At 65.9% G+C, this 57,671-nt stretch carries 50 protein-coding genes; 30 read left to right on the top strand and 20 right to left on the bottom strand.

Translation table 11 applies throughout. From position 1 onward, the window contains the following. The first annotated feature begins 61 nt into the window (after positions 1–61). A complete protein-coding gene (locus AC3WN8_RS26140; protein ID WP_492672443.1) occupies positions 62–355 on the top strand; it encodes a hypothetical protein in 294 nt (97 codons plus the stop codon). Then, a complete protein-coding gene (locus AC3WN8_RS26135; RefSeq protein WP_492672442.1) occupies positions 352–735 on the top strand; it encodes an acyl-CoA thioesterase in 384 nt (127 codons plus the stop codon). The genes AC3WN8_RS26140 and AC3WN8_RS26135 overlap by 4 nt, the downstream gene beginning before the upstream one ends. Before the next feature lie 105 nt (positions 736–840). Here AC3WN8_RS26135 and AC3WN8_RS26130 read toward each other — a convergent pair whose 3' ends face one another. The 7 genes from AC3WN8_RS26130 to hisS form a co-directional block, all read right to left on the bottom strand. Beyond that, a complete protein-coding gene (locus tag AC3WN8_RS26130) occupies positions 841–2,412 on the bottom strand; it encodes a DUF4139 domain-containing protein (RefSeq protein WP_492672441.1) in 1,572 nt (523 codons plus the stop codon). 4 nt (positions 2,413–2,416) lie between these two features. After that, positions 2,417–3,787: a DUF4139 domain-containing protein gene (locus AC3WN8_RS26125; RefSeq protein ID WP_492672440.1), complete on the bottom strand. Its 1,371-nt coding sequence runs from the start codon at positions 3,785–3,787 to the stop codon at positions 2,417–2,419. 121 nt (positions 3,788–3,908) lie between these two features. Continuing rightward, a complete protein-coding gene (locus tag AC3WN8_RS26120) occupies positions 3,909–5,366 on the bottom strand; it encodes an OprO/OprP family phosphate-selective porin (RefSeq protein ID WP_492672439.1) in 1,458 nt (485 codons plus the stop codon). A gap of 74 nt (positions 5,367–5,440) precedes the next feature. Next, positions 5,441–6,283, bottom strand: a complete 843-nt coding sequence (locus AC3WN8_RS26115; RefSeq protein ID WP_492672438.1) for a DUF4167 domain-containing protein — start codon at positions 6,281–6,283, stop codon at positions 5,441–5,443. Between the two features lie 269 nt (positions 6,284–6,552). Continuing rightward, positions 6,553–7,377, bottom strand: a complete 825-nt coding sequence (prmC, locus tag AC3WN8_RS26110) for a peptide chain release factor N(5)-glutamine methyltransferase (protein WP_492672437.1) — start codon at positions 7,375–7,377, stop codon at positions 6,553–6,555. Beyond that, complete coding sequence (gene prfA / locus AC3WN8_RS26105) at positions 7,361–8,443, bottom strand: peptide chain release factor 1 (RefSeq protein ID WP_492672436.1); 1,083 nt, start codon at positions 8,441–8,443, stop codon at positions 7,361–7,363. The genes prmC and prfA overlap by 17 nt, the downstream gene beginning before the upstream one ends. Then, entirely contained in the window at positions 8,440–9,684 is a 1,245-nt protein-coding gene (gene hisS / locus AC3WN8_RS26100) for a histidine--tRNA ligase (RefSeq protein WP_492672435.1), read from the bottom strand. Before hisS ends, prfA begins: the two co-directional genes overlap by 4 nt. Positions 9,685–9,734: 50 nt before the next feature. Between hisS and AC3WN8_RS26095 the strand changes: the two genes are divergently transcribed. From AC3WN8_RS26095 to ppa, 3 genes are all read left to right on the top strand, one after another. Next, positions 9,735–10,382, top strand: a complete 648-nt coding sequence (locus AC3WN8_RS26095) for a DUF1345 domain-containing protein (RefSeq protein WP_492672434.1) — start codon at positions 9,735–9,737, stop codon at positions 10,380–10,382. A gap of 79 nt (positions 10,383–10,461) precedes the next feature. Further along, a complete protein-coding gene (locus AC3WN8_RS26090; protein ID WP_492672433.1) occupies positions 10,462–12,351 on the top strand; it encodes a M61 family metallopeptidase in 1,890 nt (629 codons plus the stop codon). Positions 12,352–12,362: 11 nt separating this feature from the next. After that, positions 12,363–12,905 carry an inorganic diphosphatase gene (ppa, locus tag AC3WN8_RS26085; RefSeq protein ID WP_492672432.1) on the top strand — a complete coding sequence of 181 codons (543 nt, stop codon included), beginning with the start codon at positions 12,363–12,365 and terminating at the stop codon, positions 12,903–12,905. Positions 12,906–13,060: 155 nt separating this feature from the next. Here the strand turns inward: ppa and recQ are convergent, their stop codons facing one another. Both recQ and AC3WN8_RS26075 read right to left on the bottom strand, forming a co-directional pair. Further along, positions 13,061–14,827, bottom strand: coding sequence for a DNA helicase RecQ (gene recQ, locus AC3WN8_RS26080; RefSeq protein WP_492672431.1), 1,767 nt, complete (start codon positions 14,825–14,827; stop codon positions 13,061–13,063). A gap of 154 nt (positions 14,828–14,981) precedes the next feature. Further along, the gene (locus AC3WN8_RS26075; protein ID WP_492672430.1) at positions 14,982–16,790 is read right to left on the bottom strand and encodes an ABCB family ABC transporter ATP-binding protein/permease; all 1,809 of its coding nucleotides are present in this window, start codon (positions 16,788–16,790) and stop codon (positions 14,982–14,984) included. A 143-nt stretch (positions 16,791–16,933) separates the two neighbouring features. On the opposite strand from AC3WN8_RS26075, the gene AC3WN8_RS26070 reads away from it, so the two are divergent. Next, entirely contained in the window at positions 16,934–17,194 is a 261-nt protein-coding gene (locus AC3WN8_RS26070; RefSeq protein ID WP_492672429.1) for a hypothetical protein, read from the top strand. Between the two features lie 782 nt (positions 17,195–17,976). Beyond that, entirely contained in the window at positions 17,977–19,743 is a 1,767-nt protein-coding gene (locus AC3WN8_RS26065) for a tetratricopeptide repeat protein (RefSeq protein WP_492672428.1), read from the top strand. A gap of 92 nt (positions 19,744–19,835) precedes the next feature. On the opposite strand, the gene AC3WN8_RS26060 is transcribed toward AC3WN8_RS26065, so the two are convergent. After that, complete coding sequence (locus tag AC3WN8_RS26060; protein WP_492672427.1) at positions 19,836–20,828, bottom strand: RcnB family protein; 993 nt, start codon at positions 20,826–20,828, stop codon at positions 19,836–19,838. A 107-nt stretch (positions 20,829–20,935) separates the two neighbouring features. Continuing rightward, a complete protein-coding gene (locus AC3WN8_RS26055; protein ID WP_492672426.1) occupies positions 20,936–21,490 on the bottom strand; it encodes a (2Fe-2S)-binding protein in 555 nt (184 codons plus the stop codon). A 156-nt stretch (positions 21,491–21,646) separates the two neighbouring features. Here AC3WN8_RS26055 and AC3WN8_RS26050 point away from each other — a divergent pair, with 156 nt between their 5' ends. Continuing rightward, a complete protein-coding gene (locus AC3WN8_RS26050; RefSeq protein ID WP_492672425.1) occupies positions 21,647–22,444 on the top strand; it encodes a DODA-type extradiol aromatic ring-opening family dioxygenase in 798 nt (265 codons plus the stop codon). A 151-nt stretch (positions 22,445–22,595) separates the two neighbouring features. Here AC3WN8_RS26050 and AC3WN8_RS26045 read toward each other — a convergent pair whose 3' ends face one another. Beyond that, positions 22,596–23,357: a class II aldolase/adducin family protein gene (locus AC3WN8_RS26045; RefSeq protein ID WP_492672424.1), complete on the bottom strand. Its 762-nt coding sequence runs from the start codon at positions 23,355–23,357 to the stop codon at positions 22,596–22,598. A gap of 226 nt (positions 23,358–23,583) precedes the next feature. Here AC3WN8_RS26045 and rpsU point away from each other — a divergent pair, with 226 nt between their 5' ends. Further along, positions 23,584–23,790, top strand: coding sequence for a 30S ribosomal protein S21 (gene rpsU, locus AC3WN8_RS26040; RefSeq protein WP_156680378.1), 207 nt, complete (start codon positions 23,584–23,586; stop codon positions 23,788–23,790). 24 nt (positions 23,791–23,814) lie between these two features. Then, positions 23,815–24,420, top strand: a complete 606-nt coding sequence (locus AC3WN8_RS26035) for an FKBP-type peptidyl-prolyl cis-trans isomerase (protein WP_492672423.1) — start codon at positions 23,815–23,817, stop codon at positions 24,418–24,420. Between the two features lie 486 nt (positions 24,421–24,906). On the opposite strand, the gene AC3WN8_RS26030 is transcribed toward AC3WN8_RS26035, so the two are convergent. From AC3WN8_RS26030 to pyrE, 5 genes are read right to left on the bottom strand one after another with little or no spacing between them, the layout of a single operon-like run. After that, positions 24,907–26,001 (bottom strand): AI-2E family transporter, encoded by a 1,095-nt coding sequence (locus tag AC3WN8_RS26030; protein ID WP_492672422.1) that lies wholly within the window; start codon positions 25,999–26,001, stop codon positions 24,907–24,909. 6 nt (positions 26,002–26,007) lie between these two features. Then, positions 26,008–26,889 (bottom strand): signal peptidase I, encoded by an 882-nt coding sequence (lepB, locus tag AC3WN8_RS26025; RefSeq protein WP_492672421.1) that lies wholly within the window; start codon positions 26,887–26,889, stop codon positions 26,008–26,010. Beyond that, positions 26,886–27,302, bottom strand: a complete 417-nt coding sequence (acpS, locus tag AC3WN8_RS26020; RefSeq protein WP_492672420.1) for a holo-ACP synthase — start codon at positions 27,300–27,302, stop codon at positions 26,886–26,888. The genes lepB and acpS overlap by 4 nt, the downstream gene beginning before the upstream one ends. 43 nt (positions 27,303–27,345) lie before the next feature. Further along, entirely contained in the window at positions 27,346–28,068 is a 723-nt protein-coding gene (locus AC3WN8_RS26015; RefSeq protein ID WP_492672419.1) for a pyridoxine 5'-phosphate synthase, read from the bottom strand. Further along, entirely contained in the window at positions 28,065–28,652 is a 588-nt protein-coding gene (pyrE, locus tag AC3WN8_RS26010) for an orotate phosphoribosyltransferase (RefSeq protein WP_492672418.1), read from the bottom strand. The genes AC3WN8_RS26015 and pyrE overlap by 4 nt, the downstream gene beginning before the upstream one ends. A gap of 190 nt (positions 28,653–28,842) precedes the next feature. Between pyrE and coxB the strand changes: the two genes are divergently transcribed. The 14 genes from coxB to AC3WN8_RS25940 all read left to right on the top strand — a co-directional run bounded on the left by coxB (position 28,843) and on the right by AC3WN8_RS25940 (position 43,840). Then, positions 28,843–29,943 carry a cytochrome c oxidase subunit II gene (coxB, locus tag AC3WN8_RS26005; RefSeq protein ID WP_492672417.1) on the top strand — a complete coding sequence of 367 codons (1,101 nt, stop codon included), beginning with the start codon at positions 28,843–28,845 and terminating at the stop codon, positions 29,941–29,943. 4 nt (positions 29,944–29,947) lie between these two features. Further along, complete coding sequence (gene ctaD, locus AC3WN8_RS26000) at positions 29,948–31,630, top strand: cytochrome c oxidase subunit I (RefSeq protein ID WP_492672416.1); 1,683 nt, start codon at positions 29,948–29,950, stop codon at positions 31,628–31,630. 342 nt (positions 31,631–31,972) lie between these two features. Continuing rightward, the gene (locus AC3WN8_RS25995; protein ID WP_492672415.1) at positions 31,973–32,497 is read left to right on the top strand and encodes a class I SAM-dependent methyltransferase; all 525 of its coding nucleotides are present in this window, start codon (positions 31,973–31,975) and stop codon (positions 32,495–32,497) included. A gap of 11 nt (positions 32,498–32,508) precedes the next feature. Continuing rightward, a complete protein-coding gene (locus AC3WN8_RS25990; protein ID WP_492672414.1) occupies positions 32,509–33,177 on the top strand; it encodes a DedA family protein in 669 nt (222 codons plus the stop codon). A gap of 100 nt (positions 33,178–33,277) precedes the next feature. Then, positions 33,278–35,938, top strand: coding sequence for a BTAD domain-containing putative transcriptional regulator (locus tag AC3WN8_RS25985; RefSeq protein ID WP_492672413.1), 2,661 nt, complete (start codon positions 33,278–33,280; stop codon positions 35,936–35,938). Between the two features lie 103 nt (positions 35,939–36,041). Continuing rightward, complete coding sequence (locus tag AC3WN8_RS25980; protein ID WP_492672412.1) at positions 36,042–37,967, top strand: TonB-dependent receptor; 1,926 nt, start codon at positions 36,042–36,044, stop codon at positions 37,965–37,967. A gap of 124 nt (positions 37,968–38,091) precedes the next feature. Further along, on the top strand, positions 38,092–38,997 hold the full coding sequence (locus tag AC3WN8_RS25975; RefSeq protein ID WP_492672411.1) for a heme o synthase: 906 nt from the start codon (positions 38,092–38,094) through the stop codon (positions 38,995–38,997). Further along, positions 38,994–39,122 carry a cytochrome c oxidase system small membrane protein gene (locus AC3WN8_RS25970; RefSeq protein ID WP_492672410.1) on the top strand — a complete coding sequence of 43 codons (129 nt, stop codon included), beginning with the start codon at positions 38,994–38,996 and terminating at the stop codon, positions 39,120–39,122. The genes AC3WN8_RS25975 and AC3WN8_RS25970 overlap by 4 nt, the downstream gene beginning before the upstream one ends. Beyond that, positions 39,119–39,685 (top strand): cytochrome c oxidase assembly protein, encoded by a 567-nt coding sequence (locus AC3WN8_RS25965; RefSeq protein WP_492672409.1) that lies wholly within the window; start codon positions 39,119–39,121, stop codon positions 39,683–39,685. The genes AC3WN8_RS25970 and AC3WN8_RS25965 overlap by 4 nt, the downstream gene beginning before the upstream one ends. Before the next feature lie 38 nt (positions 39,686–39,723). Beyond that, positions 39,724–40,572 (top strand): cytochrome c oxidase subunit 3, encoded by an 849-nt coding sequence (locus AC3WN8_RS25960; protein ID WP_492672408.1) that lies wholly within the window; start codon positions 39,724–39,726, stop codon positions 40,570–40,572. A gap of 4 nt (positions 40,573–40,576) precedes the next feature. Beyond that, a complete protein-coding gene (locus AC3WN8_RS25955; RefSeq protein ID WP_492672407.1) occupies positions 40,577–40,942 on the top strand; it encodes a DUF983 domain-containing protein in 366 nt (121 codons plus the stop codon). Beyond that, on the top strand, positions 40,939–41,526 hold the full coding sequence (locus AC3WN8_RS25950) for an SURF1 family protein (RefSeq protein ID WP_492672406.1): 588 nt from the start codon (positions 40,939–40,941) through the stop codon (positions 41,524–41,526). Before AC3WN8_RS25955 ends, AC3WN8_RS25950 begins: the two co-directional genes overlap by 4 nt. Before the next feature lie 44 nt (positions 41,527–41,570). Next, positions 41,571–42,974 carry a threonine synthase gene (gene thrC / locus AC3WN8_RS25945; protein ID WP_492672405.1) on the top strand — a complete coding sequence of 468 codons (1,404 nt, stop codon included), beginning with the start codon at positions 41,571–41,573 and terminating at the stop codon, positions 42,972–42,974. Beyond that, the gene (locus AC3WN8_RS25940) at positions 42,971–43,840 is read left to right on the top strand and encodes a class I SAM-dependent rRNA methyltransferase (RefSeq protein WP_492672404.1); all 870 of its coding nucleotides are present in this window, start codon (positions 42,971–42,973) and stop codon (positions 43,838–43,840) included. The genes thrC and AC3WN8_RS25940 overlap by 4 nt, the downstream gene beginning before the upstream one ends. Positions 43,841–44,055: 215 nt before the next feature. On the opposite strand, the gene AC3WN8_RS25935 is transcribed toward AC3WN8_RS25940, so the two are convergent. Together AC3WN8_RS25935 and AC3WN8_RS25930 are read right to left on the bottom strand one after the other, a co-directional pair. Next, entirely contained in the window at positions 44,056–45,105 is a 1,050-nt protein-coding gene (locus AC3WN8_RS25935; protein ID WP_492672403.1) for a YncE family protein, read from the bottom strand. A 37-nt stretch (positions 45,106–45,142) separates the two neighbouring features. Continuing rightward, a complete protein-coding gene (locus tag AC3WN8_RS25930) occupies positions 45,143–47,458 on the bottom strand; it encodes a TonB-dependent receptor (RefSeq protein WP_492672402.1) in 2,316 nt (771 codons plus the stop codon). A gap of 429 nt (positions 47,459–47,887) precedes the next feature. Between AC3WN8_RS25930 and AC3WN8_RS25925 the strand changes: the two genes are divergently transcribed. Continuing rightward, positions 47,888–48,940, top strand: coding sequence for an NAD(P)H-quinone oxidoreductase (locus AC3WN8_RS25925; RefSeq protein WP_492672401.1), 1,053 nt, complete (start codon positions 47,888–47,890; stop codon positions 48,938–48,940). A 42-nt stretch (positions 48,941–48,982) separates the two neighbouring features. Here AC3WN8_RS25925 and AC3WN8_RS25920 read toward each other — a convergent pair whose 3' ends face one another. Continuing rightward, on the bottom strand, positions 48,983–50,332 hold the full coding sequence (locus AC3WN8_RS25920; RefSeq protein ID WP_492672400.1) for an MFS transporter: 1,350 nt from the start codon (positions 50,330–50,332) through the stop codon (positions 48,983–48,985). 186 nt (positions 50,333–50,518) lie between these two features. Here AC3WN8_RS25920 and AC3WN8_RS25915 point away from each other — a divergent pair, with 186 nt between their 5' ends. From AC3WN8_RS25915 to AC3WN8_RS25895, 5 genes are read left to right on the top strand one after another with little or no spacing between them, the layout of a single operon-like run. Then, on the top strand, positions 50,519–51,448 hold the full coding sequence (locus AC3WN8_RS25915; protein ID WP_492672399.1) for a 2-hydroxyacid dehydrogenase: 930 nt from the start codon (positions 50,519–50,521) through the stop codon (positions 51,446–51,448). A gap of 1 nt (position 51,449) precedes the next feature. After that, positions 51,450–52,283: a class II aldolase/adducin family protein gene (locus tag AC3WN8_RS25910; protein WP_492672398.1), complete on the top strand. Its 834-nt coding sequence runs from the start codon at positions 51,450–51,452 to the stop codon at positions 52,281–52,283. 49 nt (positions 52,284–52,332) lie between these two features. After that, the gene (locus tag AC3WN8_RS25905) at positions 52,333–53,181 is read left to right on the top strand and encodes an enoyl-CoA hydratase (RefSeq protein ID WP_492672397.1); all 849 of its coding nucleotides are present in this window, start codon (positions 52,333–52,335) and stop codon (positions 53,179–53,181) included. Further along, positions 53,178–55,484, top strand: a complete 2,307-nt coding sequence (locus AC3WN8_RS25900; RefSeq protein WP_492672396.1) for an acyl-CoA dehydrogenase family protein — start codon at positions 53,178–53,180, stop codon at positions 55,482–55,484. The genes AC3WN8_RS25905 and AC3WN8_RS25900 overlap by 4 nt, the downstream gene beginning before the upstream one ends. Before the next feature lie 11 nt (positions 55,485–55,495). After that, entirely contained in the window at positions 55,496–57,613 is a 2,118-nt protein-coding gene (locus AC3WN8_RS25895; RefSeq protein WP_492672395.1) for an acetate--CoA ligase family protein, read from the top strand. Positions 57,614–57,671: the final 58 nt, after the last annotated feature.

Genomic DNA, 57,671 nt, shown 5'->3' with positions numbered 1-57,671 from the left:
AATACCAATATCAGTGCCGTGCCCGGTTGATGTTCCCACGAACCGGTCGCAAAGGGAAGGCATGACCGACCAACGGCCCGATCTTTCCGATCCGGATTATGCGCGCTTCGCCTGGGCCCGCTATCGCCGGCTGATGGCATGGATGGCGCTGGTCGCGGTTGCCGCCGTGGCGGTCGCGATCGCCTATCTCCACGCCGTGCACGGCCCGATTCCGATCCACATGCTGATCGCGACGATACTCGGCATCGGGCTGTCGGTGATGCTCGGCGCCGCGCTGATGGGGCTCGTCTTCCTCAGTTCGGGCAGCGGTCATGACGAACAAATCCACGATCATAGCGAGGACGAGACACGATGAGCGTCGACTGCCCCCAGGACCCCGTGCTGCGCGTCGTGCCGGGGCCGAGCGATATCAATTCCAACGGCCATATCTTCGGCGGCTGGGTGCTGAGCCAGATGGACATTGCGGCGGGCATCGTCGCGGGACGGGTGGCACAGGGGCCGACCGCGACCGTCGCGATCGATTCGATGTCGTTCATCGCGCCGATCCATCTGGGCGACGTGATCTCGGTCTACGCCCATGTCGAGCGCCGGGGGCGGACCTCGATCGGCATCCGTATCGAGGTGATCGCGATGCGCGACCGCGGCAATCAGGAAGTGAAGGTCACCGAAGGCCTGTTCACCTTCGTCGCGCTCGACGAGAATCACCGGCCGCGTCCGTTGCCGCCGGTGGAATGATATAAGGGTCGGATGAGCTTGCCTCATCAGGCCCTTATATGAGCCCGCGCGGCGTCTGAGCGAACCGATCCCGGATGCGCCAGCATCTTCGGGATCGCATATGAATCACCGCGGGCGCTCGAGCCGAACGACGTAGGAAGCCGTCGCCGTGCCGTTCTCCGGCACCGCGACGGGCAGGACCCAGCCGCCGCGGCCACGCTCCATGCCCGGCGGCCTGTCGATAAGGTCATAGGGGATCAGGATCTCGGCATTGACCGGGAATGGCCGCGCATTGATCAGGTCGACGCGCCAGTCCTGCCGCTTCTTGTTTTCGCTGACCTTGGTCAACCGCCATTTCACATCCGGGCTTTGCCCGATCGGCAGCTCGACACGCTCGTCCACCGCGAGATCGGCCAGATCGGCATTGCCGACGAGCAGTTCGCGCTGCGCAACCTCCTCGAAGATCGCGACGGACCCTGCGGGCAGCGGCAGGCCAAGCCCCTTGTCCTTGCTGTTCTTGCCCCTGAGCAGGAACGGCATCGACTGATAATCCTGCGAGCCCGACGCCGCGTTGACCGAATAGATCCGGTCGAACGCCGCATCGGACTGATCGATCATCGCGACCTGCTTCTGCGCCTGGGCCGCGACGGTCACGCGCTCGGGCACGCGATAGAGTTTGAGATCGCCTAGTTCCTCCTGCTGCGCCACCATCGCGACGGGCGCGGGGGGCGGAGGCGGAGGCGGAGGCGGCGCATAGGCGACGCGGCTGCGGCGCTGCCCTGTCACGACGATTGAATCGGCCGATTCCATCATCACCTCTTCCTCGACCGCCTGCGGCCAGGGCAGACGCGTGAAGACATAGCGGGGATGCGTGCTGGTGACGTCCATCGGCCAGCATTGCAGGCGCAGCGCCGCCCTGGGCTGGGCGAGCGGCGCGGCATTGCGTTCCTTGCGCGGCTGGCCGGCAACGACCTGCAGCCGCGCATCCTTGAAACTCTGCACGCCGCCATTGGCGACCGTCAGCCAAGCGAACAGGCCCATCTTGCCGCTGTCCGCATTCATGCGCGCGACATAGCTGGCCGACCAGTCGAAGCCCTGCGCCATATAGGTCAGCTGGACGGTCGCGGTCACCGCGCGGTCGCTGTTGGTCAGCACCGACAGGGTCGGGCGCGGCGAGAGGTCTGCCGGCACCTCCGGATAGATCATGCGCTCGGGCAGTCCCGAACAGCCCAGCGCCTCGACACCCTCCGATGTCTGGATGATCACTCCGCCATTGGGGCCGGCCTGGATGACCGCATCCTGCTCGGTCACCTTGCCGGTCTTGCGGTTGGTCCGCTTCAGCCGCACGCTGCGCTTGAGATAGGCGTCGACCAGCCCGGCAGGCGAAATCAGGCGCGCGTCGCGATTCTTCTCGCGCACGCCCTTGGGCAGGCCGGTGACGATCGCCGTTTCGGGAAGCAGCCCTTCGGCAACGCCTTCGAAGCGGACGATGCTGTCGCCTGCCGGGATCGTGATCGTCCTTGTCTCGCTGATCAGCGCGTAGCCCTGGGGCCAGTTGCGATCCATCGCGCCGCTGCCGCGATTGGGGGCGCGGTAGATGGTGACCGAGACGTCGGACACGTCGCGCGAAACGACGGTCTGCGCCGGCGCGGGCGCCGCCCAGCCGAGCAGGATCAGGAAAAGCGCGAGCGCGCGCACCGGTTCAGTACCGCGTGTCGAAAGTCGCGGTCAGTTCGGTCGTGCCATTGGCGGGCACCGGCACTTTCCATTCGACGCGATCCGCCGAAATGCGCGTGCCCTCGATGCTTTGCGCGGTGATGCGGACATCGCCCCACAACCCGTTCTGCGAGACGTCGACCGTGACCGCCTCGGGCCGCGCATTGGTGACGATGTAGCGCATCCTGGTCTGCCAGCGGCGGTTGGAGAGTTTGGTGCGCGCCTCCACCACGGTCTTCACCTTCACGTCGAACGCATCGCCGGTGCGAATCGCCATCGACGAGCCCATCGGGGTGTGATCGATCCGGCTTTCGCCGATGAACTGCGGATCGCCGCGTGCGTCGCGCAGATAGACGCGGATCGTGCCGGCGGGGAGCTGGTCGCCGAGCCCACCCTGTTTGGAGGTCGAGAATTTGATCGCCGTCACCGCGCTGCGCGGATCGTCGTTGCTGCCCAGCCAGCCATTGACGAATTCATAGGCCTTGCGCGCCGGCGCACCCTTCACGTCGAGGAAGCTCACCTGTTTCTGCTGGGCGTTGGCGATGGTCGTGCGTTCGGCCAGCGGATAGAGATAATAGTCGCCCAGGCGCTCGCGCGTCCCGCTCTCGGTGCCCGCCGCCTCCAGCGTCGCGTTGAGCGCGTTGAAGCGATTCTGCCCGCCGCCGACATTGCCGGCAACGAGCAGCGTATCGGCATTGGTATAGGTCGTGCCGGTGTTGTTCGTCAGCGTGACCCAGCCCTGCATGTCGGTCGCTCCCGACTTCTCGTCGAACAGCATGACATAGTCGCTGGTCCAGCCCATGCCGGGGGTGAGATAGGATAGCCGCGTGGCGACCGGCCCCGCCTTGGCCGCGTCGATCGTGACCGACAATGTCGGCCGCGCGCGCAGATTCTCGGGCACCTTGTCGAACACGACGCGCACCGGCAGGCCGTCGTCGCGCAGCACCTCGATCCGGCTGCCGATCTGCAGGACGATGCCGCCATTGGCGGCAAGCACCCTGGCCTGTTCGCGCGTCTCCGCGCCCGTCGCCGGATTGGTCCGCACGATCGTCACCACTTGCCCGACCGCCTTTTCCATCAGCTTGTCGGGCGACAGCAGGTCATAGTCGAAATTCTGCTCGACGATCGCGATGCCCGATCCGGCAAGGCTCGCGGTCTCCGGCCGGATCTGCGCCGAGACGTCGGGAAACTCCTGACGGCTGCGTCCGGCAGGCACGGTCAGGGTCCGCGAATCCTGCACCAGCGCGATATTGTTGTTGTAGATGGTGACCGCGACATCACCCTGCGCGGTCGATGCGGTCTGCGCCGCCGCAACGGCCGGTATGAGGCTTGCCGCCAGGATCAGGCCGTTACGCATCACACTCTCCCCTTCAGATGACCCGATGATGCCGCATCGGGAGATCGAAGCGAAGCGCAAAAAAGCGTTCAGCCACTTGAGGCTAGCGGCCTGGATAGAGCCGATCCCCTCCCGCTTGCGCCTAGAACTCGATCTGCGCGCGCAGCACCATCACATCGGTGGCATATTGGCGCGCATCCGCGGGCAGCGTCGATCCCGGCACGACCAGCACGGCCGACGGGCCGCCCTCCACCTCGATATGCGAATATTGCATCAGGAAGCGGACATAATCGATCGGGTTCCATATCGCGCCGAGCGAATAGCCGGTCTCTCGCCCGCCATTCAGGCGCACCGTGCCGCCGACGACATCGGTGAGGTCGACCATGTCGACCCGGGCATTGAGCTGGAGCGCGCCCCAGCCGCCATTGCCGATCGGACGCAGCACCTTGGTGCGATCCCAGCGGCCACCCTTGTAACCGCGCGTCTCGCCGGTCACATAATAGCCGATCTCGCCATAGGCGCTCACATAGCTCGGGCCGCTCGCATAGAAGAGCCCGCCCTTGTCGAGCGACGCCCGATAGTCGTTGACCCAAAGCTTATGGCCTTCGCCGGCGATGTGGAACGGGCCGAAGATGCCCGCCAGCTCGACGCCGAGCACATCGTCTCCCCCTGCGGTGAGGAAGCCTGAATCGACGAAACGGAAATCGGTGACCGTCGTCAGCGGGCGGGTCCGGTAGCGCACCTGCGGCACATCGGTACGGTTGCTGCGATGCTGGAAGTTCGCGCCGAGATGGAGCCGGGCATTCTTGCCCAGCGTCGGAGAGAAAGTGCCGCGAATGCTGGCCTGCCAGCCATCGTCGCCGAAATCCCCGGTGATGCCGGTCTGGTAGAGGCCGGCGGTCAGCGTGTAGCGGTCCTTGGGATCGATCAGCCCCAGCGACGCGCCGACGCGACGGTTGAAGTTGAAAGCCTCGCTCGCCTGCTCGCGTTCGGCGAAGGAGGTCAGCCGCGAACTGGTCATCACGTCGAGACCGGACAGCGGATAGGCATTGCCGATCATCAGTTGCACCGGCGTCCCCTTGGGCTGCCAGGTGAGGATCACATCCTCATAACCGACGGTGCCGTCGGCGAAGTTGAATTCGGCCTTGTAGCCGAACCCGCCGGGCATCGTGCCTTCGGCGCCGAAGACCGCGCGACGCAGCCGCGTCCGGTTGCCGAAATTGCCGGTGGCGGTCAGCGCATCCGACGGGTTGTAGACCCGGCCGCTGTCGAACTGGAGGAAACCCTTGGGCTTGAAGGTGAAGCCCGACGCCTTGTCATCGAACTGCGGTGCGCCCTTCCAGGCGATAGCGCTCGCTGGCGCGCTCGACGGCGCGGGTGCCGGCTTGGGCGGCTCGGCGGCGGCGATGGCAGGTGCCGGCCTGGCCGCGTCGGCACGCGATTCGGCAAGCTGGCGCTCGAGTTGATCGACCTTGGCACGCAATGCATCCAGCTCGCCACGCAACGCCGCAATGTCGGCAGCCGCGGGTGCGGACTGCGCCATTGCAGGGCTATTTGCGAGCAGAGCCGCTGTCACGCCCAGCAGCACCATCCGTGTCATCACACATCCTCTTCGCCAAAAGGAAGGGCGACGCCTCGCGGTGCCGCCCTTCAAAGTCAATCGATTCGGAGCGCTCAGCCCTCCGCTGGTACTTCGACCACCTTGCGTGGCCGGCCGCGGCGCTTGGGCGCCGGTGCGGCTTCCGGCTCGGCTTCGGCAATCTCGGGCGCTGGCGCGCTTTCCTCGGCACGGATGCCGAAGGAGGGCGGCAGGCGATCGGCCTCGATCCCGACGGCGTCTTCAGTACGATGGTGACCATTGGCGGCACCGTTGCGGCGCGGACGCAGGCCGCGCGCCGGCCGCGGCTCGGCACGTTCCTCGCTCACCGCGACGGGCTCGACGTCGATCTCCAGCTGAGCCTGGACGGGCTCCTGGCGCGGGCGCCGCTCACGGGGCTCCCTGGCTTCGCGGGGTTCACGCGCCTCACGCGGGCGCTGCTCACGCGGTTCGCGTGCCTCGCGGGGCTCCCGTGCTTCACGGGGCTCACGTGCCTCGCGGACTTCACGGACTTCCCGATCATCACGGCGCGGGCGTTCGCGGCGTTGCTCGCTGCGATCCTGCTCACGATCCTGATCGCCATAATCGGCGTCATTGCCGCCTTCGGCGCGGTTCTCGTCGCCGTCGTCCTCATCGTCCTGATACTCGTCGCGCGGACGGCGATTTTCCTCGAAGCGCGCCCGGCTCTCGCTCAGCACGCGGAAATAATGGTCCGCGAACTGGAGATAATATTCGGTCATGACGCGATCGCCCTGCGTTTGCGCGTCGCGGGCGAGGGTCTTGTATTTCTCGAGCAGCTGGCTGGCATTGCCGCGCGCACGATTATCGATGCGATTGCCTTGCTCGGGACGGCCAGGACCGCCCTGTGGGCGCTGGCCGCCGCGGCCGCGACGGCGGCCGGACTGCTGACGGTTGTTCATCAAGTGACTGGTGTCCTCGCTCTTGGCGTACTTAACACGACGCTCCCGGTCTTCCCGTACACAGCCCCCATCCGGGTGCGGCGCCCGCTCTTGGAGCAGACGCTTCCCATCCTTCTGCCGCGATCCATATGGACCTCAGCGACAGCATGACCATGGGGGCAGGGGTACGGCAAATCCAGCGCTATAAGCTGTCGATCTGCCCGTCCCTGACCCTTATCTAGCGATCCGAAGGGCCAAGGCCAAGGGGTAATCTGATCGACCGGTCGCGATTATCGCGCGAACAGGATGGCGCGGTCCTGACCAGCCAGATCCCGTCGACAGGTGACGGCGGCGTCCTGTGCCGCGAACAGCGCGGACACCGCATCTCGCTGCGACGCGCCGATCTCGACCGCGGCCAGCCCGCCCGGCGCGACCAGCCCGACGATCTGCGGCACGACGATGCGATAGGCATCGAGCCCGTCAGCCCCGGCATAGAGCGCCTCGGCGGGCTCATGGCCGGCGACATCGACCGGCAATGCCTCGCCGGTGCCGATATAGGGCGGGTTGCACAGGACCAGATCGAACCGCTCGTCGATCCCTTGCGCCCAGTCCCCCGGCGCGAAGCGCGCCCGTGCACCCATGCCCAGCCGGGCCGCATTGTCGCGCGCGATGCCGAGTGCGTGGGGCGACGCGTCGATCCCGATGCCGGTGGCCTGGGGCCATTGATCGAGCGCGGCGAGCAGCAGCGTGCCCGGCCCGGTGCCGAGATCGAGGATGCGCGCCGGCCCCCGCGATCCGAAATGATCGACCGCCGCTTCGATCAGCGTCTCGCTGTCGGGGCGCGGAATCAGCACGCCGGGACCGACCGACAGGCTGATCGTCCAGAAGTCCCGCTGTCCGGTGAGATAGGCGATCGGTTCGCCCGCCGCACGGCGGGCGACGAGCGCGGCGAAGCCCCTGGGCTCGGGCGTGTCGCGCCGCCCCATCAGCAATGCGCTGCGCGAAAGGCCCAATATATGCGCCATCAGCAGCTCGGCATCGAGCCGCGGCGTCGCGCTTGCATCCGCCAGCCGCGTCGCCGCCGCGCGCAGCGCCGCGTCAACTGTTTCCGGCATCCAGATTCGCCAGCCGCTCGGCCTGATCCTCGGCGATGAGCGTGGAGATCAGCTCGTCGAGCTGCCCTTCGAGGATCTCGGGCAGCCGATGCAGGGTCAGGTTGATCCGGTGATCGGTCACTCGCCCCTGCGGGAAATTATAGGTGCGGATGCGTTCGGAGCGGTCACCCGATCCGACCATCGACTTGCGCGCGCCGGCCTGTGCGCTGGCCAGGCGCTCGCGCTCCAGCTCGTAGAGCCGCGCGCGCAGCACCTTCATCGCCTTGGCCTTGTTCTTGTGCTGCGATTTCTCGTCCTGCTGGCTGACGACGAGGCCGCTGGGCAAGTGGGTGATGCGCACCGCAGAATCGGTGGTGTTCACATGCTGACCACCCGATCCCGAAGCGCGGAACACGTCGATGCGCAGATCCTTGTCCTCGATATGGACATCGACCTCTTCCGGCTCGGGCAGCACCGCGACCGTCGCTGCCGAAGTATGGATGCGGCCGCCCGATTCGGTGACGGGAACGCGCTGGACACGGTGGACGCCGCTTTCGAACTTGAGCCGGGCGAACACGCCCTGCCCCGTCACGCTCGCAACGACTTCCTTGTAGCCGCCAATGTCCGACGCGCTCGCCGAGATCAGCTCGACGCGCCAGCCCCGGTTTTCGGCATAGCGGCTGTACATGCGGAACAGGTCGCCCGCGAACAGCGCTGCCTCGTCGCCACCCGTTCCCGCCCGGATCTCGAGCATGGCCGGGCGTTCGTCGGCGGCGTCGCGCGGCAGCAGCCTGATGGCGAGCGCACGCTCCGCCTCGGGCATGCGTGCATTGATGGCGGCCAGTTCCTCGCTCGCCATCTGGCGGATGTCGCCATCGGGATCCTGCGCCATCTCGCCCAGCACGACGATCTCGGCACGCAGCCGGCGCACTTCGCCCGCGGCCACGGCGACCGGTTCGATCTCCGCATATTCCTTGGATGCCGCGACGAAGCGATCGGGCGGCAGATCCGCGGTGGCGAGCATCGCCTGCAATTCGTCACGCCGCGCCTCGATGGCGGCGATGCGTTCGGCCGAGATCCGGGTCATCCGTTGCCGATCGCCCCGACAATGGCGTCGAGCGCGACTTCGTCCTGCTGCCCCGTCGCCAGCCGCTTGACCGAAGCGACGCCCTTGGCGACCTCATCATCGCCCAGGATCACCGCGAAGGTCGCGCCGCTCGCCGATGCGCGCGTCATCCGCTTCTTCATATTGCCCGAAAAGCCCATATCTGCGGCGATGCCGGCGCGGCGCAGATCGGCGATCAGCGCGATCGCCTGCGCTTCGGCGGCGGCGCCGAGCGGCACCAGCACAGCGACCGGCGCCTCGGGCGCGGGCTGCGCGATCAGCATCGCCAGCCGTTCGATCCCGGCCGCCCAGCCGACAGCGGGCGTCTCCGGCCCGCCGAGCTGGCCGATCAGTCCGTCATAACGGCCGCCGCCCAGCACCGTGCCTTGCGCGCCCAGCCGGTCGGTGATGAATTCGAACGCGGTGTGGCGATAATAATCGAGCCCGCGCACGAGACGCGGGTCGCGCGTCCAGGCGACCTTCGCCGCATCGAGTCCGCGCGTCACCTTTTCGAAAAAGGCCCCCGCTTCCGCCGACAGATAATCGTCGATCGGCGGCGCGGAATCGGCGATCGGCCGGTCCTGCGCTTCCTTGCTGTCGAGGATGCGCAGCGGATTCTTCTCCAGCCGCTCGAGGCTCTGCTCGGAGAGCTGGTCGCGATTGGCGGTGAAGTGCGCGACAAGCGCGTCGCGCCACGCGGTCCGCGTCTCGGCATCACCCAGCGTATTGAGGTTGAGCGTCACCCCGTCGGCGATGCCGAGTTCGTCGAGCAATTGCTGGCCGAGCACGAGCAGTTCGACATCGGCGGTCGGCTGATCGGTGCCGATGATCTCGGCATCGAGCTGATGGAATTGCCGGAAACGTCCCTTTTGCGGGCGCTCATAACGGAACAGCGGACCATGGGTTGCCAGTTTGAGCGGGGTGAATTGCTGCCAGCCCTCGGTCAGATAGGCGCGCGCGATGCCCGCGGTGAATTCGGGACGCAGGGTCAGGGAATCGCCGCCGCGATCCTCGAAGCTGTACATTTCCTTGGATACGACATCGGTGGTCTCGCCCAGCGAGCGAGAGAAGACCGCGGTCGCCTCGAACACGGGGGTTTCGACGCGCTGGAAGCCGTAAAGCCGCCGCACACGATCGAACGCGTCGACGACATGCGCGAATGCGCGCTGGGTTTCGCCCAGCATGTCCTGGGTGCCACGGATGCGATTGGGTGTCTGAGCCATAGGTTGCGCTCTCTAGTGAAGAGTGGGCGAAACCGCTAGCGTGCTCGACGATGACGGAACGACACGCAAAAGGCATCGGCAACCGGATCGCGCCGCCGCGATTCCTGCTGTTCGGCGTTGCGCTGATCGTCGGCGTCGCCGCCGCCGCACAATGGATGGACTGGCGTCACGCCATATTGGCGGGGTTCAGCGCCGCCGCCGCGATCTTCCTCGCCTCGATCGTCTCGCTGCTCGGCTATGACGCGAATGCGATGCGCGCCAGCGCCGCGCGCAACGATGCCAATCGCGCCATCCTGCTGCTGCTGACCGTCATATTGGCGCTGGTCGTCCTCGTGACGATCGCCTCGGTGCTCGCCCAGCGCGGTACGCCGGGCGGCGGCGCGATCGCGCTGATCGTGACCACCCTGGTGCTGGCCTGGACCTTCGCCAATACCGCCTTCGCGCTCCACTATGCGCATCTTCATTATCTGCCCGGCAAGGGCGGCGATCGCGGCGGCCTCGAGTTTCCGGGCACGAAGGAACCCGACTATCCCGACTTCTTCTATTTCAGCTTCACGCTCGGCATGACCTTCCAGACCTCCGACGTGACGATCGCGACACGCCATATGCGGCGAGTCGCATTGCTGCAGAGCGTGGCGGCCTTCATCTTCAATATCGGCATACTTGCCTTCACGATCAACGCGCTGGGCGGCAGCTGACGGGCTGGACCTTCGTGCATGGAGGGGTAAATTGGGGGTTTCACCCTCCCCTCGAAAGCCGTCCATGAAATCCTGCCTGATGTTTCCGCTGCTCCTCGCCGCAGCGCCCGCTTTTGCCCAGAACACGCTGCCCCAGCCCGCCTTGCTCGCCGACACGATCCCGGCACCGCGCGATATCGCCTATCCGGGCACGATGACGCTCGACGTCGACGCGACCGATGTCGACCGCGCGATCCTGAAGGTGAAGCAGGTCATTCCGGTCACCAAATCCGGCCCGATGACCCTGCTCTTCTCCAAATGGCTGCCGGGCAAGCACGCGCCGCGCGGCGAGATCGAGAAGCTGGCGGGGCTCCGGATCATGGCAGGCGGCAAGACGCTCGCCTGGCGCCGCGACAATCTGGACGTCTATGCCTTCCATATCGACGTGCCGGCGGGCACGCGCCAGCTCGACATCGCATTCGATTTCGTGTCCGCCACCCAGGGCGATCAGGGCCGCATCGTGATCACCCCGGCGATGATGAACCTGCAGTTCGAAATGGTCTCGCTCTATCCGGCGGGCTATTTCACGCGCCGCATCCCGGTGCGCGCCACCGTCACCTATCCCGATGGCTGGAAAGCGGCATCGGGCCTGCCGTCGCGCGCGACGGGATCGACCTATGTCTATGACACCACCGACTATGAGACGCTGATCGATTCGCCGGTCTTCGCGGGCAGGCATTTCCGTCAGGAGCAGCTCGCTCCCCGCGTCCGGCTCAATATCGTTGCCGATGACGCGGCGAACCTCGCCGCCACCCCGGCGCAGATCGACGCGCACAGGAAACTGGTCGACCAGGCGATCAAGCTGTTCGGATCGCAGCAATATGATCGTTACGAATTTCTGCTGGCACTCACCAAGCAGATGGGCGGTATCGGGCTCGAGCATCACCGATCGTCCGAAAACGGCGTAAACCCCGAATATTTCACCGAATGGGACAAGGGGCCGGGACGGCGCGGGCTGTTGCCGCACGAATTCACCCATAGCTGGAACGGCAAGTTCCGCCGGCCGGCGGGCAATTGGACGCCCAATTTCAACACGCCGATGAACGACGACCTGCTCTGGGTTTATGAAGGCCAGACCCAGCTCTGGGGCTATGTGCTTGCCGCGCGATCCGGGCTCTTCACCAAGCAGGAAACACTCGATGCGCTCGCCGCCGTCGCCGCCAATCTCGACATCCGCCGCGGGCGCGACTGGCGCCCCCTGCGCGACACCACCAACGATCCGGTGATCACCGCGCGCCGCCCCAAGGGCTGGACGAGCTGGCAGCGGTCCGAGGATTATTACAATGAAGGCATGCTGGTCTGGCTCGAAGCCGATGCGATCATCCGCGAGAAGACCGCGGGCGCTCGCGGCCTCGACGATTTCGCGCGCGCCTTCTTCCAGGGGCGCGACGGCGACTGGGGCACGAGCACATACGAGTTCAACGATGTCGTCTCGGCACTCAACGGCATCGTCGCCTATGACTGGTCGGCATTCCTGACGCAGCGTCTGGGCGAGACCGCCAAGGGCGCGCCGCTGAACGGCTTCACCAAGGGCGGCTATCGCCTGACCTATGGCGAGACGCCGACGGGCGCGATCAAGGATGCGGAGCGGACGGGCGAATCGGTCGACCTCGTCTATTCGCTCGGCCTGACGGTCGGAAAGGGCGGCAAGATCAGCCAGGTCGTCTGGGACTCGCCGGCGTTCGACAAGGGGATGACGGTCGATGACGAGATCGTCGCCGTCAACAACCGCGCCTATTCGGGCGACGGCATCCGGACCGCGATCACCGATGCGAAGGACGGCAAGGCGCCGGTCCGGCTGCTCGTGAAATCGGGCGATCGCTATCGCGACGTGGCCATCGACTATCGTGGCGGGCTGCGCTATCCGCGCTTCGAAAAAATCGGCGCCGGAGAGGGCAGCCTGGACAAGCTTCTGTCACCACGATCCTGAAACGGAATAGCATGAATATCGACCTGATCCCGGTGGGCGACAATCCGCCGGAAAGCCTGAACGTGATCATCGAAGTCCCCGTCGGCGGGGAGCCGGTGAAGTACGAGTTCGACAAGAAGTCGGGCGCGCTGTTCGTCGACCGCATCCTTCACACGCCGATGCGCTATCCGGCGAATTACGGCTTCGTGCCCCATACCCTGTCGCCCGACGGCGATCCGCTCGACGCGCTGGTCGTGGCACGATCGCCCTTCATTCCCGGTTGCGTCGTCCGCGTCCGCCCGATCGCGGTGCTCAAGCTCGAGGACGAGGCCGGCGGCGACGAGAAGCTGCTGACCGTGCCGGTCGACGGCACCTTCCCCTATTACGAGAATGTCGACGAGAAAGAGCATCTGCCCGCGATCGTCATGCAGCAGATCGAGCATTTCTTCACCCACTATAAGGATCTCGAACCCAAGAAATGGGTGCGGATCGGCAGCTGGGGCGACGCCACCGAAGCCCGCCGGATCGTCGTCGAAGCGATCGAGGCGGCCGAAGCCGCCAAGAAGGCGAAGTAAGGGCTTAACTGCCCTCAATTCTCAATCCAGCACACGTCATGCCAGCGAAGGCTGGCATCTCCCAACCAGATCGCGCCATATCCGGTGGGAGACCCCAGCTTTCGCTGGGGTGACGTGAGTGGGTCGGACGCCGAGGTTAGGCGCGTCCGGGCGGACTACCGCCCCTCGAATTCCAGGATCGTTTCCAGAAACGCTTCTCCATAAGCTTCGAGCTTGCGCGCGCCGATGCCCGAGATCCGGCCGAGCGCGGCCAGGTTGATCGGTCGGATCGACGCCATCTCGCGCAACGTCGAATCATGGAAGATCACATAGGGCGGCACATCGGCTTCCTGTGCGAGGTCGCGGCGCTTGGCGCGCAGCGCTTCGAACAGCGGATCGCCGATCGGATTGGGCGAGCTGCCACGCTTGCCGCGACGCTCGCGCCGGGGCGGCAGGACGAGGTCCAGCGCCTGCTCGCCCTTGAGGATCGCGCGTGCTTCCGGCCCGAATTCGAGCCCGCCATGTTCCGACGTCCGCAGCGCATCGCGCAGCTGCAGCGCGCGGGCGACGGGCTTGATCAGCAGCGCCTCTTCACCCTCGACGATGCCGAAGACCGACAATGCGTTATGGCCGCGCTGGAGCACCTTGTCGGTCGACTGGCCGAGCAGCACCGATTCGATATGGCCGACGCCGAAGCTCTGGCCGGTGCGATAGACCGCCGAGAGGAATTTGCGCGCCATCTCGGTCGCATCGATCGCGGCCGGGGGATTGAGGCAATTGTCGCAATTGCCGCAGGTCTCGGGCGGATTCTCACCGAAATGCTTGAGCAGGATACGACGGCGGCATCCGCCGGTTTCGACGAGCGCGCCGAGTGCGCTCAGCCGCGCACGTTCGCCCGGCTGGCGCTGCGGCTCGACCTCGCCGATGCGCTGGCGCGCGCGGACGAAATCCTCGGCACCCCAGAACAGATGCGCGATCGACGGTTCGCCGTCGCGACCGGCGCGGCCGGTCTCCTGATAATAGGCCTCGATCGACTTGGGCAGGCCGGCATGCGCGACGAACCGGACATCGGGCTTGTCGATGCCCATGCCGAACGCGATCGTCGCGACCATCACCATGTCCTCGCTGGCGACGAAGTCATGCTGGTTCTTCGCGCGCGCCGCGGGATCGAGCCCGGCATGATAGGCGCGCACCTCGCGCCCCTTGGCGGACAGGGTGGCGGCGAGCTTCTCGGTGGCGGCGCGGGTCTGCGCATAGATGATGCCGGGGCCGGGCTGTTCGGCGACGAGATCGGCGAGCTGCTGCGTCGTGCCCTGCCGGGGGGAGATGTGATAGCGGATATTGGGCCGGTCGAATCCCGCGACGATCAGCCCCTCATGCGGGATGCCGAGCTGGACGAGAATGTCCTCGCGGGTATGCGCGTCCGCCGTCGCGGTCAGCGCCAGCCGCGGAACCTCGGGGAATTCGTCGAGCAGCGGGCGCAGCAGCCGATAGTCCGGCCGGAAATCATGCCCCCATTCGGAAACGCAATGCGCTTCGTCGATCGCGAACAGCGCGACCTTTGCGTCGCGCAGCAGGTTGCGGAACCCTTCGCCCGTCGCGCGCTCGGGGGCGGCGTAGAGCAGATCGAGTTCGCCGGCACGGAAACGCGCCAGCGTCTCGGCGCGATTGTCGTCGGCGGATGTGAGCGTCGCCGCCCTGATCCCGACCGCGGTCGCGGCGCGCAGCTGATCGTGCATCAGCGCAATCAAGGGGGACAGAACGATGCACGTGCCCTCCAGCGCGACGGCGGGAAGCTGATAGCAAAGCGACTTGCCCGCGCCGGTCGGCATGACCGCCAGCGTGCGCCGGCCGGCCATCACACGATCGACGACATCGCGCTGGACGCCGCGAAAATCTGGAAAGCCGAAAGTGGTGCGGAGGATCGCCTCGGGGGATTGCATGGCCTTCCCCTAACTGGGCGCGCTGGATTCGTCATGCTGAACTTGTTCGGTCACGCGCTCACGGCGTCATTGCGAGCGAAGCGCGGCAATCCAGGGATGCGCGCCCTTCTGGATGCTTTGTCGCTACGCTCCTCGCAATGACATGGCCACCACCTCACGCCTCCTCCATCTCCTCCTCGGCCTGCTGCCGCGCCCACATCTCGGCATAAAGACCGTTCTTCCGGAGCAGGCTGCGATGCGTGCCGCGCTCGGCGATGCGGCCCGCCTCGAGCACGACGATCTCGTCGGCATCGACCACCGTCGACAGCCGGTGCGCGATCACGATCGTCGTGCGCCGCGCCGCGACCGTGTTCAGCGTCGTCTGGATCTCCGCTTCGGTGCGGCTGTCGAGCGCGCTGGTCGCTTCGTCGAGGATCAGGATCGGCGGATCCTTGAGCAGCGTGCGCGCGATCGCCACGCGCTGCTTCTCGCCGCCGGACAGTTTGAGCCCGCGTTCGCCGACCTTCGCATCATAACCGTCGGGCAGGCTTTCGATGAAGCCGTGGATCGCGGCTCCCTGCGCCGCGGCCTCGATCTCCGCTTGCCCCGCCCCCTCGCGACCATAGCCGATATTGTAGCCGATCGTGTCGTTGAACAGCACCGTATCCTGGGGAACGATGCCGATCGCGGCGCGCAGCGACGTCTGCGTCACGGCCGCGATATCCTGTCCGTCGATCAGGATGCGTCCACCCGTCGCATCGTAGAAGCGGAAGATCAGCCGCGCGAGCGTCGACTTCCCCGCACCCGACGGCCCGACGACCGCAAGCGTGCCGCCCGCCGGAATATCGAAATCCACGCCCTTCAGGATGGGCCGTTCGGCATCATAGGCGAAGGAGACATTCTCGAAGGTCAGCCGTCCGGACGTCACCACCAGCGGCGGCGCACCGGGCCGGTCGGTCACCTCGGCGCGCGTGTCGACCAGGCTGAACATCGCTTCCATGTCGATCAGCCCCTGCCGCACCGTGCGATAGACCATGCCGAGCATGTCGAGCGGCCGGAAGAGCTGCGCAAGCAGCGTGTTGACCAGCACCACGTCGCCCGTGGTGAAAAGACCGGTGCTCCAGCCCCAGACGGTATAGCCCATCGCGCCGGCCATCATCAGATTGGTGATCAGCGACTGGCCGACATTGAGCATCGCCAGCGACGATTCATTCTTCACCGCGGCATCGGCATAGGCCTTGACCGCGCGGCCATAGCGGTCGGCCTCGCGCCGCTCGGCGTTGAAATATTTGACGGTCTCGTAATTGAGCAGCGAATCCACCGCGCGCGCGACCGCACCGGTGTCGAGATCGTTCATCTGCTGGCGCAGCTTGGCGCGCCAGTCGGTCACCGCGCGCGTGAACCAGATATAGGCGATGACCATGGCAAAGGTCGCCGCGACCAGCCCGAAGCCGAACTTGACCTGAAAGATGATCGCGACCGCGCCGAGCTCGATCAGCGTCGGCGCGATGTTGAACAGCAGGAAATAGAGCATCACGTCGATGCTCTTGGTGCCACGTTCGACCACCTTGGTGACCGCGCCGGTCCGCCGCTCCAGATGGAAGCGCAGCGACAGGCCGTGGAGATGCTCGAAGACATGCGCCGCAAGCCGTCGCGTGGCATCCTGCCCGACACGCTCGAAGATCGCGTTGCGGATATTGTCGAACAACACCCCCGCGAAGCGGGCGCCCGCATAAGCGACGACCAGCGCGATCGCGAGCGTCACCGCCGGCTCCAGCCCAGGCGCCATCCGGTCGATCGCCGCCTTGTAGGCAAAGGGCATGATCAGCGTCATGCCCTTGGCGACCAGCACCAGCACGAGCGAGATCACGACACGGACGCGGAGCGCCGGATCGTCGACTGGCCATAGATAGGGCAGGAAGCGCCGGAGCGGCGCGAACCCCTTGGGCGGGAGGTCTGTCGGATCGGTGTCGATGGGCGGCATCGCCCCTATCTAAAGCATCGCGCGGAAAAGTGGCCACCGGTTTTCCGCACAAAGCGATGCGCTATCATGGTTCCCGCCGGCCATCCGCCAATGCGGGAACTCCGTCGCCTATCGACGGTTGTTCCCGGTGAAGGAGCGGCCCTGTGGAAGCGCTGACCTATGTGATGGCGATATTGGGGTGTGCCGATGGCGGCGGCGCCTGCACCGAGGTTCGCCTGTCCAGCTATCGCTATGAGACTCGCGCGCAATGCGAACGCGCCATTGTGCCGATTCTCAGCGGATCGACCGATATCGGCTATCCCACCATTGCCGCACGCTGCGTCTCCGAGCGCCATTACGCCGCTCGCAACGGCACACGCGCCACGCGCGCGGCACTGGCCGCGCTCCAGCGCTTCCCGGACTGAACCGTCCGAATATTTGTCGTCGATGGCTGGGGAGGAAGTGAGCCGGCGGCGACGTTGTGGGGATCGCCGCCGCCGGCTCGAAGATGCGCACATCTGCCGCCTGAGCGCGCCCGGTGGGGACTAGGCGCTTGGTGTCAGGCATTATCCGTACACATCGGCTCGGCGGCGCGATCCGTGAGAGCAACGATTGAAACCGTCACAGTCATCAGTTCGGCCCCAGAGCCGGATCAGATTTCGTGCCACCATTCCCGGCCGCTAACGGACACCGGTACCGCGCCCGTTGAAACCCAACAGTTGCCGAACGGCGGTTCAGAACATCTGATCCGCAAGCGATATGACCGTTCTCACACAGTCACGGGAGTTTCAGACCGTCTCATACCGTTACGCGGAGTCGTTCGATGCCGATGACGGGAAGTGGATGGCAAGGTTTTGTTAAGGATTATCTTTACCATTCCGTTACTTCCGAGGCTCCACGGGGCGTGATAACAGCGTGATGAGACCGTTACGTCCAGTAATTTGGCCAATCGCCTAAAAGGTTACGATTCCGAAATGATGCCTGTGCGAGCTTGGCTTTCAGAACAGTTCCTGGCCGCTCCACTTGATCGGCATCAGGAGATTGGTGTTCGGCCTGGCGATTATCGCATGCTATGGCGGGGGATGTAACATGCGAGCAGCTTATGATTTTACCGTTACACGGCGTTCTGGGCCGAGGGACGGTGGAAAGGAAGCGGATGGCCGCTGACGAAACGCCCCGGGATGGGAAGCCCGAGCCGGACCGGATTATGGCCGAGCTCGAAGCGATCTTCCGTACGCCCGAGTTCGAGCGTGCCCCCGTCATGCGCCAGCTGCTCGGCTTCCTCGTCAGGATCACGCTTGCCGGCGGCGGCGAGGAGTTGAAGGCCTATACAGTCGCCGTCGAGGGCCTGGGCCGCGATCCGGATTTCGATTCCCAATCCGACAGCTATCCCCGTGTCCAGGTCGGCCGGCTGCGCAAAATGCTCGACGCCTATTATGCCGGCGGCTCGCCCGAGGACGGCATCCGCCTCCACGTCAAGCAAGGCTCCTATCGCGTCCATTTCGTCCAGCCCGACACGCCCGCCGCCAATTGGCGGACACCGGCCTGGGATCAGGGCGAGAACCCCTCGACCAAGACCCTGCTTTCCGAAGGTCTCCGCCGATCGTCTCCGCCGCCTCAGTCGCGGCCACCCTTTCCCTGGCGCCTCGTCGCCATCGGATCGGTGCTGCTGTTCGCTTTCGTCACATTGGTCTGGATCGTGCGCAGCGCGAACGATCTGCGCGCGCCGCTGCGTCTGGTATCGCAGGCGCCGGTGCTCGAACTGGGTGAGATCACCGCGAATGGCGGACCGGATGCGCGGATGCTCGCCGCCGCCGGACGGACGCTACTGGAGGACGCACTGCATCGATCGTGGCTGATCCGCGTACGTGAAAGCGATCCCACCAGCAGTCGCGACGCACCCGATGTCGACCGCCCGGTCTATCGTCTGCTCGGCCGCGCGGACACCAGCGGCGCGTTCGGCGGACGCCAGATCGTGCTGACATTGCTCGACGTCCAGTCGGGCGACCAGCTCTGGTCCGACGTGATCGATGTTTCGCCTCAGGCAACGGTGCCGGGACGAGCGTCGGAACCGCCGCAGCGATCGACGCTCACCGAAAGAATGCGTCCCGCCATCATCGCGCTGATCGCGCCATTCGGCGTGATCGCCACGCATCAGCGCGGACTGCTCCAGCCGGTAGGCGAACCCGGCTATGCCTGCATGCTCGATTATGAGGGCTATTTCCGGTACCGCGATCCGGCGGTGCGCATGCGCGTTCGTGATTGCGTGCGCGAAACGGTGGCGCGCGAGCCGATGGATCCGACCGCGCTCGCGGCAGCCGCCTTTATGAGCCTGGATCCCTCGATCGGCGGCGGCGGCGCCAACGGCCTCGCGCGTGCTGCCGATTATGCGCGGCGCGCGGTGGCCGCGAATTCCAAGAGCGCCGAGGCACAGATCGCCGATGTCCGCGTGGCGATCATGAACGGCCAGTGCGCGCGCGGCCGCGACCTGGGCCAGCGCGCGGTCGCGCTCAATCCCTATAACCCGGAACTCGCCGGCCTGGTCGGCTATGTGCTGGTCGCCTGCGACGATGCCGGCGGTGTGCCTCTGCTCCAGCGCGCGATCGCCGAGGATCCGGACGTTCCCGCCTTCTACGGAGCGGCATTGATCCTGGCGCTGGTCGAACGGGGAGACACCGACGATGCGCTGCACGTTGCCGATACCATCAGGCCGCCGGGTGCCGGCATGTCCGGTCAGTATGAAGTGATCCAGGCCTTCGCCCAGGCGGCGCGCGGCAATATCACCGCGGCACGTGCGCATTGGGCAAAGGCCAGCCAGATGGCGCGCAAACCCGGCAATGCCGTGGATGCGGTGCTTGCTCGCTATTTCTACGTCCCATCGCTTCGCACGCGGATGGCCGCCTATCTGCAAAAAACGGGAGTCGTCGGCGACGCCCCCGTCGTACCGGTATCGACGGCTCGGCCGGCGTCATAGAACATGCTGGAGCCTGGCTAGAAATACGCACCGAGCAAGAAAAAGTGCGCCCCGCGAGATGCGGGACGCCCTTCGCCCTAGCCCTTGCGGGCTTACCAGAAGAAGTCGTGGATCACGTCGACGACATAGCCGGTGCGAACGTCGACCAGGATGACGTCGTCATAATAACGAACCCAGCGATACGGACCATAGGCCGGCGGCAGACGGTACGCCCAGGGATCGTCGAGCCAGTAGCTCGAACCGAACAGCAGCGAGTTCAGCGTGACGCCGATCGAGAAGCGGCGATAGCCATAACCCCATCCGCGCGGCGCATAATAACGGCCCGCCCGATAGGCATTGCGGTTGGACTGCCGGTAGTGCTGCCAGTTGTAGCGATTGTCGTTGCGCCAGTTGCGATCCCAGCGGCGATTGTCCGAGCGGTCCCAGCGACGGTCGTCGCCACGATCCCAGCGCCGGTCATTGCTGCCATTGCGCCAGTCGCGACGGTCGTTGTTGTCACGCCAGTCCCGCCGGTCGTTATTGTCGCCGCGCCAGTCGCGGCGATCGCCGTTGTTGTCCCGCCAGTCGCGACGGTCGCCCTGACGATCGCGACGGAAATCCTGACGATCGTCGCGGCGGTCGGCGCGATAGTCGCGGCGGTCGCCTTGGCGATCGCCACGGAACTGATCCCGGGTCACCACGCCGTTGCGCAGATCCTGGCGGTCGCCCTGACGCTCGACGCGGAAACCGCGCTGGTCGTCGCGGCGCTCGCGCCGGAAGTCCTGACGGTCGTCACGCCGTTCCTGGCGAAAGCCCTGGCGCTGCCCACTGAACTGCGGTTGCGCCTGTATCGGCGCGACCGGAGCCACCGGACGCTGGAAACGCTCCGCACGCACCTGGCCCTGCGCGCGTTCGGCGCGATATTGTTGCGCACGCTCGGCGCGATACTGGCCTCGATCAGCACGCGGGGCGGAACCCTGGTCCTGTCCCTGGCTGCGCTCGGCGCGGCCCCCGCGATCACCACGATCGCCACGATCGCCGCGCTGTGCCATCGCCGGGGTCGCTGCCGTCGCGGCAAGCAGCGCCAGGATCATCAATTTCCTCATCACTGATACTCCACCGGCGACACCCTTGGCCGCCATCCATGCCTTAATGGCCGAACATGCATGAGCGCGCGCTGAACCGTGTTGAAAGCACTGTGAAAGCTTTCGTGTCAGCGTTTCCCGGTCTTTGGCGGCGGCGAAAGCGCGGGGACCGCGCGCGCGGCATCCTCGGGATCGATGCCGGGCGGGGGTGCCGCGGCGATCCGTTCGCGCCCGGCTGCCACTCCCGCGGCATGGCGGATCGCGCGGCGGATGCGCGGATAGGTGCCGCACGGACAGATATTGGTCATCGCCGCATCGATATCGGCATCGGTCGGGTTGGGATTCTTGTCGAGCAGCACCGCCGCCGCCATGATCATGCCCGACTGGCAATAGCCGCATTGCGGCACATTCTCCGCAGCCCAGGCCTGCTGCACCGGATGGCTGCGGTCGCGCGACAATGCCTCGATCGTCGTCACGAAGCTGCCCTCGAGCTGGGCGATGGTGACGGTACAGCTCCTGACCGCCTCACCGTCGACGATCACGGTGCAGGCGCCGCAATCGCCCCGCCCGCAGCCATATTTGGTGCCGGTGAGGTTGGATGCGTCGCGCAGCGCCCAGAGCAAGGGGGTTTGCGGATCCATCCGATATTGCACGGGCTGGTTGTTGACGGTGAAGCGGGTCATGCTCCCTATCTAAAGCGAATTCACGCCGGAGGGAATCATCCGACGACTGCCCCCGCCACGGACGGTAAGATGGTCCGGGATCACGAAACGATGCTTTTCCAATAACGGCCTGACCGAAGCATTGATGCCGTGTCCGGCAGGGGCGATATTCCGGCCATGACACTCCCCACCCTTTTCATCCCGCATGGCGGTGGCCCATGCTTCTTCATGAACCCCGGCGCGGCGCCCGATCCGATGTGGCGCCCGATGGAGGCCTATCTCAAGGGCCTGATCGCATCGCTGCCCGAACGGCCCAGGGCGATCCTGCTGGTCTCGGGCCATTGGGAAGAGAACGCCTTCACCGTCCATAGCGGCGAACGGCCCGGCCTGTATTTCGACTATTACAACTTCCCCCCGCACACCTATCAGCTCCGCTGGGATGCACCCGGTGCACCGGATCTGGCGCGGCGCGCGGCCGGGCTGCTCGAATCGGCCGGATTCGGGACCGCGGAGGACGCGGAGCGCGGCTGGGATCACGGCGTCTTCATTCCGCTGATGGTCGCCCTGCCCGATGCCGATATCCCGGTCGCCCAGCTCTCGCTGCGCCAGGACCTCGATCCCGCCGCCCATATCGCCGCCGGTCGCGCGCTCGCGCCACTGCGCGACGAAGGCGTGCTGATCGTCGGATCGGGCATGAGCTTCCACAATCTGCGCGAACGCGGCCCGCATGTGACGGCGCGCGCCGACATCTGGGACGACGCCCTGACCGCAGCCGTCACCGATCCCGACCCGCAATCGCGCGCGGCACGCGTCGCCGCCTGGGCCGAGCTGCCCGACGCCCATTTCGCGCATCCGCGCGAGGAGCATCTGCTGCCGCTGATGGTGGCGCTCGGCGCCGGCGGCAACGCCCCGGCCACCCGCGACTTCAAGGATCACGTCCTGGGCTGGGCCGTCTCGGGCTACCGCTTCGGCTAGTCGGGCCGCAGGACGGGTCGCATTTCGGGCCAGGCCGGAGCGAGAATGGTGCCGCGCGAGAACCGGCGCGCAGCGTACTTCAGTACGTGAGCACCGGAAGCACAGCGCGGCGCCGTTCGTAGCCCGGCATCGCCCGAAAGGCGGCCCGTCCTTAGTCGCGCCAGCTTGGGTCGATCTTGTCGACTTTCCTGACCATCGCGTCGAAATCTGCCTTGCCGGGCTCGGCATGCGCCTGCGCCATGTAAAGATCGCGCTGATGGACGGCGACCACCTCGTCGGACACCAGGAGCGGCGTGCCCATCGCCGCGGTCGCCACCTGGATCTCGCAGGCACGCTGCAGCGCCCAATGCTTGACGAACGCTTCGGGAAGCGTGCGGCCCATGACAAGGATGCCGTGGTTCCTGAGCAGCATGACGCGCTTGTTGCCCAGCGCCTCGATCAGCCGCGGCCCTTCCTCGTCGCGTACCGTGACGCCTTCGAAATCGTGATAGGCGATCTGCCCGGCGAAATTGCAGGCATAGAAATTGGTCGGGCGCAGCCCGCCCTCGACCGAGCTCACCGCCATGCCGGCGGTGGTGTGGGTGTGCATGATGCAATGGGCGTCGGGCAGGTTGCGATGGAAGACGCTGTGCTGGACAAAGCCCGCGCGGTTCACGGGCCAGGGATTGTCGTCCAGCTTGTTGCCGTCGATATCGATCTTGACCAGGCTCGACGCGGTCACTTCGCCGAAATGCAGCCCGAACGGGTTGATCAGGAAAGCGCCCTCTTCATCGGGCAGCTTCACGGTGATGTGGTTGTAGATCATCTCGGACCAGCCGAGCATGTCGAACACCCGGTAACAGGCGGCGAGTTGCTGCCTTGCCTGCCATTCCGAATCGCTCCATTGCGCGTTGCGCCTGATCGCGGTGGCCATAACCTCTCTCCTCGGTCGACATCATTCTCTGTCCGATCCATATCGCATCGCGCACCGAACGGGCAAATAGACGCGGCGAAATGCCGCTTCCGGCTTGAAAATCGGAGACTGCACTGTTAGGGGCCGCGCGATGCGCTGCGGACTCGGTTCGCGGCGACCCCTGATTATTGCTTTTGCGACCCGCACATCGCGCGAGTCGTTCGACGGATTGGAGACAGACGGCCTTATGCAAATCCTCGTTCGCGACAATAACGTCGACCAGGCGCTGCGCGCGCTCAAGAAGAAGCTGCAGCGCGAAGGCGTCTACCGCGAGATGAAGCTGCGTCGTCACTACGAGAAGCCCTCGGAGAAGCGTGCACGTGAGCGCGCTGCCGCGATTCGCCGCGCACGCAAGCTCGAGCGCAAGCGCATGGAGCGCGACGGCGTCCGTTAAGGCCCTTTCGGGGAAGTTCTGCGTATGTCGGTGACCGCCGTTCCGCTTCGTCCCGTCAAAAAGGGCACGCTCCTCACCTTGTGGGTCGGCGTCGGCTTGGCCGTGGCCGCAGCGGCTGGCGCCGCCTGGTACGGCACGTCATCGCCCCAGCTGGCGAATGCCGCGACGCCGGAGCAATTCCTGGCGTGGAACGCCAAGCAGCCGGGCGTGGTCACCACCGCATCCGGCCTGCAATATCAGGTCGTTCAGGAGGGCACGGGCGGTAGCCCGACCGATTCGGACGCGGTGCTCGTCGGTTACAAGGGCACGCTACGTGACGGGACCGTCTTCGACGAGAATCCCCAGGCGAGTTTCCCGGTTGCCGGGGTCGTCCCCGGCTTCTCCGAGGGACTGAAGCTCATGAAGCGCGGCGGCAAGTACAAGCTCTGGATTCCGCCCGCGCTCGGTTATGGCGAACGCTCGCCCGCCGAAGTGATTCCGGCCAATTCGCTGCTCGTCTTCGATGTCGACCTGCTCGACTATAAGTCGGTCGCCGAGATCCAGGCCGAGATGGAACGACTCCGCCAGCAGGGCGCATTGCCTTCGCAACAGGGTATGCCCCCAGGTGGGATGCCGCCCGGCGCGCAATAACCCCTGCCCCCTATCGAGAATTCGAAAAGAAAACGCCCGGACCTGCTTCCGGGCGTTTTCTTTTGCCAACCTCTGTAGGTCGAGCGCGAATCATCCCATCTCACATGTCACCCCAGTGAAAACTCACTGGTGTCCGGGATTTTGAGGAGGCAGATGCCAAAGCGATGCGGTGAGGCGCGGCTTCATCTCTGGCGCTCTCCCGAGCCCGCCCATCCTGAGGAAAGACTGAGTAGCTGCGCAGCAGCGTAGCGAAGCTTGTCTCGAAGGACGCACCATGCGGTCACGTCCTTCGAGATGCCGTTTCGACTTCGCTCAACGGTTCCTCAGTATGTGCGGATCTGCGACTGTGCCGGGACACGGGCTGCAAATCCTGTCTCGACACCCGGCCGACCCGTGCACTCCCCGGAATTATCGGGCTTTACGCTGAAGGCGAGGTTTATCCTGAGCAAAGCCGAAGGGCTGGAGCGACAGATTGAGGGGGCCGGGTTATCCCCCGCCCCGCCGTGCGATCCTTTGCCCCGCAGCGGAGGCACCGGCCGGGATCTGCTCGGCCCGACGCTCCAGCGCCACGCGAATCATCGCGACGATCGGATCGGCCAGCGCCAGCCCATAGATGCCGAACAAGGTGCCGAAGATGATCTGCGTGCCCAATGTCAGTGCGGGCGGCATGTCCACCGTGCGCTTGGCGACCATCGGGATCAGCACATAGCCGTCAAAGGTCTGCACGACGAAATAGGTCCCGATCGCCCATAGCCCGGTCTCGACGCCCGAACTGAAACCGACCGCGACCATCAGCACGCCGCTGACGAACGCGCCGATATTGGGGATGAAGGCGAGCATGCCCGTCAGGATGCCCAGGATCAGCGCCATCGGCACGCCGCCGATCACCAGCGCGATCCAGGTCAATATCCCTTCGGCCACCATGCCGATGATCCGCCCGAACATCAGCCGGCGCATGGTCTGGCCGATCCGTTCGAGCGTGATGCGCGCATCGTTGCGCTTGTCGGCCGGCAGCAGCCACTGGAAGCCACGGTCGTAGACGCGCGGCTCCATCGCCAGGAACAGGCCGATCACCACGATCATGAACAGGCTGGTGAGCGCGCCGAATGCGGTGCTGACAAAACCGGTGACGCGTCCGATCGACCCCACGGCCTCGCGCGCCAGACTCTTCATGTCCTCGGCACCGGGCATGATGCCCATCTGTTCGGCCCATTGCAGAAGCCGGTCGCCCTGCACTTCGACAGTGCTGCGCAACTGGCCCGCCTGCTGCGCAAGCTCGACGCCGGTCATGTAGAGCGTGCCGAACAGAAAGGCGGTGGCAGCGATCATAAGGATGGCGATCCGCCAGCCGCGTCCGATCGGCAGCACCCGCCCGAGCAGTCGTGCACCGCCGTCCAGGATGATCGCGAAGATGATCCCGCCCAGGATCAGCAGCAGTGGCTGGATGAGGATGACGACCAGCGCAAAGGCGCTCGCCATGCTCAGCCAGATGAAGGCGCGGCTGATCTCCCGGCGGGTCTCGGGGTCACGGACCTCGCTCGGTCCCGGGGCTTTCACGGTCTTCGTGCGTTCCCCGGTCATTGGCGATCAATCCTTGTCAGGATGAAGCCCGGTCCAGGCCCGGCCGCCGCGCATCGCGGTGAACCAGCTGATCGGATTCCACCAATTGGCCGAACCGTCGAGCGAGAAGGTGATGAACTCGGCGCGACCGCCGACATTCTCCCACGGCACGGGGCCACCCAGCCCCTTGCCCTCGACGGGGAAGCGGCTGTCCGCCGAATGATCGCGATTGTCGCCCATCAGGAAGACATGATCCTTGGGAATCGCGACCGGTTCGAAATCGTCGCCCGGCGACCAGCCGGTGTCGAGCACGACATAGTTGCGCCCGTCGGGCAGATATTCGCGGAAAGCGGGCAGCTCGCAATAAAGCTTGCCGTCGGGGCCGGGTCGGCGCGCCATCGGATAATCGTCGGGGCTGCACGGCGCATTGACGTCGACCGGTATCCGCGTCGTGCCCAGCGACACCCGGCGCAGCGGCTGATCGTTGAGCAGCACGATGCCGTTGCGCACCTCGATCTTGTCGCCGCCGATCCCGATGACGCGCTTGATATAATCCTCGCGCTTGCCCGGCGGGCTGGCGATCACGACATCGCCGCGCTGCGGCATCCGGCCAAGCAGCCGTCCTTCCACAGGCGGCATCACATGAAAGCTGGGCGATACATAGGACCAGCCATAGGGATATTTGGACACGACCAGCCGGTCGCCGGTCAGCAGGCCCGGCATCATCGATTCGGACGGGATGTAGAATGGCTTGGCGATGAAACTGTGGAATCCGAGCACAGCCAGGATCAGCCAGAAGATCGCGCGGACCTCGGCCCACCAGTCGGTGCCGCCGCTCTTGCCTTTCCCGGCGACCTCTTTGTCTGAGATCTCTTTTTCTGAGACCTCGTTTTCGGCGATCTCGGTCAAATGTCTGCGTCCTTGGCGGGAATGGCTTCCAGGATCACGAAGGCCTGGGCCCATGGGTGGTCGTCGGTCAGCGTCAGGTGCACGGTCATGGCGTGGCCCGGCGGCGTCAGCGCGTCAAGCCTCGCCTTCGCCCCGCCGGTGAGCGCAAGCGTCGGCGCCCCGCTCGCCGCATTGATCACGCCGATATCCTTCATGAAAACGCCGGCCTTGAAACCGGTGCCCACCGCCTTGGAGAAAGCCTCCTTGGCGGCGAAGCGCTTGGCGAGCGTGCCCGCCTTGGTGAAGGGCCTGCGTCCCGCCTTGGCACGCTCGATATCGGTGAAGACGCGTTTTTCGAATCGCTCGCCGAATCGGTCGAGCGACGCCTGGATCCGCTCGATGTTGCACAGGTCGGAGCCCAGACCGATGATCACCCTATCCTCCGTTCCGCAGACGAGAAGGATGGAGCTTCGCGCTTCACCGCGCCAGATCCATCAGCTCGCGCATCCTGGTCACGCTCGCGTCGAGCCCGGTGAAGATCGCTTCGCCGATCAGGAAATGGCCGATATTGAGCTCGGCGAGCTGCGGGATCGCCGCGACCGGTGAGACATTGTCGAAGGTCAGGCCATGCCCTGCATGCGGCTCGATGCCGTTCTTCGCGGCAAGCGCCGCGGCATCGGCGATACGGCGCAATTCCTGCATCTGCGCGTCACCGTCGAGATGCGCGTAGCGCCCGGTGTGGAACTCGACGACCGGCGCCTTCAGCCGGATCGCCGCCTCGATCTGGCGCGGATCGGGCTCGATGAACAGGCTGACGCGGATGTTCGCGGCGGAAAGTCGCTCGATAAAGGGCTTGAGGTGATTGTCCTGCCCGGCGACGTCGAGCCCGCCTTCGGTCGTCCGCTCCTCGCGCCGTTCGGGTACGATGCAGGCCGCGTGCGGCCGGTGGCGCAGCGCGATCTCGAGCATTTCCTCGGTCGCCGCCATCTCCAGGTTGAGCGGAATGGTCAGCGCCCCCATCAGCGCGTCGATATCGGCGTCGGTGATGTGGCGCCGATCCTCGCGCAGATGCGCGGTGATGCCGTCGGCGCCCGATTCGGCGGCGATCAGCGCCGCCTTGACCGGATCGGGATGCGCGCCGCCGCGCGCGTTCCGGATCGTCGCGACATGATCGATGTTGACGCCGAGCCGGAGATTCACGCCGCTTCCTTGCGGCTGCCCGGCTTGATCGCCGGGATCGCTTCCAGTTCGGGCGGCAATTCGTCGGGCGCGTAGGTCGGCACCGCGAGCGTCAGCAACGGGAAGAAGGGCACGTCGAATTGCGCCGCGCCGCCCGAGCGATCGACCAAGGCGGCTGCGGCGATCACTTCGCCGCCCGCTTCGCCGATCGCCTCGATTGCCTCGCGCGAAGACAGGCCGGTCGTGACCACATCCTCCATCATCAGCACTTTCTGCCCCGGCTTCAACCGAAAGCCACGGCGAAGCTCGAAAATACCCTCGGGCCGTTCGAGGAAAACCGCCTCAACGCCCAATGCGCGGCCCATCTCATGCCCGGCGATCACCCCGCCCATTGCGGGCGAAACCACCATCTCGACCGAAGACCGGATGTCGCGCGGCATGCGCGCGACCAGCGCCGAAGCCAGCCGCGCGCCGCGCATCGGATCCATCAATACGCGCGCGCATTGCAGATAGCGTGAACTGCGCAGACCGGACGAGAGGATGAAATGCCCCTCGAGCAATGCGTCTGCAGCGCGGAATTCCGCCAGAATCTCGTCGTCGGTCATGCCTGTGCCCCAGGGTTTCGATGCGGGGCGCCTTATAGTGGCTGCCGCGCGGGCGGCAACGGGGTCAATAAATCGTCACGCATGCTTGAGGCGCGCGAACACCGTGCCTATAAGCCGCCCCAAAATGACCGGCTGTTCCGAGGAATCGGCGCGCCCGGTCCCCCAGGGGACAAGTGAGATCGAGACGCCTATGAACATGCTGAAGACAGCCCTGGCCGCACTTTGCATGGCGCTCGCGCCAGCAGCGGCGCAGGCGCAGCAGCCGGCGCCCGCTCCGGCTGTGACGGCTCCCGCCGCCAATGCCGAGGCCGGTGCCGCTGCTGAGAATGCGGCGACGTCGGCAGCCGCCGGCAATGCCGCGACGCCGGCGGCCAACGCCGCCGAGGCCGCGCCCGCCTTTCCGATGGCGAAGCCCGTCGACGGCATCGGCCAGCCGGTCGATGGCGCCTTCGGCATTCAGCCGCAGGTGACCACGCTGGGCGGCGAAGCGCTCTGGATGCACGACTATATCCTCGTGCCCGTCATGTTCGTCATCTCGCTGTTCGTGCTCCTGCTGATGCTGTGGGTGTCGGTACGCTATCGCGCCAAGGCGAATCCGGTGCCGTCCAAGACCACGCACAACACCTTTATCGAGGTGATCTGGACGCTGTTCCCGGTGCTGATCCTTGTCGGCATCGCGATCCCGTCGATCAGCCTGCTGGCGCGCCAGTACAAGCCGGCGCCGAAGGAAGCCGTGACGCTCAAAGCGATCGGCAACCAATGGTATTGGGGCTATGAATATCCCGACCATGGCATCGAGCTGACCGCGAACATGCTGCCGGCCGACGAAGCGAAGAAGCGCGGCGAACCTGCGCTGCTCGCCGCCGACAACCGCGTCATCCTGCCCGTCGGCGTGCCGATCAAGGTGCTGGTGACCGCCAACGACGTGATCCACAGCTGGGCGGTCCCCGCCTTCTGGATCAAGATGGACGCGGTTCCGGGCCGGACCAACGAAGTGACCTTCACCATCGACAAGCCCGGCGTCTATTACGGCCAGTGCTCCGAACTCTGCGGTGCGCGTCACGCCTATATGCCGATCGCGGTCGAGGCGGTCTCGCCCGAGCAGTTCGCCGTCTGGGTCAAGACCAAGGGGGGCAAGATGCCAGCCGAAAAGGCAGCAGAGGAAGCGGCGGCAGCCGCCGAGGCCGCGAACGCGGCCAATGCCACGAACGCCGCCGCCGCGAGCAACGCCGCGGAGGCCGCTCCCGCCGCGAACGCCACCAATGCCGCTGCCGCGGCCACCGGAAGCTGAACTCATGACCGATATCGCTGCAACGCCTGCCGAGTTTCACGACGCGCACGCGCATGACCATCATCACGACGCCGATCACAAGCCGGGCTTCTTCGCCCGCTGGTTCATGTCGACGAACCACAAGGACATCGGCACGCTGTACCTGATCTTCGCGATCATCGCGGGTATCATCGGCGGCGGCATTTCGGGCCTGATGCGGCTCGAGCTTGCCGAACCCGGCGTCCAGTATCTCCAGTCCTGGGCGGCGACGCTCGAAGGGCCTGGCGCCACCGCCGATCAGGCGAACCATCTGTGGAACGTGCTGATCACCGCCCACGGTCTCATCATGGTCTTCTTCATGGTCATGCCGGCGATGATCGGCGGCTTCGGCAACTGGTTCGTGCCGATCATGATCGGCGCGCCCGACATGGCCTTTCCGCGGATGAACAATATCAGCTTCTGGCTGCTCGTTCCCGCGTTCAGCCTGTTGCTCGGTTCGACCTTCGTCTCGGGCGGCACCGGCCTCGGCGCCGGCACCGGCTGGACGGTCTATGCGCCGCTCTCGACCTCGGGCTCGGCGGGTCCGGCGGTCGACATGGCGATCCTGTCGCTCCACCTTGCGGGCGCCAGCTCGATCCTGGGCGCGATCAACTTCATCACCACCATCTTCAACATGCGCGCACCGGGCATGACGCTGCACAAGATGCCGCTGTTCGTGTGGTCGGTGCTCGTCACCGCCTTCCTGCTGCTGCTCGCGCTGCCCGTGCTCGCCGCGGCGATCACGATGCTGCTGACCGACCGTAACTTCGGCACGACCTTCTTCGACGCGGCCGGCGGCGGCGATCCGCTGCTTTACCAGCACCTGTTCTGGTTCTTCGGCCACCCCGAAGTGTACATCATGATCCTGCCGGGCTTCGGCATCGTCAGCCAGATCGTCGCGACCTTCTCGAAAAAGCCCGTCTTCGGCTATCTCGGCATGGCCTATGCCATGGTCGCGATCGGCGTGGTCGGCTTCGTCGTGTGGGCGCACCACATGTTCACCGTGGGCCTCACCGTGAACATGAAGATGTACTTCACCGCGGCGACGATGGTGATCGCGGTGCCGACCGGCATCAAGATCTTCTCGTGGATCGCCACCATGTGGGGCGGCTCGCTGAGCTTCAAGACGCCGATGATGTGGTCGCTGGGCTTCATCTTCATGTTCACCGTCGGCGGCGTCACCGGCGTGCTGCTCGCCAATGGCGGCATCGACAACTATATGCACGACACCTACTACGTCGTCGCGCACTTCCACTATGTGCTCTCGCTGGGCGCCGTGTTCTCGCTGTTCGCCGGCTTCTACTATTGGTTCGCCAAGATGTGGGGCAAGAACTACAACGAGTTCCTGGGCCAGGTGCATTTCTGGCTGTTCTTCGTCGGCGTGAACGTCCTGTTCTTCCCGATGCACTTCCTGGGCCTCCAGGGCATGCCGCGCCGCTATCCGGACTATCCGGCGGCGTTCGAGCACTGGAACCATATCGCCAGCGCCTATGGCTACACGCTGATGCTGGCCGGCATGGTGGTGTTCTTCCTGAACGTCATCATCTCGCTCGCAGCCGGCAAGAAGGCGGTCGGCAATCCCTGGGGCGAAGGCGCGACGACGCTGGAATGGACGCTGTCCAGCCCGCCGCCCTACCACCAGTTCGAGACGCTGCCCAAGGTCGACTGACCGCAGCGAAACGGCAAAACGAAAGCGCCCCGGTGAAAACCGGGGCGTTTTTGTTTGGGGGGCGGATGCAGCCAATCCGCGCCTTCCAGGACCTCCTGGACAATTCGATCGAATGCTGGTCCTGGCGAAAGCCGTTGACCGAGCCGCTTGTCGGCCGTTCAGCGGGAAACGCCCGGACACGTGGCACCGGTATCGGAGCAAAGCCATGACAGGCTGCCTCAATGCCCGGATGCGATATATGTTTTCCGGCAGCCATTCTCTGTCGGACGTTCAACGGAGTCCGGAATGCCCATTTCCGATGCATTGCCCTTCCTGGTTTCATGGCTGCGCAATCCATTGCGCGTGGCGGCGATCGCACCATCCGGCCCGGCCCTCGCCGCGCTGGTCACACAGGAAATCGGTGCGAATACGGGTCCGGTCGTCGAATTGGGCCCTGGGACAGGGCCGTTCACCCGTGCGCTGCTTGAACGCGGGGTATCCGAACGGGATCTCGTTCTCGTCGAACATGGCCTGGACTTCGCGCGAATCCTGCAATGCCGTTTCCCTGAGGCCCGGATCCTGCAAATGGATGCGGCCCGGCTCGGAGACGTGTCGACATTGAAGCAGGATTCGATCGGCGCGGTCGTCAGCGGCCTGGGTCTCTCGATGATGTCGACGGCGAAGATCGCCGCCATTCTCGAAGGCGCCTTCAGATTGCTGCGGCCCGACGGAGCGTTTTTCCAGATCACCTATCATCGGGGTTGCCCGGTTTCGGACGCGGTTCTCGATCCGCTCGGCCTCGAGGCCGTCCGCATCGGCAAGACAGTGCGCAACCTGCCGCCAGCTTCCGTCTACCGGATCGCGAGACGCCACGCCGCACTCGCCTGACAGGAACCCGCATGGCGAACATGGATCTGGCCACCTGGCTGCTGGGGTTTGGTCTTGGCGGGATTTGCTGCCTGGCCATAGTCGAAAAGCTGGTGCCGGTGCTTCCCTCCTACGTCCTGCTCATGTTTCTCGGCATCGCCGCGCGCGATGGAACGATGCTTGCGCTGACGATCGCCGCCGCCACGCTGGGGTCGGTCGCCGGCGCGCTGTGCTGGTACGCGCTCGGTCGGCTGCTGGGTCCACGCCGCGCCAGGGCGACAGTCTCGCGTTTCGGACGCTACATATTCCTGAGGCCCGGCGCCTATGATCGCCTGACACAGATTTATCGGCAAAATCATTTCCGGGTGACATTGATGGGGCAGATCACGCCGATGGTTCGCATCTATCTGCCGCTGCCGGCGGGCGTCCTCCGGCTTGAACCGCGAACTTTCCTGGCGGCCACGTCACTCGGCTGCCTGATATGGAACACGACCTTCGTGATCCTGGGCCATTATCTGCCGGGACATGGACGCGATCGGGCCCTTGCCGGGTTTGGGGCTGCGCTCCTTCTCGTCGTCATCGAAGCGTCGATTCTCTATTTCCTGCGCCTTAGAGCGATTTGTAGTTCGATGGAATCATCGAACGACTTGGGAATCGCGGCAAGCAAGGGAAAATCCGGAGCCGAACCGAATCGACACTAGGGTCCGGAGGCCCCGGAACCGGGCGGAGGTTTGAGGCGCGCCGTGGCCGCCCCGCCGTGCGAGGCTGGCGCAATCGCAAGCCGCTGATAGACTGACACCGATGAGCGCAGCCTTCGATCGTCCGAACGAAAGCCTGGAGACGCCTCGCGCGAAACCCCATCGATTCTATCTGCGCCTCGCCGGCGATGTCGCCCTTTTCGGAGAGGACCGGCACCCCTTTCCCCTGCGCACCCGCAAATCGCGCGCACTGCTGGCACTGCTGGCGCTCGAGCCCGGGGGGCTCGCGCGCCAGCGCATCGTCGATGTCCTGTGGGCGGACCGACCCGACGAGCAGGGGCGCGCCAGCCTGCGTCAGGTCGTGTACGAATTGCGGACGGCGATCGGCAACGATGCGATCCTCACGGACCAGGATCGCATCATGCTCGCGCCGGGCGCGGTCGCGCACGACATCGCCACGGCCGGACAGGCGGATGCCGGCGAGCTCGCTGCGCAACTGGCGCTCATGCGCACGCCATTGCTTGGCGGACTCGACGGGATTTCGGACGAGCTCGATGCGTGGTTGCGTCAGGAACGGCCGCACCTGACCGATAGTCTGGCCAGGATCGGGGTGCAGCGGGCGGAATCGGCGCTGGCAGAGGGCCGGGGGGCGCTCGCCCGCGATATCGTCGACCAGACCCTGCGACTGGCCCCGCATGACGAATGTCTGGTTCGGGTGGCGCTGCGGGCCGATGCCGCCAATGGCGATTCCGCACAGCTCCACCGCCGCTACCAGGCCTTCGCCCACTGGCTCGCCGACGAGATGGATGCGGCGCCGGCCGAAGAGACCCGCGCACTTTACGAGCGTCTGCGGCTCGCGCCCTCGTCTGTGCCGCAGTCCGGTGCATCGGGGCCTCCGGTCTCCGCAATACCGGTGCCGGCCGGCCTGCCGCGACGATGGGCATGGGCGATCGGCCTGGCGCTGGTCATGCTGTGCGCGGCCGCCGCTTCATGGTTCTTCCTGCTGCGCACGCCGGCCCAGGCATCTTCCCCGGTGATCGCGGTCATCCCGTTCCAGCAGCTTTCGGGCGCGCCCTCGCCGCTCACCGGCGCGATCGGCGAGGAGGTGCAGAACCGGCTGGCCGGCTTGCCCGGCATACGCATCGTCGGCCGCTTCACCGCGGATCAGCTGGTCGGGGATGGCGACGTCCCGCGCCGCGCCGGACAGCTCGGCATCACCCATCTGCTCGAGGGCAGCGTCCAGCGCGAAGGCGACCAGTTGCGCGTCATCGTCCGCCTGATCCGCGTATCGGATCGTTCGGTGCTCTGGTCGGATCGCTTCGACCGGCGCATCGGCGCCGCATTCGCCCTGCAAAGCGACATCGCCGCCGCGGTGGCGGAACGGTTCGGGCGCTCATATGCCCAGATGACCGCACCCCACCGGCCCCCGCCGCTTCCCCAGGTCTATGATCGCTATCTCGCTGCGCGCGCACTGATCCGCGATCGCCGCGCGGCGCCGCTCGCCGCGGCGGAGCGCACGCTGCGCGAGGGCATCGCCATGCAGCCGGATCATGCCCCGCTCCATGCGCTGCTGGCGCAGGTCCTGATCCTTCAATCGCGGCATCCCACAACCTATGGACGGCGCGAATATGCCGCTGCGGAAGCAGAGGCCCGCCGCGAAGCGACGCTCGCCGCGCGGATCGATCCCGAACTGGCGGAAGCCCAGGCGGCGCTCGGCCTGCTCACGCACAGCGATGCCGCCTCGCTCCCGCATTATCGCCGCGCCGTCGCACTCGACCCCCAGCGCGCCGAATTCCATCGCTGGCTCGGCCAGGCGCTCACCACCGTCGGGCGGACGGACGAGGGCATCGCCGCCTTCCGCCGCGCGGTCGCGATCGACCCGCTTTGGGGCCTCAGCTACGAACATCTCATCGCTGCCCTGTCGGACGCCGGCCTGGATCATGAGATCGCGCCGGCCGTGCAGCGCTTCTTCGCGCTTTCCAACGACGCGCGTGCCAAGGCCCAGCTCGGACTCGTGCGCGCCCAGATCGACGGGCGGCTGGCCGATGCCGTGCGCCATGCCCGCCGCATGGTCGAACTGGCGCCGGAGGACCGGCAGAGCCATTTCAAATCCGCATCGCAGCTCGCCATCCTGGGCGAAACCGGCCCCGCCTTTGCCGAGCTCGAAGCCGGCGACTGGCTCGGCCGGCTGAGCGTCAGCCGCCGGTACGACGATCTGGCGAAGCAGGTCCGCGCCAATGCCGCGACCTTCTGGCAGGCGGGCTCCGGGCTATGGGACGTCAACGACGCGCTGGTGGCCAATGGGCATGGCCAATTGCTGCTCGACCTGTTCGACCAGCGGTTCGGCAGCGTCGCGCGCTACCGGTCGGGTGAAACCCTCCAGCCCGTCGAGGCCGGGGCGATCGCCGTCGCCATGCGGAATGCCGGACGGATCGCCGATGCGCGCGCAATGCTGCTCAGGATCCGCGCACAGGCCGAGCGCAACCGGCAAAAGCGCGCCGGGCTGCATATCCAGCGTCTCGAGCAAGCGGTCGTGGCCACGCTGGCGGGCGATCGTTCGGGCGCGCTCGATGTGCTCGAGCGGATGGCGCGGGACATGCCGGATCAGTTGCTGGCCATTCCCTATCGGCCGCTCGCCAGAAGCGCGGTCTTCGGATCGCTGGCGAACGATCCACGCTTCGCCGCGATCGACCGCCGGCTCGCGCTCTACGTCGACGCCGAACGCGCGAAGCTCGGGCTCCCGCCCTTGGGTAGAGCGCAATAAATCGCCATCCGGGATCGATTTGACGCCGCGGTGACGCCGCGGTGACGCATATGATCACGCCGTTCCGCTTTCACTCCATCGTCAGGGGAGCGGAGCGCCACGAATGTCCAGAATTGCAGCCTGCATATGTGCGCCGATCGCCGCACTGGCCTTTGCCGGCGCCGCGTCCGCGCAACGCGCCGACGACAATGCGGTGCGCGGCGCCGAGGATGCGTTCGGAACGACGATCGGCAACGAGAATATCGGCCTCTACACGCCGAACGAAGCGCGCGGCTTCAGCGCGATCGATGCCGGCAATGCGCGGATCGACGGGCTCTATTTCGATCAGCAGGTCGAACCGGTCAGCCATCTGATCAGCGCCGCGACGATCCGCATCGGCATCTCGGCGCAGAGCTATCCGCTGCCGGCGCCGACCGGCATCGTCGATTATGCGCTCGTCCGCGCGGGCGACAAGCCGGTGCGCAGCCTGCTTGCAAGCGTGGGGCCGTTCCGTTCCTACGGTATCGAGGCCGATCTCCAACTGCCATTGCGGCCGGATCGCCTGAGCCTGGTCGCCGGCGGTACGCTCAACAACACCGATGACGGCTATGGCGCCGCCTCGGGCTATGCCAATGTCGCGATCATGCCGCGCTGGACGCCCAGCGACCGGTTCGAACTCACCGTCTTCGGCAGCGGAAGCTGGTCATGGGCTGGCGAAGCCCAGCCATCGATCTTCGTCGCGGGCGATTATCTGCCGCCGCGGATCAAGCGCGCCCACTTCTACGGCCAATCATGGGCGGACAATCGCAATGTCGGCGCGACCTTCGGCGCGCTCGCCAGGCTCGATCTCGGGCGGACCGTTATCAGGGTCGGGGCCTTTCGTTCGGTCTTCACCATCGACGAGAATTATGCCGACCTGTTCCTCGACACCCAGCGCGACGGAACCGCGAACCGCGTGATGGTGCAGGAACAGGATACGCGCTTCGCATCGATGTCGGGCGAATTCAGGCTGACTCACGATTTCGGTTCCGATCGTGCGCCGCACCGCGTCCACCTCGTCGTCCGTGCCCGCGACCAGCATCGGCGCTATGGCGGCGCGGCGCTGACCGACCTCGGCGTCTCGCGCATCGGCATTCCCGATCCGCTGCCCGAACCCACCGTCTCGTTCGGACCCAAGACGCGCGATCATGTCCGCCAGTTGACCGGCGCGCTCGCTTATGAAGGGCGGCTGTTCGATCGCATCGAGCTCAGCGCCGGGCTGCAAAAGGCATTCTACCGCAAGGAGACCGTCGCGCCCGACACGGCATTGCCGGTGGAGGGCAAGGATTCGCCCTGGCTTGCCAATATGGCCGCGGCCATCCGGATCACCGGCAGGCTGGCGGCCTATGGCAGCTATACCCAGGGGCTCGAGGAAGGCGGCGTCGCGCCCAACAATGCGGTGAACCGCAATGCCGCGTCGCCGGCTTTGCGCACCCGGCAGATCGACGCCGGCCTGCGCTACGCCTTTTCCGGCAATTTCCGGCTGGTCGCCGGCGTGTTCGACGTGCGCAAGCCCTATTTCAACCTCGATCCGGTGCGCGTTTATCGCCGGCTCGGCGATTTCCGCCAGCGCGGGATCGAGATGTCGCTCACCGGCTCGCCCGTACAGGGGCTGTATCTCGTCGCGGGCACATTGTTCCTCGATCCGCGGGTGACGGGCGAGGAAGTGCGCGCGGGCATCATCGGCCGCAAGCCGGTCGGCCAGACCAGCCGGCTCACCATCGTCAGCGGCGAATATGAGCTGCCATGGGCAAAGGCATTTTCGGTGGGCGCGACCGTCACCAGCGTCGGCGCCCGCATGGCCAGCGCCGACAACCGCCTGTCGATCCCCGCGCGATCGGTGCTCGACCTGTCGGGGCGCTATCGCTTCAAGCTGGCGGGCGCACCCGCCAGCATCGTCGCCCGGCTGGGCAATGTGTTCAACAATTTCGGCTGGCGGACCAATGCCTCGGCGGTCTTCGTCCCCAACGGGCAGCGCCGGCTGAGCGTGTCGATGGCGGCCGATTTCTGAGCCGCGCCTGGTTGAGAGCAAGGCCCGGATTACCCCTCGGGCCCTCGATCATCGATCGTCCCGCCGCGCGAATCGTCCCTTCACCCTTTTCTCAAAGGCGCCTTCGGCCTATAGGCGCGCTGAAATGACCCCGGCGACCTCGTTCTCCACTCCGATTCCGGCCGATTGGCGGGATTTTCTGGCGCTCACCAAGCCTTCGGTGATGCGCCTCGTGGTGTTCACCGGCCTGTGCGGCCTGCTCGTCGCGCCGGGCCATATCCATCCGGTGATCGGCTTCACCGCGATTCTCTGCATCGCGCTGGGCGCGGGTGCGGCGGGCGCGCTCAACCAATGGTATGAAGCCGATATCGACGCCAAGATGAAGCGGACCCAACAGCGTCCGCTGCCCGCCGGGCGCATGGATCGCCAGTCGGCGCTCCATTTCGGCGTCGGCCTCTCCTTCTTTTCGGTGATCCTGATGGGGGTCGCGACCAACTGGCTCGCCGCCGGCATCCTGGCCGCCTCCATCCTGTTCTACGTCATCGTCTATACGATGTGGCTGAAGCCGCGCACGCCGCAGAATATCGTGATCGGCGGCGCCGCTGGCGCGTTTCCGCCGTTGATCGGCTGGGCGGCGGTCACCGGCGACGTCTCGGCGATGCCCGCTTTGCTGTTCCTCATGATCTTCCTGTGGACGCCGCCGCATTTCTGGGCGCTCGCCTTGTGGGTGCGCATCGATTACGCCGCCGCCGGCATTCCGATGCTGCCCGTCGTCGCGGGCGAAAAGACGACGCGCCGCCAGATCTTCCTCTACAGCCTGCCGATGGCCGCCGCGGTGATCGCGCCCTGGCCGCTCGGCCTGGCCGGCCCGATCTACGGCGTTTCGGCGATCGTGCTCACCGCCTGGTTCCTGATCCGCGCCGCGATCGTCGGATTTCGCGCAAGCGACACCGGCGACGCGATGAAGCCCGAAAAGGCATTGTTCGCATGGTCGATCCTGTACCTCTTCCTGATCTTCGGCGCGCTGGTCGCCGACCATTGGCTGTCATGACGCCCGAGGAACAGGATCTCATCCGCAAGCGGCAGAAATCGCGTGCGATCGTCATGGGGCTGCTGCTCGTCGGCTTCGTCGTGCTGATCTATGCGATCACCATCGCGAAACTGGCCGGCGCATGAGCGGCGTGGCGGCAACGGGCGCGCTCGAGCGCGGCAAGCGCCGGACGGCGCTGTCGATGGCGATGCTCGTCACCGGCATGGTGTGCCTGGGCTATGCATCGGTGCCGCTCTATCGCCTGTTCTGCCAGGTGACCGGTTTCGGCGGAACGACGCAGCGTGCGGAGGCCGGCGCCCTGCCGACCCCGGTCGCGGGCAAGACCATCTCGATCCGCTTCGACGCGAATCACGCGCCCTCGCTGCCCTGGAGCTTCGAGCCCGAAAAGCATGTCGAGACGATCACGATCGGCGCGCGCGACATGGCGTTCTATTCGGCGAAGAATCTCTCCGACAAGCCGGTGACCGGCATCGCCAGCTACAATGTCAGCCCGACCCAGGCGGGCAAATATTTCACCAAGATCGAATGTTTCTGCTTCTCTCAGCAGACGCTCGAGCCGGGCCAGCAGGTCCGCATGCCCGTGATCTTCTTCGTGGATCCCAAGATCCTCGACGATCCGGACGCCAACGATATCAAAGAAATCACTCTCTCCTACACCTTCTTCCCGGTGGACCCGGAAAAAGGTTGAGGTTAGGGAAAAGCCAACAAGGGTAAGGGACACGCCAAATGGCTGGAGCGAAGAACCACGACTATCACATTCTGGCACCGAGTCCGTGGCCGATCATCGGCTCGTTCTCGGCGCTGGCCATGGCGGCCGGCGGCATCATGTGGATGCATGATGTGGCGGGCGGCGGCTGGGTGTTCCTGGCCGGCCTTGCGGGCGTGCTGTTCACGATGTTCTCCTGGTGGTCGGACGTGATCAAGGAAGCCCATTCCGGCGATCATACCCCGGTCGTGCAGCTCCATCTGCGCTACGGCATGATCATGTTCATCGCGTCCGAAGTGATGTTCTTCGTCGGCTGGTTCTGGGCCTGGTTCGATTTCTCGCTCTTCCCGCGGCCGATCCAATATGTCGAAGGCGCGGTCGAAGTCATGGCGACCGGCATCGGCCAATGGCCGCCCAAGGGCCTCGAAGTCCTCAACGCCTTCGAACTGCCGCTGCTCAACACGCTGATCCTGCTCTGCTCGGGCACCACCGTCACCTGGGCGCACCACGCGCTGATCCATGGCGACCGCGAAGGGCTGAAAAAGGGCCTGTGGTTCACCATCCTGCTGGGCACGCTGTTCTCCGCCATCCAGGCCTATGAATACGCGCATGCGCCCTTCGGCTTCGGCGGCAGCACCTATAGCTCGGCCTTCTACATGGCGACGGGCTTCCACGGCTTCCACGTGCTGATCGGCACGATCTTCCTGATCGTCTGCCTGGTCCGCGCCTATCGCGGCGACTTCACGCCGCGCCAGCATTTCGGCTTCGAAGCCGCCGCCTGGTACTGGCACTTCGTCGACGTCGTCTGGCTGTTCCTCTTCGTCGCCGTCTATGTCTGGGGCGGCTGGGGTGCGCCGGTCCACGGCTGATCCGATGACCTACAAGGCCCCCGACCCCGCGCATGCCGCGCTCGGGGGCCTTTGTCCGCGCTGCGGCGCGAAGACACTGTTTTCAGGCTGGGTGAAGTTCGCGCCCGCCTGCCGGAACTGCAGCCTCGATCTTGCCCAGTTCAATGTCGGCGACGGGCCGGCGGCTTTCCTCATCATGATCGTCGGCGCGATCGTCACGATCGGCGCGGTCACGCTCCAGCTCAGCATCGAGCCGCCCTTCTGGGTCCATATCCTGCTCTGGGTGCCGCTGACGCTGGCGCTGGTGATCGGCCTGCTCCGCATCGCCAAGGCTGCGCTCGTGACGCTCGAATATCGCAACCGCGCGCGTGAAGGCCGGCTGGTCGAATGAAGCGGCTTCCCCTCCTTCCCACGCTCATCGTCGCCGCCGCGATCGCGGTCATGATCGGCCTGGGCGTCTGGCAGCTCCAGCGCGCGCATTGGAAGAACGGGCTGCTCGCGCAATATGCCGGCGCCGCGACGCAACCGCCGATCGCCTGGCCGGTGGTGCCGATGGCGAAGGATGCGCCGCTCTTCCGGCGCGCGACGGGCTTCTGCCTGTCGGTCGGCGGCTGGACCGCCAGCGCCGGCCGCAATCTGAAGGGCGAGGCGGGCTGGTCGCATATCGCGGCATGCCGGACCGGCGGGGCCGAAGGGCCCGGCATGCAGGTCGATATGGGCTGGTCGCGCGACAGCGCGGATCCGGCATGGCGCGGCGGCGAGGTCACCGGGGTGATCGCGCCCGACAGCAAGCACGTCATCCGCCTGATCTCCGCGACGCCGGCGCCCGGCCTCGAACCCAGCCAGCCGCCCAATCCCGAGGACATTCCGAACAACCATCTGGCCTATGCGGTGCAATGGTTCCTGTTCGCCGCGGTGGCGGGAATCATCTACTGGCTGGCGCTGAGGCGGCGGCGGCGAACATCTGCCGAGTGAGCTTGGTTGCGCGCCCGGGCGCGCGCCGCTAAGGCCGCGCGGTCATGCGATATATCAGCACCAGGGGGAGCGCACCTGCGCTCGATTTCGAGAGCGTCACGCTCGCCGGGCTCGCCACCGACGGAGGACTGTACGTCCCGGAGAAATGGCCGTCGCTGTCGCATGAAGAGATAGCGGGCCTCGCCGGCCTCTCCTATGTCGAGACCGCCGTCCGCGTCATGAAGCCCTTTGTCGGCGATGCGCTGGACGAGGATGCGCTGCGGACGCTGTGCACCCAGGCCTATGGCCGATTCGAGCATGACGCAGTCACCCCGCTGATCCAGCTCGATCATCGCCACTGGCTGCTCGAACTGTTCCATGGCCCCACATTGGCCTTCAAGGATGTCGCGCTCCAGCTGCTCGGCCTGCTCTTCGAACGCTTCCTGACCAATCGCGACACCCATCTGACCGTCGTCGGCGCAACCTCGGGCGATACCGGCTCGGCGGCGATCGACGCATTGGCCGGCCGCGCCAAGGTCGACATCTTCATGCTCCATCCCGATGGCCGCGTGTCCGACGTCCAGCGTCGGCAGATGACGACGGTGCTCGCGCCCAACGTCCACAACATCGCGATCCAGGGCGACTTCGACCAGGCCCAGGCGATGGTGAAGGCGATGTTCGCCGATCCCGACTTCTCCGGGCGCTTTGCGCTGTCCGCGGTCAATTCGATCAACTGGGCGCGGCTGATGGCGCAGGTGGTCTATTATTTCTACGCCGCCGCGCGCCTGGGCGCGCCGCACCGCCCCGTCGCTTTCTCGGTGCCGACGGGCAATTTCGGCGATGTCTTCGCCGGCTATGTCGCCGCGAAAATGGGCCTGCCGGTGGCGCGGCTGATCGTCGCCACCAACGTCAACGACATCCTCCATCGCGCGCTTTCGGCGGGCGATTATTCGCAGGGCACCGTCGTGCCCACCGCGACGCCGTCGATGGACATCCAGGTCAGCTCCAATTTCGAGCGGCTGCTGTTCGACCTCAATGGCCGCAACGCCTTCGAACTCGCCGAATCGATGCGCGAATTCGAAACCCATCGCGCGATCACGCTCACCGACCGCCAGCGCGAGGGTGCGACCGCGCTCTTCGCCAGCGCGCGCGTCGAGGGTGACGACATGCAGATGGCGATGCGCTGGGCGTGCGAGCGTGCCGGCCAGGTGATCGATCCCCACAGCGCCGTCGGCCTCGCGGCTGCCGCGCGCGCCGAGGATCTGGCGCCGGACGTGCCGATCGTCACGCTGGCGACCGCGCATCCCGCCAAATTCCCCGATGCGGTCGAGCGTGCGACCGGCGTCCGCCCGCCCCTGCCCGCGCGCATCGCCAATCTGTTCGAACGCGAGGAGCGGTTCGCGGTGCTGCCTGCAACGATGGACGCCGTGACCGGCTATATCGCCGAGCGCGCCACGCCACGGGGATGACGCTCGAGACCCTGATCGCCGAACCCTGGGCCGATTACGGCCTGATCGACTGCGGTCATGGCCGCAAGCTGGAGCGCTACGGCCGCTATCGCTTCATCCGGCCGGAGCCGCAGGCGATGTGGGCGCCCGCGTCGGACGATTGGGATGCCGATGGCGAATTCGTGCCCGGATCGGATGAGGATGGCGGCGGCCGCTGGGAATTCACGAAACCGGTGCCGCGCGAAGGCTGGACGCTGGGCTGGGACGAAGTTCGCTTCACCGCGCATTGCACGCCGTTCCGCCATCTCGGCTTCTTTCCCGATATGAGCCCGGTCTGGTCGTGGATGCGCGATCGGACCGGCGATCTGCCCAGCCCCGCGATCATGAACCTGTTCGGCTATACCGGCGTCGGCACGCTCGCCATGGCCGCGCGCGGCGGTGAGATGGTGCATGTCGACGCATCGAAGAAATCGGTCGAGGCCGGGCGCCGCAACGCCACCCTGTCGGGGCTGGCGGACCGTCCCGTGCGCTGGATCATCGACGACGCCGCCAAATTCACCGCGCGCGAGGTCCGGCGCGGCCGCCGCTATGACGGCATATTGCTCGATCCGCCCAAATATGGCCGCGGCCCCGAAGGCGAGGTGTGGAAACTCGAAGAGGGCCTGCCCGGCCTGATCGGCGATTGCAGCCGGCTGCTCGACGCCGAATCGCGCTTCTGCTTCCTCACCGTCTATGCAGTGCGCATGTCGGCGCTCGCGATCGGCGAACTGATGCGCCAGGCAATGGCCGGCCTGCCCGGCAAGGTCGAGGCCGGCGAGCTCGCGGTGCGCGAGGAACGCCGCGGCCTGCTGCTCCCCACCGCGATCTGGGCCCGCTGGTCGCGGTAACTGCGATGTGGGTTGCACGTGGATGCCGAAGGTTATCCCGTTGCCCATGACACCCCATCGTCACCCTGAACTTGTTTCAGGGTCCATGCCGAAACCGGCGCGGTGGCGCAGGTTGCAGCATGGATGCTGAAACAAGTTCAGCATGACGACGGTGGGGCCTTGGCTCAGCGGTGATCCGCGCGGCCCAGGAACCACGACGATCCGGAGCTGCTCCCTCAGCGCTGAGGAACGTCGATGACGCTCAGCCGCTGCGGCAATATGCCCGCCGGGACTTTCCTGATCTCCTTCAACCCGTCGAGGTCGACGACGGAGATGCTGTTCGACTTGCGGTTGCTGACGAAAGCAACCTTCGAATCGGCGCGGATTGCGATCCAGTTGGGGTCCTCGCCGACCGGTACCGTCCCCTTCAGCTTGAGATCCGGCAGGCTGTAGACCGCGACATAATTGCCGGTCGATGCGGCCGCGACGATCGCGGTGCCGTCGGGCGTGATCGCCAGGCCATGATCGACGGTGTGGGGATAGGCCTCGGGTGCTGCCACGCTGGCGGGCAGTTTCGGCAGCTCGACCACCTTTTCGAGCGCGCCGGTGGCGAGGTCGCGCACCTCGAAACCGTGGAAGCGCGAAAGCTGGTAATAAACCTTGCCCCGCTTATCGAACTGGAAGGGGCGCACCCCCTCCCGCGTGTTGATCGTACGGACGACATCGCCGCTGGCCGCGTCGTAGACGAGCATCGCATCGATGAACATGTTGCCGACCACGAGATGCTTGCCGTCCGGCGTCATCTTCGCACCGTGATTGCCCATCACGCTAAACAGGCGCTTCAGGATGCGCCCGGTTCGCGCGTCGAGCACGACGATCCAGCTCCGGTCGGCAAGCGTCACATAGAGTTCGCGGCCATTGGTGTTGACCGCCATGTGATTGGGCAGGCCGTCGACGAAGGTTTCCCAGACCAGTGTGTTCGTCGCCGTGTCGATGCCGTGAACGAGCCCGCTTTCACCGACTGTGGATCCCAGCGGGCTGTTGTTCGAAAGCATGACATTGGTGAATGCCATCGTCCCGTCGGGCAGCCCGACGACATCGTCGGTATAGCCGCCGATCGGGATGCGCGTGACCGGCTCGTACGTGTTCGCATCGATGACGATGACGTCCTCGGACTTGCTGGCCTGGACATAGACCAGCTCGCGCGCGCTGCCGGCGCTCGACATGAACGGCGCCGTTGCCATGGCGATCAACGCCATCGCGCATCGGCCTGCATCGAACCTCATGCTTCCCCTCCGTCTGATGGTCCTGCCGCTGCCGCGATCAGAATTCGTAGCGCGCCGAAATGCCCATGGTGCGCGGGGCGCCGATGGTCTTCACCGTGTAGCCAAGGCCGGCACCCGCCACCGACACGCCGCTGGTATAATATTTCTCCCCGCCGAGATTCCGGACCCAGAGGCCAAGATCGAGCGGCTGGCCGAATGGCCGGCGCCATTCGATCCGCGCATTCATTGTGGTGTATCCGGGATTGATGCCCTCCGGCAGGATGTTGTCGTCGGACAATTGGGTTTTCGACTGGGTGTAGAAATCGAACTGCGCCGTCGCCTCGCCGGCATCGCCACCCAGTTCGTGACGCAGCAGGATGCTGCCGCCGCCCGAATGCTTGGGCGTGTTGGCGAACATGAAACCCGATCGGTCCTGCACGCCGCCGCCCACGATCGGCACCAGCCAGCTCTTATATTTGGCATCGGCCAGGCTGTAATAGCCGCGGAGCTGGATCGCGCGGATCGGTGACCAGAGTATGTCCGCCTCGAAGCCGCGCACCCGCGCCGACGCCGCGTTGACGACGCGCGTGATCAGGATGGTCGATGGACCGGTCGAGACCGTCTGGGTCTGCGTGCGCTGGATATCCTCATAATCCTGGTGGAAGACGGCCAGATTGGTGCGCAACGTGCCGCCGCCGATCCGCCAGTCGGCCTTCAGGCCGATCTCATAGTCGGTAACGAATTCGGGTTCGAATGGCGCGAACTGGGCGGGGATGTTGGCGCGCTGGTTCACGCCGCCCGATCTGTAGCCCTTGCGGCTCGCCACATAGAGCAGGTGGTCGGGGCTGATCTGCCAATCCAGGCCCAGCGTCCAGGTTGGGGCATCGGCCTTGTAGCCGGCCTCGCGGACGCAGGGCGATAGCGGCGTGCCGCCGACATCGGCGGACAGAAGCGCGCAATTGCCGTTGTTGAACGAGGTGCGCGCGATTTCCCGCTGGTCCCAGGTGTAGCGCAGGCCCGCCGTCGCGGAGAGCCCGTCCAGCCCCGGTATCTTCAGCGTCGCCTGCGCGAAGAGCGACTGGCTCTCATTCTTGACGCGGCCGATGCTCTGCGCGTTCTGGATAAAGGTCGGCCGATAATCGAGCAGCGTATTCTGCCGCTCGGTGCCCTTCTCCATGAACAGATAGCCGCCGCCGATCCATTCGAGGGCGCCGTCGAACGACGATCCGCTGATCTGCAATTCGTTGCTATACTGGTTCCCGCGCAGGTTGACGGTGCCGTTATACTGGTTCTGCGTGGTGCCGTCATAATCGAAGGCGGTCGTCGAGCGGACCCGGCGATATCCGAATATGTTCTTGATCGTCACGTCGTCGAGATCGAACGCGGTGGTGTTGGCGATGGTGAGCGTTTTCACATCGGTGCTGTCCGCGGGTATGGCGGTGCGCACCGAATGGAACGGCTCGCTGCGGCTCGACGCGAGTTCGCCCAGCGCAAGCTGGCCGAGCGTGGTCGATGACAGCGTCGACCGCGCATTGAACAGCTTGAAGGCGGTGCCGTTTTCGCTGGCCGCGAAATTGGTCACGTACAAGGTATTGGTCAGCCGGTCGCTGAGCTTCGCCTTGATCCCCAGCCGCAGCGAATAATTGTCCGCATCGTCATAACGGATGCCGGTGCCGATGCCCCGCGTATAGCCACGATGCGCATAGCTGCGGCCAGACAGGCGGATCTGGATGGCGTCGCTCAGCGGCACGTTCACCGCGCCCTCGAACGAGCGCAGGCCGTAATCGCCCAGTTCCGTCGCGACATAACCCTCGAACGAGTCGGTCGGCGCCTGCGGCACGATCAGGATTGCGCCACCCGTCGAATTGCGTCCGAACAATGTGCCTTGCGGGCCTTTCAGGACCTGAACCGACGCCAGATCGTACATCGCGCCGTTCAGGCCGTGCGCGCGCGCCTGGATGACGTCGGCGAAATACACCGCGACCGAGGGATCCTGCGAAAAGAGCGGCTCGAACTGCGACTGGGCCCGGATGACGAAGCGCGGGATATTGGCGCTGAACGCGCTTGGCAGCACCTGCAGCGACGGCACGGTGCGGGTAAGATCCGACAGCGAAACCACCGACTGGCGCGCAAGGTCCGCGCCGGCGATCGCGGTGACCGCGACGGGCACGTCCTGAAGCTGTTCCTCCTTGCGCCGCGCGACGACGACAATTTCCTCGAACCCCGGTGCGCGTTCCTCCGCCGTGGATTCGCCTTGCGCCCCCGCGGGTTCGGCCACTTGCGCATGCGCCCCGGCAGCGGCGAGCAGCGCGCCGGAGCAGACCGAAGCGGACAACAGGCGACGAACGACCGGGCGCTGGATGAAGCATGTCATGAAATCTGATTCCCCGAAATGTGATGCAGGCGGTCAGGCCGGAAGCCGGCGGACGGACGAGGCGACGACACCGCAACCCGGGGTCGCAAGGCGGACCCCATGTATCGGCGCAAGCCAGAACTGGCAGCGTGAACCATGTTCGGATGATCCATGACACCCTCCCCATCCGCGGCCTCTCTGGGCGGCTCGATCGTCAATATGATCAATGAAATACAAACCGTCAACCAGGATAACGATTGATCGGACCACTTATGGTCGCTTAATCTCGCAAAATATTGCAATAATATCTCATATTATCAATATGATATATCGACCTCCAAAAACGCATGCATTCCGAAATATCATCGGCCAACGATATTTAATCGTATTGGTGGTTTACGGTTTGCGCCCGGCAGGATAGGTCGCCAGGCGCAACGAGGGAGACAGGATTTGCGGGAACTGCCCAAGACCATGCGCGCGATCGAGATCATCGCCCATGGCGCACCGGACATGCTGCAACCGACCGAGCGCCCCTGCCCCCGACCCCAACATGGCGAATTGCTGATCCAGGTCGCCGCCGCCGGCGTCAATCGGCCGGACCTGCTGCAGCGCGAGGGGCATTATCCGCCGCCGCCGGGCGCAAGCGATCTGCCGGGGCTGGAAGTCGCCGGGATCGTGCGGGCCTGCGGCGACGGCGTCCCCTCGTCCTGGCTCGGTCAAACCGTCTGCGCGCTCGTGCCGGGCGGCGGATATGCCGAATATTGCATTGCCGTGCCGGCGCTATGCCTGCCCGCCGTCACCGGATTCAGCATCGAGGAAATGGCCGCGATTCCCGAGAACTGGTTCACCGCCTATGACCATGTCGTGCGCGGCTGCCGGCTGACGAAGGGTGAGACCCTGCTGGTGCACGGCGGCACGAGCGGCGTCGGCATCGCCGCCATCCAGCTTGGCCTGGCGGCGGGCGCGCGCGTCTTCGCAACCGCCGGCAGCGACGCCAAGGTCGCCTGGCTGCACCGCCTGGGCTGCACACAGGCCGTCAATTACCGCGAACGGGATTTCGTATCGGCGCTGCGAACAGCCACCGATGGCGTCGGCATCGACGTGATCGTCGACATGGTCGCCGGCCCCTATCTCGCGCGCAATATCGAACTGCTGGCGGAACGCGGCCGCATTTCACTGATCGGGGGCATTGGTGGCGTGGTCGCGGACGGCATCTCGATCGCGCCGATCATGCTCAAACAGGCCATGGTGACGGGCAATGTCCTGCGCACCCGCCCGGCCGCCTACAAGGCGGAACTCGCCGCCTCGCTCCACCATGCGGCCTGGCCCTTGTTCGAGCGCGGCGACGCGCGCCCGGTGATCGATCGCAGCTTTCCGCTCGACCGGGCGGCCGACGCGCACCGATTGATGGAAAGCTCGGCTCACATCGGCAAGATCGTTCTGATACCAGGTCTCGATGAGCATGACTCGTCGAGATCCGGTATCAGCCCGCGCGGCGCTTGAGCGAACCGATCGAGGATGCGTCAGCATCTTCGAGATCGCGTATTACGCCCTGACCGCCGGCCCGGCATTGCCGCGCTCCTCGTCCAACGCCGCGAGATATGCCTTGCGGCCGGACATCAGCAGGAGGATCGCGATCGTCAGGACAATACCCCCCACCAGCGCGATCGATTTGCCGACGGCAAGCGGATCGCCGAAGACGCGATCGGTCACCAGCGCGATCAGCAAGGGCCCGACGCCCAGGCCGACGGCATTGTTCACGATCAGGTAAACCGCCGAGACGCGCCCTCTGAGCCGACCCGGCGTCATGAGCTGGATCGACGCCGCGGTGATGCCGCTCCAGACTGCGCCGAACAGCGCGAACAGCAGAACCCCGGCAACGACCAATGCATGCGACGTCGCAAGGCCCATGGTCACGCCGGCGATACCAAGGCCAAGCCCGATGATCGGCCCCAGGATGAACGGCGCGTCGTTCCGCCCCTTCGTCACCAGCCGATCATTGAGCGCGCCCCAGAAAAGCGTCCCCGTCGCGCCGAGAATGATCGTTCCCAGGCCGATGAGCAGGCCGACCTGATGCACCGGAAAACCGTGCGTGCGCATCAGATAGGTCGGAAGCCAGGCACCCGCGCCATAGCCGAACAGCGAAAACAGCCCGAAACCGCCCATCAACGACAGATAGGCATGGCGACGTCGCGACAATTGACGCCACAGCCCTTTCGCCTCTGCGGCGGCGACGGGCGCGCGGCGCGGCGGCTCGCGCACCGCCATCATCAGCGCGGCGAGCAGCAGCCCCGGCAGGCCCACGCTGATGAACACGAGCTGCCACGGACGCAGCACGCCCAGCAGCGGAACCGAGACCGCCCCCACCGACATCGACGCCTCGATGACATAGCCGCCGATGATCGACGCGAGCCCGCTGCCGAAGACAACGCCAAGGCCGAAGACCGACATCGCGCGCGACAAATGGCTGGCGCGGAAATAGTCGGTGATCATCGAATAGGCGCCCGGCCCCAGCGTTGCCTCACCCACGCCCACGCCCATGCGCATCACGAATAGCTGCGCATAGCTGGATGCCAGCCCGCATCCGGCGGTGAACAGCGACCATGCCGCAACCCCGGTCGCGATCACGCCCTTGCGTGAGACGCGGTCAACCAGCGACCCCATCGGCAGCCCCATCAATGCGAAGAAGATGGCGAAGGCAGGACCGAGCAACAGGCTCATCTGCGTGTCGCTAAGGGCCAGGTCCCGCTGGATCGGCACCACCATCAGGGCGATGATCTGCCGGTCGATGAAGGAACAGGCGTAAAGCGCGCTGAGGACGCCGACGGCGAACCAGCCCTGTGACGCAGCCGGATAACGTTCAGCCTTATGTTCGCCGGTTGACGTTTCTTCCATGCCCGATGGCTCCTCTGCCTCGACGTCCGATGCCGCTTTGAACCGGCACATTGCTTGCGCGTCACCCATTGCCAATAGGTGAAAAGATTGTCGATCAAAAGCGCGAAATGACCACCGGGTTGACCCTTGCCAAGAACCGCTTCAGTATTTAATCGCAACGACCCGTGGAATCGAAAGGCAACTGGGTTGACGATAGATATCGCCACATTGGGTTTCTGGATGCACGATGAGGCCGCCGCGGCGCTTGGCGCCGGATTCCGCCTGCACAAGCTCTGGAATGCCGGCGATCTCGATGCCGCCGGCCCCATTCTGGACGGACTGCGCGGCATTCTGACCTATGCGGGCGCCCCGCCCGTCGATCGCGCATTGCTCGATCGTCTGCCCGCGCTGGAGCTGATCGCCGTCATGGGCGCGGGGATCGATACGATCGACATCGATACGGCTGCGGAACGCGGCATCACCGTCCGCAACACCCCCGGCACCAATGCCGACGATGTCGCGGAACTCGCAATCGGCCTGCTGATCGCCGCGGGGCGCGGCATCGTCTCGGCCGATGCCGCCATGCGCGCGGGCGGCTGGATCAATCGCACCTCGGATCGATTGAGCGGACGGCCGATCGGACTCGTCGGCATGGGCAATATCGGCAAGGCGATCGCGCGCCGCGCCGCCGCATTCGACATGCCGGTGCATTATCATGCGCGTACGCCGCAGCCCGATCTGCCCTATCGCTATCATGCCGAGCTCGGCGCGCTTGCGCGGACGGTCGACGCGCTTGTCGTGGCCGCCCCCGCGACGCCCGAAACATATCGCGTGGTGGATACGGCGATCCTGGAAGCGCTCGGCCCCAGGGGCATATTGATCAACATCGCGCGGGGCTCGCTGGTCGACGAGGCCGCATTGCTCGCCGCGCTGACCGACGGGCGGCTCGGCGCGGCGGGCCTCGACGTATTCGAACACGAGCCGACCTATGCCCCCGCATTCCGGGCTTTGCCCAATGTCGTGCTGAGCCCGCACAACGGCGCCAATACCCATCAGGCGTTCGCGGCGACCAGGACGCTCGCCGTCGCGCTCATGCGCGCGCATTTCGAGCAGGAATCAATCGAGGGAGAGCCGTGAAATGACCCTGACCGCCATTGCGCCCGTCGAGCGCCGCAGCACCAAGATCGACAGCATCCCGATCGGCGATCCGGAGACCTTCGTCACGCCGCAGCACCAGAGCGTCGAGGAGGAGCGGCTGTCACGCAAGCAGCGCCTTGCCGCCGCCTATCGCATTTTCGGCCGATTCCGGTTCGATATGGGCGGCGCCGGCCACATCACCGTGCGCGATCCCGAGCATCACGACCATTTCTGGGTCAATCCGTTCGGCGTGCATTTCACCAAGATCCGCGTGTCGGATCTGATGCTCGTCAATCACGCGGGCGAGATCGTGACCCCGCCGGCGCGGGTGAAGCCGTGGCTCAATCAGGCGGCATTCGCGATCCACTCGCGGCTGCATGCCATGCGCCCCGACATCACCGCCGCCGCGCATTCGCATTCGCTCTACGGCAAGGCATTCGCATCGCTCGGCCGCCTGCTCGATCCGATCAGCCAGGATTCCGCGGCGTTTTTCGAAGCGCATGCGCTTTACGACGAATTCACCGGCGTCGTGTTCGACACCAGCGAAGGCGAACGGATCGGCGCCGCGCTGGGCCAGCACAACGCCGCCATCCTGCAGAATCACGGATTGCTCACCGTCGGCCAGTCGGTGGAAGCGGCGACCTGGCGCTATCTGGCGATGGAGAATGCCTGCCAGACGCAATTGCTGGCGGAAGCCGCCGGCAGCCCCATCAAAATGTCTCCGGAAATCGCGCGCCACACCCGCGATCAGCTCGGCGGTGAATGCGGCGCCTATTGCGGTTTCCAGCCCTATTGGGAGCAGATCACCGCCGAGGAACCCGACCTGCTCGATTGAGCCACCGGGAAGCCGACGCAGAACAAAACCAACAGGAGAGGGAGAGGTCATGCCGGATGCCGCGCGCCCATTGGTGCTGTACGATCAGGATGTGCCGGGCGTGGCGCGGATCACGCTCAACCGCCCCGAGCAGCGCAACGCGCAGGACTTTCCCCTGCTCTATGCGCTCAACGACGCGTTCGATCGCGCGATCGCGGACGAAACAATTCGCTGCATCGTCCTGGGCGGCGAGGGCCGCGACTTTTCTTCGGGCCACGACCTCAAGGGCGCGGGCATGGCGCTCGGCCAGGACCGTCCCGCGACCGGCCATTGGGGCGGCTTCGACGAACCCGGCGCGCATGGCTGGTATGCGAGCGAGCAGGAAATCTATCTCGGCCTCACCAAGCGCTGGCGCAATCTCGCCAAGCCCACCATCGCCGCGGTCCGGGGCAATTGCCTCGGCGCCGGGCTCGCGCTCGCCTGGGCCTGCGACATCATTGTCGCCGCCGACGACGCGCGCTTCGCCGATCCCGTCGTCACCTTCGGCATGATGGGCATCGAATGGTTCGCCCATCCCTGGGAACTGGGCCCGCGCAAGGCCAAGGAGCATCTGTTCACCTCCGATTCCTGGGATGCGCACGAGGCCTGGCGGCTGGGCATGGTGAACCATGTCGTTCCCGTCGACACGCTGGACGGTTTCGTGCTCGACATGGCGTCGAGGATCGCCGCCAAGCCCGCCTTCGCGCTCAAGCTCGCGAAGGAAGCGGTCAATCGCTGCGTCGACACCGGGCAGCAGGCGACGGCGATCGACTCCGTGTTCGCGCTCCATCACCTGTGCCATCAGCATAACCAGCTGCTGTTCGGTCAACTCATGGACCCGACCAACGCGCCATCCTTCCTGCGCAAACCCGACAGATGAGGCTCGAAACGACGCCCGAGCAGCGGATGCTGGAGGACAGCGTCCGCCGGCTGCTCGCCGACCATCATGATCCGGCCGCCCGCCCCGCACCGGGCGCGTTTCAGCCGGGCCTTTGGGCCGCGCTGGCGGAACTCGGCATTCTCGGCATCGGGCTCGCCGGTGAACATGGCGGCAGCGAGGGCGGATGCGACGAGATCGCGATCGTCGCGCGATCGCTGGGTGAGGCGCTGGTCCGCGCGCCGTTCGTCGAAACCGTCGTCGCCTGTGGCGGGCTGATCGACCGGATCGGGACCGACGAACAGCGTGGAGCGCTGATACCGGCGCTGGCCGCCGGCAAGACCGTGATGGCGCTGGCGACGGGGCGGATCGACGCGCGCACGGCCGGCGACGGCACGGTCCGGATCACGGGCTCCGCGCGCCTCGTCCCCGCCGGGGGATGGGCGGACATGTTCCTGGTGGCCGCCCGGGAAACGGATGGCGCGACTGCGATCTATCGCGTCGGCCGCGACGAACCGGGCCTGTCGCTCTCGCCGGTGCCGACGATCGACGGGCGCCTCTCGGCCGATCTCGATTTCGATCTTTCGCTCGCTGCCAGCGATCGACTGGGAACCTGTGACGCCGCCGGGATTCTCGCCCGTATCGCCGATCGCACCGTCGCGGCAGAGACCGCCACGATATCGGGCGCGATCGCGGCGATGCTCGACGCCACCCTGCGGCACAGCCGGATCCGGGAGCAGTTCGGCCGGCCGATCGGCGCCTTCCAGACGGTACAGCACCGCATCGCGCGCATGGCTGTGCTCGCGCAGGAAGCGCGCGCGGCGGCCGCCCTCGCGACCGTGGCCGAGCGCGAACGCCCTGCATTCCGTACACGCGCGGTTGCCAGCGCTGTGCTCAGGGTGGCGGCGGTCGGCGACCATGTCGCACGCGAAGCGGTGCAGCTCCATGGTGCGCTCGGCATGACCGAGGCGCTCGACATTGGCGGGCATTTGAAGGCGGTGTTCGCCTTTGCGCATAGGCACGATCTGCGAGGCAAACGGCGCGCACTGGCGGCCGCGATGCGCGACGCGGATACCGCGCGCGCGCCGCTCGCCCAGCCCCCCGACCCGGACGACGACGGCATCGGCAGGACGCTTGCGCTTTCGAACGACCAGGACCGGTTTCGCGCCGGCATCGCCGATTTCATCGAAGAGGCCCTTGATGCGGATACGAAGCGCGGCGCCAGGCTGACCGTGGGCGTGTTCGCCGAACCGGCGGTCGCGCAGCCCTGGCATAAGAAGCTGTTCGAACAGGGCTGGATCGCTCCCTATCTTCCCGCCGATGCCGGCGGCACCGGTTGGAGCCCGATCCAGGCCTATCTGTTCGAGAGCGAGTCTGGCCGCGCCGGCGCGCCGCCCTTGCAGCTTCAGGGCATTCGCATGCTCGCGCCCGTGCTGCTCCGCTTCGGCACCGCCGAACAGCAAAGCCGCCATCTGCCCGGGATATTTTCGGGCAAGGACATATGGTGCCAGGGCTATTCGGAGCCGGGCGCGGGATCGGATCTTGCCGCACTGCGCACCATGGCGGTGCGCGACGGCGATCATTATGTCGTCAACGGTTCGAAGATCTGGACCACCCAGGCCCAGCATGCGAACCGGATGTTCGCGCTGGTGCGCACCGCGAGCGCAGGGCGGCGGCAGGACGGCATCAGCTTTCTGCTGATCGACATGGCCACCCCCGGCATCACCGTCAGGCCGATCGAGACGATCCCCGGCGAGCATGAGGTGAACGAGGTCTTTTTCGACGATGTCCGCGTGCCCGTCGCCAATCGCGTCGGCGACGAGAATCACGGCTGGACCTGCGCCAAATTCCTGCTCGAGCACGAACGCGGCGGCAGCGTGGTCGCACCGTCGCTGCGCGGCTATCTGGCCGGGGCGCTCGAATGCGTCGATGGCGACGCGCTCGATGATCGCATCGCCGAAATTGTGGCCGCGATCGACGCGATCGAAATGCTGGAACTGCTCGCGATCGCCCAGCCCGAGGACGGGCTGGACGCCGGTCTGTCCGCCTCCGCGCGCAAATTGCGCATGGCGGAGATCCGGCAGCAGATCGGCGCGCTCGCCTGCGACGCGCTGGGCCCGGACGCTCTACGCTGGCCGCTCGCCCGGCCATTGCACGAACAGCCGGCCAGCGATCCGATAGCGGAACGCCGGCGCGCGGCGGTCCCCATCGCGCTCAACGATCTCGCTTATTCGATTTTCGCCGGATCGAACGAGATCCAGCTTTCCATTCTTGCGCGCGGCATCGGGATGCCCGACCCGCGATGAGGGGCACGACCATGCCGGACGATTCAACGAGCACACGCGACCTTTCGGCCCTGCTCGATCCAAAAAGCATCGCGATTGTCGGCGCTTCACCCAATCCCCTGCGCATCGGCGGCATTCCGGTCGCCAACCTGCTTGCGCGCGGCTTTCCGGCGGACAGGATCCTGCCGGTCAATCCCAATCATGGCGAGATCCAGGGGCTGCGCTGCTACGCCGATATCGACGCCCTGCCATGGGCGCCCGACCTGGCGATCGTGGCGGTCGCCGCCGACGCGGCGCTCGACGCGCTCATCGCGCTCGATCGGCTGGGCGCACGCGCCGCGATCCTGTTCGCCGCCGGCTTCGGCGAGGATCCGACCCCGGAAGGCGTGGCGCGCGACGCCCGGCTCAAGGCCTTCATCGCCGGCAGCGCGATGGCGATCGCGGGGCCAAACACGATCGGCATCGGCAATATCGCGACCGGAACCACCGCATCCTTCCTCACCACATTGGGCGAAGCGCTGCCTGCCGGGCCGCTCGCGCTGATCGGGCAGAGCGGCAACAGCGTCAGCATGATGGCCAGCGACGCGCGCGATTTCGGCATCGGCATGTCCTATTTCGTTTCGACCGGAAACGAGGCGGGCGTCGATTTCGCCGCCTATCTCGATCATTTCGCGGCCGATCCCGCGACCGGCGCCGTACTCGGCTATTGCGAACAGGTGCGCGACGGCGCCGCGTTCATGAACGCGGCCCTGCGCCTCCGCGACGCCGGCAAGCCGCTGTTCCTCGCCAAGGTCGGACGCTCGGAAAAGGGACGCGAAGCGACGATATCGCACACCGGGGCGATGGCGGGGGATGCGATCGTGACCCAGGCCGCGTTCCGCCAGCTCGGCATCGGCATGGGTCGCGATCCGGCCGAAGTCATGGATCTCGCCCGGCTGTGGAACACCGGCGCGCGCCCGGCCCGGCCCGGTGTCTGCATCGTCTCGCTGTCGGGCGCCGGCTGCGCCTTTCTTTCGGACATGTTCGACGATGCCGGCGTGCCCGTCCCGACCTTGCCCGACACGGTCCAGGCGCGATTGCGCACCGCCATTCCCAGCTATGGCATGGTCAGCAATCCGGTCGACCTGACCGGCAATGTCATCAACGACATGAATCATCTGCGCACGGTTCTGGAGGCGCTGATCGAATCCGACGCGATGGATTGCATCCTGATCTACATCATGGGCTCGCTGCTCGATGCGGCGGCGCCGATCCTGCTCGAGATCCGCCAGCGCACCGACAAGCTCATCGTTGCGCTCGATCCGTCGCATGCCAGTTCGACCGCGACATTGCGCGCCGCCGGGGTCGAGGTGTTCGCCGATGCCCTGCGCGCCGTTTCCGGAATCGCCGCCTATCTTCGCTGGGCGCACGACATGTCTCAAGGCCAGTGGCGACCGGTCGCACGACACGCGCTCGCGGCCCCGGACTGGCTTGAAAGCCTCCGCGCCGGCGGCAGGCGGAGCCTGAGTGAAATCGAAGGCAAAAAATGGCTCGCCGAAGCCGGCATCCCGACGGTCGAGGAGGTCGAGGCGGCGGACGAGGCGGCAGCGTTGGCGGCGGCCGAAGCGCTCGGCTATCCGGTGGTGGTCAAGCTTTCGAGCCCCGATATCGCCCACAAGACCGAGATTGGCGGCGTCGCGCTCGATATCCGCGATGCCGGGCAGCTTCGAACGGCGTTCCGGTCGATCGTCGCACGGGCGACCGCGGAACGGCCCGATGCGGAGATCCGGGGCGTGGTGGTGCAGAAGCAACTGGCCGGGCAGGACATGCTGGTCGGCATCACCCGCGACCCGACCTTCGGGCCGGTGATGACATTGGGGCTGGGCGGCGTGCTGACCGAACTCTATCGCGACATCGCGGTGCGCCTGCTGCCGGTCGATCGCCGGACGGCCCGGGCGATGCTGGACGAACTGACCTGCGCGCCGCTGCTGACGGGCTTTCGCGGTCGGCCCGCGGCCGATGTCGACGCGCTGGCGGACACGATGGCAACGCTTTCGGACCTGGCGCTCGCCAGCCCGCACATCGCCGAACTGGAAGTCAATCCGATCATCGTGCGCCCCGCAGGCGAAGGCTGTTTCGCGGTCGATGCGCTCATACGACTAATCGATTGAAAGCGATCGCGGCGGAAGGCTCGCGCTTACTGCCCCCTCTCCCCCTTCAGGGGGAGAG

It is taken from the genome of Sphingobium sp. FW305-3-2-15-F-TSA7, from assembly GCF_058787155.1.
The sequence above is the reverse complement of the archived record's forward strand: the minus strand, read 5'-3'. Positions and strand labels throughout refer to the sequence as shown.

Excerpts from the sequence above, each read along its gene's own strand:
- AC3WN8_RS26140 (WP_492672443.1), top strand. The coding sequence starts at position 62 with ATGACCGACCAACGGCCCGATCTTTCCGATCCGGATTATGCGCGCTTC.
- AC3WN8_RS26135 (WP_492672442.1), top strand. The coding sequence starts at position 352 with ATGAGCGTCGACTGCCCCCAGGACCCCGTGCTGCGCGTCGTGCCGGGG.
- AC3WN8_RS26125 (WP_492672440.1), bottom strand. The coding sequence starts at position 3,787 with ATGCGTAACGGCCTGATCCTGGCGGCAAGCCTCATACCGGCCGTTGCG.
- AC3WN8_RS26120 (WP_492672439.1), bottom strand. The coding sequence starts at position 5,366 with ATGACACGGATGGTGCTGCTGGGCGTGACAGCGGCTCTGCTCGCAAAT.
- AC3WN8_RS26115 (WP_492672438.1), bottom strand. The coding sequence starts at position 6,283 with ATGAACAACCGTCAGCAGTCCGGCCGCCGTCGCGGCCGCGGCGGCCAG.
- prmC (WP_492672437.1), bottom strand. The coding sequence starts at position 7,377 with ATGCCGGAAACAGTTGACGCGGCGCTGCGCGCGGCGGCGACGCGGCTG.
- prfA (WP_492672436.1), bottom strand. The coding sequence starts at position 8,443 with ATGACCCGGATCTCGGCCGAACGCATCGCCGCCATCGAGGCGCGGCGT.
- hisS (WP_492672435.1), bottom strand. The coding sequence starts at position 9,684 with ATGGCTCAGACACCCAATCGCATCCGTGGCACCCAGGACATGCTGGGC.
- AC3WN8_RS26095 (WP_492672434.1), top strand. The coding sequence starts at position 9,735 with ATGACGGAACGACACGCAAAAGGCATCGGCAACCGGATCGCGCCGCCG.
- AC3WN8_RS26090 (WP_492672433.1), top strand. The coding sequence starts at position 10,462 with ATGTTTCCGCTGCTCCTCGCCGCAGCGCCCGCTTTTGCCCAGAACACG.
- ppa (WP_492672432.1), top strand. The coding sequence starts at position 12,363 with ATGAATATCGACCTGATCCCGGTGGGCGACAATCCGCCGGAAAGCCTG.
- recQ (WP_492672431.1), bottom strand. The coding sequence starts at position 14,827 with ATGCAATCCCCCGAGGCGATCCTCCGCACCACTTTCGGCTTTCCAGAT.
- AC3WN8_RS26075 (WP_492672430.1), bottom strand. The coding sequence starts at position 16,790 with ATGCCGCCCATCGACACCGATCCGACAGACCTCCCGCCCAAGGGGTTC.
- AC3WN8_RS26065 (WP_492672428.1), top strand. The coding sequence starts at position 17,977 with ATGGCCGAGCTCGAAGCGATCTTCCGTACGCCCGAGTTCGAGCGTGCC.
- AC3WN8_RS26060 (WP_492672427.1), bottom strand. The coding sequence starts at position 20,828 with ATGAGGAAATTGATGATCCTGGCGCTGCTTGCCGCGACGGCAGCGACC.
- AC3WN8_RS26055 (WP_492672426.1), bottom strand. The coding sequence starts at position 21,490 with ATGACCCGCTTCACCGTCAACAACCAGCCCGTGCAATATCGGATGGAT.
- AC3WN8_RS26050 (WP_492672425.1), top strand. The coding sequence starts at position 21,647 with ATGACACTCCCCACCCTTTTCATCCCGCATGGCGGTGGCCCATGCTTC.
- AC3WN8_RS26045 (WP_492672424.1), bottom strand. The coding sequence starts at position 23,357 with ATGGCCACCGCGATCAGGCGCAACGCGCAATGGAGCGATTCGGAATGG.
- rpsU (WP_156680378.1), top strand. The coding sequence starts at position 23,584 with ATGCAAATCCTCGTTCGCGACAATAACGTCGACCAGGCGCTGCGCGCG.
- AC3WN8_RS26035 (WP_492672423.1), top strand. The coding sequence starts at position 23,815 with ATGTCGGTGACCGCCGTTCCGCTTCGTCCCGTCAAAAAGGGCACGCTC.
- AC3WN8_RS26030 (WP_492672422.1), bottom strand. The coding sequence starts at position 26,001 with ATGACCGGGGAACGCACGAAGACCGTGAAAGCCCCGGGACCGAGCGAG.
- pyrE (WP_492672418.1), bottom strand. The coding sequence starts at position 28,652 with ATGACCGACGACGAGATTCTGGCGGAATTCCGCGCTGCAGACGCATTG.
- coxB (WP_492672417.1), top strand. The coding sequence starts at position 28,843 with ATGAACATGCTGAAGACAGCCCTGGCCGCACTTTGCATGGCGCTCGCG.
- ctaD (WP_492672416.1), top strand. The coding sequence starts at position 29,948 with ATGACCGATATCGCTGCAACGCCTGCCGAGTTTCACGACGCGCACGCG.
- AC3WN8_RS25990 (WP_492672414.1), top strand. The coding sequence starts at position 32,509 with ATGGCGAACATGGATCTGGCCACCTGGCTGCTGGGGTTTGGTCTTGGC.
- AC3WN8_RS25985 (WP_492672413.1), top strand. The coding sequence starts at position 33,278 with ATGAGCGCAGCCTTCGATCGTCCGAACGAAAGCCTGGAGACGCCTCGC.
- AC3WN8_RS25980 (WP_492672412.1), top strand. The coding sequence starts at position 36,042 with ATGTCCAGAATTGCAGCCTGCATATGTGCGCCGATCGCCGCACTGGCC.
- AC3WN8_RS25975 (WP_492672411.1), top strand. The coding sequence starts at position 38,092 with ATGACCCCGGCGACCTCGTTCTCCACTCCGATTCCGGCCGATTGGCGG.
- AC3WN8_RS25970 (WP_492672410.1), top strand. The coding sequence starts at position 38,994 with ATGACGCCCGAGGAACAGGATCTCATCCGCAAGCGGCAGAAATCGCGT.
- AC3WN8_RS25965 (WP_492672409.1), top strand. The coding sequence starts at position 39,119 with ATGAGCGGCGTGGCGGCAACGGGCGCGCTCGAGCGCGGCAAGCGCCGG.
- AC3WN8_RS25960 (WP_492672408.1), top strand. The coding sequence starts at position 39,724 with ATGGCTGGAGCGAAGAACCACGACTATCACATTCTGGCACCGAGTCCG.
- AC3WN8_RS25955 (WP_492672407.1), top strand. The coding sequence starts at position 40,577 with ATGACCTACAAGGCCCCCGACCCCGCGCATGCCGCGCTCGGGGGCCTT.
- AC3WN8_RS25950 (WP_492672406.1), top strand. The coding sequence starts at position 40,939 with ATGAAGCGGCTTCCCCTCCTTCCCACGCTCATCGTCGCCGCCGCGATC.
- thrC (WP_492672405.1), top strand. The coding sequence starts at position 41,571 with ATGCGATATATCAGCACCAGGGGGAGCGCACCTGCGCTCGATTTCGAG.
- AC3WN8_RS25940 (WP_492672404.1), top strand. The coding sequence starts at position 42,971 with ATGACGCTCGAGACCCTGATCGCCGAACCCTGGGCCGATTACGGCCTG.
- AC3WN8_RS25935 (WP_492672403.1), bottom strand. The coding sequence starts at position 45,105 with ATGAGGTTCGATGCAGGCCGATGCGCGATGGCGTTGATCGCCATGGCA.
- AC3WN8_RS25930 (WP_492672402.1), bottom strand. The coding sequence starts at position 47,458 with ATGACATGCTTCATCCAGCGCCCGGTCGTTCGTCGCCTGTTGTCCGCT.
- AC3WN8_RS25920 (WP_492672400.1), bottom strand. The coding sequence starts at position 50,332 with ATGGAAGAAACGTCAACCGGCGAACATAAGGCTGAACGTTATCCGGCT.
- AC3WN8_RS25910 (WP_492672398.1), top strand. The coding sequence starts at position 51,450 with ATGACCCTGACCGCCATTGCGCCCGTCGAGCGCCGCAGCACCAAGATC.
- AC3WN8_RS25905 (WP_492672397.1), top strand. The coding sequence starts at position 52,333 with ATGCCGGATGCCGCGCGCCCATTGGTGCTGTACGATCAGGATGTGCCG.
- AC3WN8_RS25900 (WP_492672396.1), top strand. The coding sequence starts at position 53,178 with ATGAGGCTCGAAACGACGCCCGAGCAGCGGATGCTGGAGGACAGCGTC.
- AC3WN8_RS25895 (WP_492672395.1), top strand. The coding sequence starts at position 55,496 with ATGCCGGACGATTCAACGAGCACACGCGACCTTTCGGCCCTGCTCGAT.